The 55,983-nt window shown below is 66.0% G+C and carries 53 protein-coding genes (1 of these 53 only partly in view); 33 read left to right on the top strand and 20 right to left on the bottom strand.

The features are described 5' to 3' along the window. Positions 1-539: the 5' portion of an aldo/keto reductase gene (locus AC3WQM_RS29640; RefSeq protein WP_492683534.1), read on the bottom strand. It extends 451 nt beyond the left edge of the window; 539 of the gene's 990 nt are visible here — the first part of the coding sequence; it begins with the start codon at positions 537-539; the stop codon falls past the left edge of the window. A gap of 155 nt (positions 540-694) precedes the next feature. Here AC3WQM_RS29640 and AC3WQM_RS29635 point away from each other — a divergent pair, with 155 nt between their 5' ends. The 5 genes from AC3WQM_RS29635 to AC3WQM_RS29615 all read left to right on the top strand — a co-directional run bounded on the left by AC3WQM_RS29635 (position 695) and on the right by AC3WQM_RS29615 (position 5,655). Continuing rightward, on the top strand, positions 695-1,603 hold the full coding sequence (locus AC3WQM_RS29635; protein ID WP_492683533.1) for a LysR family transcriptional regulator: 909 nt from the start codon (positions 695-697) through the stop codon (positions 1,601-1,603). 13 nt (positions 1,604-1,616) lie between these two features. After that, positions 1,617-2,510, top strand: a complete 894-nt coding sequence (locus AC3WQM_RS29630) for a LysR family transcriptional regulator (protein WP_492683532.1) — start codon at positions 1,617-1,619, stop codon at positions 2,508-2,510. 205 nt (positions 2,511-2,715) lie between these two features. Next, positions 2,716-3,507, top strand: coding sequence for a carboxymuconolactone decarboxylase family protein (locus AC3WQM_RS29625; RefSeq protein WP_492683531.1), 792 nt, complete (start codon positions 2,716-2,718; stop codon positions 3,505-3,507). Between the two features lie 2 nt (positions 3,508-3,509). Beyond that, positions 3,510-4,592 (top strand): alpha/beta hydrolase, encoded by a 1,083-nt coding sequence (locus AC3WQM_RS29620; protein ID WP_492683530.1) that lies wholly within the window; start codon positions 3,510-3,512, stop codon positions 4,590-4,592. 37 nt (positions 4,593-4,629) lie between these two features. Further along, positions 4,630-5,655: an alpha/beta hydrolase gene (locus tag AC3WQM_RS29615; RefSeq protein ID WP_492683555.1), complete on the top strand. Its 1,026-nt coding sequence runs from the start codon at positions 4,630-4,632 to the stop codon at positions 5,653-5,655. A 143-nt stretch (positions 5,656-5,798) separates the two neighbouring features. Here the strand turns inward: AC3WQM_RS29615 and AC3WQM_RS29610 are convergent, their stop codons facing one another. The 6 genes from AC3WQM_RS29610 to AC3WQM_RS29585 are packed head-to-tail and all read right to left on the bottom strand — an operon-like array spanning position 5,799 to position 10,555. After that, the gene (locus AC3WQM_RS29610) at positions 5,799-6,485 is read right to left on the bottom strand and encodes a GntR family transcriptional regulator (protein ID WP_492683529.1); all 687 of its coding nucleotides are present in this window, start codon (positions 6,483-6,485) and stop codon (positions 5,799-5,801) included. Between the two features lie 42 nt (positions 6,486-6,527). Beyond that, positions 6,528-7,193, bottom strand: coding sequence for an amino acid ABC transporter permease (locus AC3WQM_RS29605; protein ID WP_487850509.1), 666 nt, complete (start codon positions 7,191-7,193; stop codon positions 6,528-6,530). 6 nt (positions 7,194-7,199) lie between these two features. Then, positions 7,200-7,880 (bottom strand): amino acid ABC transporter permease, encoded by a 681-nt coding sequence (locus tag AC3WQM_RS29600; protein WP_492683528.1) that lies wholly within the window; start codon positions 7,878-7,880, stop codon positions 7,200-7,202. 24 nt (positions 7,881-7,904) lie between these two features. Beyond that, the gene (locus tag AC3WQM_RS29595; protein ID WP_492683527.1) at positions 7,905-8,756 is read right to left on the bottom strand and encodes a transporter substrate-binding domain-containing protein; all 852 of its coding nucleotides are present in this window, start codon (positions 8,754-8,756) and stop codon (positions 7,905-7,907) included. Positions 8,757-8,805: 49 nt separating this feature from the next. Further along, on the bottom strand, positions 8,806-9,735 hold the full coding sequence (locus AC3WQM_RS29590) for an aminotransferase class IV (RefSeq protein WP_492683526.1): 930 nt from the start codon (positions 9,733-9,735) through the stop codon (positions 8,806-8,808). Between the two features lie 31 nt (positions 9,736-9,766). Continuing rightward, positions 9,767-10,555, bottom strand: coding sequence for an amino acid ABC transporter ATP-binding protein (locus AC3WQM_RS29585; protein WP_492683525.1), 789 nt, complete (start codon positions 10,553-10,555; stop codon positions 9,767-9,769). A gap of 302 nt (positions 10,556-10,857) precedes the next feature. On the opposite strand from AC3WQM_RS29585, the gene proC reads away from it, so the two are divergent. After that, positions 10,858-11,697 (top strand): pyrroline-5-carboxylate reductase, encoded by an 840-nt coding sequence (gene proC, locus AC3WQM_RS29580; protein ID WP_492683524.1) that lies wholly within the window; start codon positions 10,858-10,860, stop codon positions 11,695-11,697. Between the two features lie 6 nt (positions 11,698-11,703). On the opposite strand, the gene AC3WQM_RS29575 is transcribed toward proC, so the two are convergent. From AC3WQM_RS29575 to AC3WQM_RS29560, 4 genes are all read right to left on the bottom strand, one after another. Then, positions 11,704-12,495 carry an enoyl-CoA hydratase/isomerase family protein gene (locus tag AC3WQM_RS29575; protein ID WP_492683523.1) on the bottom strand — a complete coding sequence of 264 codons (792 nt, stop codon included), beginning with the start codon at positions 12,493-12,495 and terminating at the stop codon, positions 11,704-11,706. 12 nt (positions 12,496-12,507) lie between these two features. Beyond that, positions 12,508-13,758 (bottom strand): acetyl-CoA hydrolase/transferase family protein, encoded by a 1,251-nt coding sequence (locus AC3WQM_RS29570; RefSeq protein WP_492683522.1) that lies wholly within the window; start codon positions 13,756-13,758, stop codon positions 12,508-12,510. A 29-nt stretch (positions 13,759-13,787) separates the two neighbouring features. Continuing rightward, entirely contained in the window at positions 13,788-14,747 is a 960-nt protein-coding gene (locus tag AC3WQM_RS29565) for a Bug family tripartite tricarboxylate transporter substrate binding protein (RefSeq protein ID WP_492683521.1), read from the bottom strand. A 131-nt stretch (positions 14,748-14,878) separates the two neighbouring features. After that, positions 14,879-15,787 carry a LysR family transcriptional regulator gene (locus AC3WQM_RS29560; RefSeq protein ID WP_492683520.1) on the bottom strand — a complete coding sequence of 303 codons (909 nt, stop codon included), beginning with the start codon at positions 15,785-15,787 and terminating at the stop codon, positions 14,879-14,881. Between the two features lie 250 nt (positions 15,788-16,037). On the opposite strand from AC3WQM_RS29560, the gene AC3WQM_RS29555 reads away from it, so the two are divergent. From AC3WQM_RS29555 to AC3WQM_RS29525, 7 genes are all read left to right on the top strand, one after another. Beyond that, the gene (locus AC3WQM_RS29555; protein ID WP_492683519.1) at positions 16,038-17,216 is read left to right on the top strand and encodes an acyl-CoA dehydrogenase family protein; all 1,179 of its coding nucleotides are present in this window, start codon (positions 16,038-16,040) and stop codon (positions 17,214-17,216) included. Then, positions 17,216-18,382, top strand: coding sequence for an iron-containing alcohol dehydrogenase family protein (locus AC3WQM_RS29550; protein WP_492683518.1), 1,167 nt, complete (start codon positions 17,216-17,218; stop codon positions 18,380-18,382). The genes AC3WQM_RS29555 and AC3WQM_RS29550 overlap by 1 nt, the downstream gene beginning before the upstream one ends. A 25-nt stretch (positions 18,383-18,407) precedes the next feature. Beyond that, the gene (locus AC3WQM_RS29545; protein WP_492683517.1) at positions 18,408-19,286 is read left to right on the top strand and encodes an HpcH/HpaI aldolase/citrate lyase family protein; all 879 of its coding nucleotides are present in this window, start codon (positions 18,408-18,410) and stop codon (positions 19,284-19,286) included. 17 nt (positions 19,287-19,303) lie between these two features. Then, the gene (locus AC3WQM_RS29540) at positions 19,304-20,512 is read left to right on the top strand and encodes a CaiB/BaiF CoA transferase family protein (protein ID WP_492683516.1); all 1,209 of its coding nucleotides are present in this window, start codon (positions 19,304-19,306) and stop codon (positions 20,510-20,512) included. A gap of 101 nt (positions 20,513-20,613) precedes the next feature. Further along, the gene (locus AC3WQM_RS29535) at positions 20,614-21,588 is read left to right on the top strand and encodes a Bug family tripartite tricarboxylate transporter substrate binding protein (protein WP_492683515.1); all 975 of its coding nucleotides are present in this window, start codon (positions 20,614-20,616) and stop codon (positions 21,586-21,588) included. After that, positions 21,585-22,331 (top strand): SDR family NAD(P)-dependent oxidoreductase, encoded by a 747-nt coding sequence (locus AC3WQM_RS29530; RefSeq protein ID WP_492683514.1) that lies wholly within the window; start codon positions 21,585-21,587, stop codon positions 22,329-22,331. The genes AC3WQM_RS29535 and AC3WQM_RS29530 overlap by 4 nt, the downstream gene beginning before the upstream one ends. A 16-nt stretch (positions 22,332-22,347) precedes the next feature. Continuing rightward, complete coding sequence (locus AC3WQM_RS29525) at positions 22,348-22,974, top strand: glutathione S-transferase N-terminal domain-containing protein (protein WP_492683513.1); 627 nt, start codon at positions 22,348-22,350, stop codon at positions 22,972-22,974. Positions 22,975-22,986: 12 nt separating this feature from the next. Here the strand turns inward: AC3WQM_RS29525 and AC3WQM_RS29520 are convergent, their stop codons facing one another. Together AC3WQM_RS29520 and AC3WQM_RS29515 are read right to left on the bottom strand one after the other, a co-directional pair. After that, entirely contained in the window at positions 22,987-23,979 is a 993-nt protein-coding gene (locus AC3WQM_RS29520) for a Bug family tripartite tricarboxylate transporter substrate binding protein (RefSeq protein ID WP_492683512.1), read from the bottom strand. Positions 23,980-24,052: 73 nt separating this feature from the next. Next, entirely contained in the window at positions 24,053-25,483 is a 1,431-nt protein-coding gene (locus AC3WQM_RS29515) for an MmgE/PrpD family protein (protein WP_492683511.1), read from the bottom strand. Between the two features lie 236 nt (positions 25,484-25,719). Between AC3WQM_RS29515 and AC3WQM_RS29510 the strand changes: the two genes are divergently transcribed. From AC3WQM_RS29510 to AC3WQM_RS29470, 9 genes are all read left to right on the top strand, one after another. Further along, a complete protein-coding gene (locus AC3WQM_RS29510; RefSeq protein WP_492683510.1) occupies positions 25,720-26,499 on the top strand; it encodes an IclR family transcriptional regulator in 780 nt (259 codons plus the stop codon). A gap of 146 nt (positions 26,500-26,645) precedes the next feature. Continuing rightward, a complete protein-coding gene (locus AC3WQM_RS29505) occupies positions 26,646-27,494 on the top strand; it encodes a 3-hydroxybutyryl-CoA dehydrogenase (protein WP_492683509.1) in 849 nt (282 codons plus the stop codon). A 147-nt stretch (positions 27,495-27,641) separates the two neighbouring features. Continuing rightward, complete coding sequence (locus AC3WQM_RS29500) at positions 27,642-28,826, top strand: acetyl-CoA C-acyltransferase family protein (RefSeq protein WP_119553295.1); 1,185 nt, start codon at positions 27,642-27,644, stop codon at positions 28,824-28,826. A 162-nt stretch (positions 28,827-28,988) separates the two neighbouring features. Then, the gene (locus tag AC3WQM_RS29495) at positions 28,989-29,975 is read left to right on the top strand and encodes an SMP-30/gluconolactonase/LRE family protein (protein WP_492683508.1); all 987 of its coding nucleotides are present in this window, start codon (positions 28,989-28,991) and stop codon (positions 29,973-29,975) included. Positions 29,976-29,989: 14 nt separating this feature from the next. Beyond that, complete coding sequence (locus tag AC3WQM_RS29490) at positions 29,990-30,973, top strand: tripartite tricarboxylate transporter substrate binding protein (RefSeq protein WP_492683507.1); 984 nt, start codon at positions 29,990-29,992, stop codon at positions 30,971-30,973. Between the two features lie 27 nt (positions 30,974-31,000). Beyond that, positions 31,001-31,387, top strand: a complete 387-nt coding sequence (locus AC3WQM_RS29485; protein WP_492683506.1) for a (R)-mandelonitrile lyase — start codon at positions 31,001-31,003, stop codon at positions 31,385-31,387. A gap of 65 nt (positions 31,388-31,452) precedes the next feature. Beyond that, positions 31,453-32,388, top strand: a complete 936-nt coding sequence (locus tag AC3WQM_RS29480; protein ID WP_492683505.1) for a tripartite tricarboxylate transporter substrate binding protein — start codon at positions 31,453-31,455, stop codon at positions 32,386-32,388. A 16-nt stretch (positions 32,389-32,404) separates the two neighbouring features. Then, a complete protein-coding gene (locus AC3WQM_RS29475) occupies positions 32,405-33,340 on the top strand; it encodes an NAD(P)-dependent oxidoreductase (protein ID WP_492683554.1) in 936 nt (311 codons plus the stop codon). Between the two features lie 13 nt (positions 33,341-33,353). After that, a complete protein-coding gene (locus tag AC3WQM_RS29470; RefSeq protein ID WP_492683504.1) occupies positions 33,354-34,328 on the top strand; it encodes a tripartite tricarboxylate transporter substrate binding protein in 975 nt (324 codons plus the stop codon). A 53-nt stretch (positions 34,329-34,381) separates the two neighbouring features. Here AC3WQM_RS29470 and AC3WQM_RS29465 read toward each other — a convergent pair whose 3' ends face one another. Both AC3WQM_RS29465 and AC3WQM_RS29460 read right to left on the bottom strand, forming a co-directional pair. After that, positions 34,382-34,759, bottom strand: coding sequence for a carboxymuconolactone decarboxylase family protein (locus AC3WQM_RS29465; protein WP_492683503.1), 378 nt, complete (start codon positions 34,757-34,759; stop codon positions 34,382-34,384). 26 nt (positions 34,760-34,785) lie between these two features. Beyond that, positions 34,786-35,703, bottom strand: coding sequence for an NAD(P)-dependent oxidoreductase (locus AC3WQM_RS29460; protein ID WP_492683502.1), 918 nt, complete (start codon positions 35,701-35,703; stop codon positions 34,786-34,788). Between the two features lie 301 nt (positions 35,704-36,004). Here AC3WQM_RS29460 and AC3WQM_RS29455 point away from each other — a divergent pair, with 301 nt between their 5' ends. From AC3WQM_RS29455 to AC3WQM_RS29445, 3 genes are read left to right on the top strand one after another with little or no spacing between them, the layout of a single operon-like run. Further along, positions 36,005-37,414: an aldehyde dehydrogenase family protein gene (locus tag AC3WQM_RS29455; protein ID WP_492683501.1), complete on the top strand. Its 1,410-nt coding sequence runs from the start codon at positions 36,005-36,007 to the stop codon at positions 37,412-37,414. 21 nt (positions 37,415-37,435) lie between these two features. Beyond that, a complete protein-coding gene (locus AC3WQM_RS29450; RefSeq protein ID WP_492683500.1) occupies positions 37,436-38,566 on the top strand; it encodes a zinc-binding dehydrogenase in 1,131 nt (376 codons plus the stop codon). 51 nt (positions 38,567-38,617) lie between these two features. Further along, the gene (locus AC3WQM_RS29445; RefSeq protein ID WP_492683499.1) at positions 38,618-39,754 is read left to right on the top strand and encodes a zinc-binding dehydrogenase; all 1,137 of its coding nucleotides are present in this window, start codon (positions 38,618-38,620) and stop codon (positions 39,752-39,754) included. 22 nt (positions 39,755-39,776) lie between these two features. Here the strand turns inward: AC3WQM_RS29445 and AC3WQM_RS29440 are convergent, their stop codons facing one another. Further along, positions 39,777-40,778: a LysR family transcriptional regulator gene (locus tag AC3WQM_RS29440; RefSeq protein ID WP_492683498.1), complete on the bottom strand. Its 1,002-nt coding sequence runs from the start codon at positions 40,776-40,778 to the stop codon at positions 39,777-39,779. 137 nt (positions 40,779-40,915) lie between these two features. Here AC3WQM_RS29440 and paoA point away from each other — a divergent pair, with 137 nt between their 5' ends. The 3 genes from paoA to paoC are packed head-to-tail and all read left to right on the top strand — an operon-like array spanning position 40,916 to position 44,703. Then, positions 40,916-41,560: an aldehyde dehydrogenase iron-sulfur subunit PaoA gene (gene paoA, locus AC3WQM_RS29435; protein WP_492683497.1), complete on the top strand. Its 645-nt coding sequence runs from the start codon at positions 40,916-40,918 to the stop codon at positions 41,558-41,560. Next, on the top strand, positions 41,557-42,507 hold the full coding sequence (locus AC3WQM_RS29430) for an FAD binding domain-containing protein (protein WP_492683496.1): 951 nt from the start codon (positions 41,557-41,559) through the stop codon (positions 42,505-42,507). The genes paoA and AC3WQM_RS29430 overlap by 4 nt, the downstream gene beginning before the upstream one ends. A 3-nt stretch (positions 42,508-42,510) precedes the next feature. Next, complete coding sequence (paoC, locus tag AC3WQM_RS29425; RefSeq protein WP_492683495.1) at positions 42,511-44,703, top strand: aldehyde oxidoreductase molybdenum-binding subunit PaoC; 2,193 nt, start codon at positions 42,511-42,513, stop codon at positions 44,701-44,703. Between the two features lie 242 nt (positions 44,704-44,945). Here the strand turns inward: paoC and prpR are convergent, their stop codons facing one another. Continuing rightward, entirely contained in the window at positions 44,946-46,907 is a 1,962-nt protein-coding gene (prpR, locus tag AC3WQM_RS29420) for a propionate catabolism operon regulatory protein PrpR (RefSeq protein ID WP_492683553.1), read from the bottom strand. Positions 46,908-47,071: 164 nt separating this feature from the next. On the opposite strand from prpR, the gene AC3WQM_RS29415 reads away from it, so the two are divergent. The 5 genes from AC3WQM_RS29415 to AC3WQM_RS29395 are packed head-to-tail and all read left to right on the top strand — an operon-like array spanning position 47,072 to position 52,108. Beyond that, complete coding sequence (locus AC3WQM_RS29415) at positions 47,072-48,271, top strand: CaiB/BaiF CoA transferase family protein (protein ID WP_492683494.1); 1,200 nt, start codon at positions 47,072-47,074, stop codon at positions 48,269-48,271. After that, on the top strand, positions 48,268-49,209 hold the full coding sequence (locus tag AC3WQM_RS29410; RefSeq protein WP_492683493.1) for a hydroxymethylglutaryl-CoA lyase: 942 nt from the start codon (positions 48,268-48,270) through the stop codon (positions 49,207-49,209). The genes AC3WQM_RS29415 and AC3WQM_RS29410 overlap by 4 nt, the downstream gene beginning before the upstream one ends. Then, complete coding sequence (locus tag AC3WQM_RS29405; protein ID WP_492683492.1) at positions 49,206-50,198, top strand: tripartite tricarboxylate transporter substrate binding protein; 993 nt, start codon at positions 49,206-49,208, stop codon at positions 50,196-50,198. The genes AC3WQM_RS29410 and AC3WQM_RS29405 overlap by 4 nt, the downstream gene beginning before the upstream one ends. Positions 50,199-50,204: 6 nt before the next feature. Beyond that, positions 50,205-51,068 carry an isocitrate lyase/PEP mutase family protein gene (locus AC3WQM_RS29400; RefSeq protein WP_492683491.1) on the top strand — a complete coding sequence of 288 codons (864 nt, stop codon included), beginning with the start codon at positions 50,205-50,207 and terminating at the stop codon, positions 51,066-51,068. Positions 51,069-51,103: 35 nt separating this feature from the next. Then, the gene (locus AC3WQM_RS29395) at positions 51,104-52,108 is read left to right on the top strand and encodes a Bug family tripartite tricarboxylate transporter substrate binding protein (RefSeq protein ID WP_492683490.1); all 1,005 of its coding nucleotides are present in this window, start codon (positions 51,104-51,106) and stop codon (positions 52,106-52,108) included. A 154-nt stretch (positions 52,109-52,262) separates the two neighbouring features. On the opposite strand, the gene AC3WQM_RS29390 is transcribed toward AC3WQM_RS29395, so the two are convergent. The 3 genes from AC3WQM_RS29390 to AC3WQM_RS29380 all read right to left on the bottom strand — a co-directional run bounded on the left by AC3WQM_RS29390 (position 52,263) and on the right by AC3WQM_RS29380 (position 55,638). Then, positions 52,263-53,276: an XdhC family protein gene (locus AC3WQM_RS29390; protein WP_492683489.1), complete on the bottom strand. Its 1,014-nt coding sequence runs from the start codon at positions 53,274-53,276 to the stop codon at positions 52,263-52,265. Positions 53,277-53,447: 171 nt separating this feature from the next. Then, complete coding sequence (locus AC3WQM_RS29385) at positions 53,448-54,386, bottom strand: 3-hydroxyacyl-CoA dehydrogenase family protein (protein ID WP_492683488.1); 939 nt, start codon at positions 54,384-54,386, stop codon at positions 53,448-53,450. Between the two features lie 232 nt (positions 54,387-54,618). Further along, the gene (locus AC3WQM_RS29380; RefSeq protein WP_492683487.1) at positions 54,619-55,638 is read right to left on the bottom strand and encodes a 2,5-dihydroxypyridine 5,6-dioxygenase NicX family protein; all 1,020 of its coding nucleotides are present in this window, start codon (positions 55,636-55,638) and stop codon (positions 54,619-54,621) included. Positions 55,639-55,983: the final 345 nt, after the last annotated feature.

Raw genomic sequence — 55,983 nt, 5'->3', positions numbered from 1 at the left:
AGCGAATATTCGCTCTGCAACGCGGTGACGGGCTGCACGGCGTGCGCACGGCGGATCGTCTGGGCACCGGCCTCGGACAGCCCGAAATGCTTGACCTTGCCCTCGGCGATCAGGTCCTTGACTGTGCCGGCCACGTCTTCGATCGGCACTTCGGGGTCGACGCGGTGCTGGTAGAGCAGGTCGATCACGTCGGTCTTCAGGCGCCGCAGCGAGCCCTCGACCGCGCGGCGGATGTGCGCGGGCCGGCTGTTGAGAATCTGCTGCTTGTCGTCATCGCCGAAAGTGAAACCGAATTTGGTGGCAATCACCACCTGGTCGCGAACGGGCGCGAGCGCCTGCCCGACGACCTCTTCGTTGAGGTAAGGGCCGTAGACCTCGGCGGTGTCGAAGAAGGTCACGCCCTGATCGACGGCGGCCCGGATCAACGCGATGGCCTGCTGCGTGTCCGTGGCCGGACCGTAGCCGTGGCTCAGGCCCATGCAGCCGAGGCCGAGGGTCGAGACTTCGAGATTGCTTTTTCCGAGGGTGCGTTTTTTCATGCAGTTCTCCTGCAACGGGATATCCGGTCCGTTGTCGCGAAAGGCGCGCGGGGCGCAACTGGGGCGCAGGATCGGGGCATGCAATCAATGTAGTGAGCGTGTCCCGTCGCGACTAGATGGCAGAATCGGCAAAGACTTGTGAGGTGCTTTCATTAATGCCCAGAGAAAGCTACAACGATCTGCTGGCCTTCATTGCGGTGGCGCGCGAACAGAGCTTCACGCGCGCGGCGGCGCAACTCGGGGTGTCGCAATCGGCGCTGAGCCACACGGTGCGCGCACTCGAGACCAAGATGGGCGTGCGCCTGCTGACCCGCACCACGCGCAGCGTTTCCCCGACCGAGGCGGGGGAGCGACTGTTGCTGAATGTGGCGCCGCGTTTCCAGGAGATCGAGGCGGAACTCGCGGCGGTGGCCGAACTGCGCGACGCGCCGGCGGGCACCATCCGCATCACCGCTTCGGAGAACGCGGCCGAGACGGCGCTGTGGCCGCGGCTGGCCACACTGCTGCCGCAGTACCCGCTGATCAACGTCGAAATCACGGCCGACGCCCGCTTCACCGACATCGTCGAACAGCGCTACGACATGGGCGTACGCCTGGGCGACGAAGTGGCCAGGGACATGACCGCCGTGCGCATCAGCCCCGATATGCGCATCGCGATCGTGGCCTCGCCCGCCTACCTGGAACGCCGGCCGGCGCCCGTGGTGCCGCAGGACCTGGCCGCGCACGCGTGCATCAACCTGCGCCTGATGAGCCACGGCGACCTCTATGCTTGGGAGCTGAGGAAGGGCGACCAGCAGGTCAACGTGCGGGTCGAGGGGCAGCTCGTTTTCAACAGGAGCAGGCCCATCCTGCAGGCCGCGCTGGCGGGTTTCGGGCTCGGGTATGTGCCCGAGGAGATGGCCAAGCCCTACATCGCGCAGGGGCAGTTGCAGCGGGTGCTCGACGACTGGTGCCCGGCGTTCACCGGATACCACCTTTATTACCCGAAGCGCCGGCAACTGTCCCGCGCGATGGCGGTGCTGATCGAGGCGCTGCGCTGGCCGCAGGACGCGGGCAGCGAATGAACAGGACCGCCCCATGGCCATAGAGAGCTTCAGCGACGTTCTTGCCTTCGTTCATGTCGTGCGCGAAGGCAGCTTCACACGGGCCGCCGCGGGGCTCGGTGTGTCGCCCTCCGCCTTGAGCCACGCGGTGCGCGGGCTCGAAACGCGCCTCGGCGTACGACTGCTGGCACGCACGACGCGGCGCATTTCCACCACCGAGGCCGGCGAGCGGCTGTACCTCAGCGTGGCCCCTCGCTTCGAGGAGATCGACGCCGAGATTGCGGCGGTCGAGGAGTTGCGCGACAAGCCCGTCGGAACGATCCGCATCACCTCGGCCGAGCACGCCGCGAACAGCGTGCTGTGGCCCAAGCTCTCGGAAGTGATGCGCGACCATCCCGAGATCCACATCGAGATCACCGTCGACTACACGCTCTCGGACATCGTGGCCTCGCGCTACGACGCGGGCGTGCGCATCGGCGACCAGGTGGCCAAGGACATGATCGCGGTGCGCATCAGCCCCGATCTGCGCATTGCCGTCGTCGGTTCGCCCGGCTACTTCGCGACACGGCCGAAGCCCGAATCGCCGCACGACCTGGCCGCGCACAACTGCATCAGCCTGCGGCTGCCGACCCATGGCGGTTTTCTGCCTTGGGACTTCGAAAAGGACGGCCAGGAGGTCAAGCTGCGCGTCAGCGGCCAATGGGTGTTCAACAGCAGTTCGCCCATCGTGAAGGCCGCGCTGGCGGACCACGGCCTGGCTTTCGTGCCCGAAGACATGGTGTTGGAGCACATCGCTGCAGGACGCCTGGTCCGAGTGCTGGACGACTGGTGCAAGCCCTATCCGGGCTACTACCTCTACTACCCGAGCCGGCGCCAATCGTCCCGCGCACTGGCCGTCATCGTCGACGCCTTGCGGCATCGGGCGTAGCCGCTGCGGGAAGGGCGCGGGGCCGCGCCCCGGCTTCATTCATGAGCTGTGCTCAGCAGTGCATGCGCAATCGTGGGCTTAATCGAAATGACCGCAGTCCGTACGATTTGGTCACCCGATCAGGAGGGGCCAGAACGGGCCCTTCATTCGCTGCATGCGGGTGCGCATGCAGCCCGAGTCGGGCAACGGATGGAGCCCCTGACGCATGACCGATAGAACGCCCGCCACATACCGCCAGGCCCGTGTGCTGACCGCCGCGGCAGCGCTCGCGCTGGGAGCGGCACTCACGCCGAGCCATGCAGCTTCGAACACCCCGGTGCCGCAAGCGATGAACAACACCCCACCCGCCGCCTCGGACACCTTGTCGGCCAAGCAGCAAGCCATCCCACTGATCGCCGCCTTCATGGCCACCAGTGACATGCCCCGACTCCAGACCGCCCTGAACCAGGGGCTGGATGCGGGCCTGACCATCAGCGAAGCCAAGGAAATCTTGGTGCAGTTGTATGCCTACGTCGGCTTTCCGCGCAGCCTCAACGCGTTGGGGGAGCTGATGAAAGTGGTGGAGGCCCGCAAGCAGCGCGGCATCCAGGACGCACCGGGGCGCGAGCCCAGCCGTGCGGTTGCCACGGGCCAGGATCTGCTGGCGGCCGGCACGGCCAACCAGACCCGCATCTCGGGCGGTCCCGTGCAGGGGCCAGTGTTCGACTTCGCGCCCGTCATTAACCAGTTCCTGCAGGCGCATCTGTTCGGCGACATCTTCGAGCGCGACAACCTCGACTGGCAAAGCCGCGAGCTGGCCACGGTCGGCGCGCTGGCCGCCACGCCGGGCGTGGACGCACAGTTGCGCTCGCACATGCGCGCCAGCATGCGGGTGGGCCTGAGCGCGGCGCAGTTGCGCCATCTGGTCCAGGGGCTGGCCGAGCGCGGCGACGCGCAAGCCGCGAAACGCGCGGATGCAGCGCTCACGCAGGCATTGGCTGCGGCATCGGGAGGTTGAACATGACATTCACCAGAACCGCAACGGCAGCCTTGACGGTGATCATGCTGGCCGCCTGCGCGAGCCCCTCCGGTAACCCCGGCAATGCCTCGGCGCCCTTGCAGATCCAGGCCCAGGGCAGCTTCGCCGCCGGCGGCACGATGACCACCGCGCCGGGCACCTTCGACCCCCGCAAGCCCATGGCACCGGAGGGGCAGACCTACCACGGCGACCACGCCTATGCGTTCTATCAAACGCCCGTGAACGCGCGGAAGTACCCGGTCGTCATGTGGCACGGCGCGGGCCAGTTCTCCAAGACCTGGGAAACCACCGCCGATGGCCGCGAGGGCTTCCAGACGATCTTTTTGCGTCGCCGGTTCGGCGTGGTCCTCGTCGATCAGCCGCGGCGTGGCGATGCCGGGCGCAGCATGGTCGAAGCGACCCTCAAGCCGACGCCGGACGAGCAGCTGTGGTTCAACCAGTTCCGCGTCGGCCTCTGGCCGAACTACTTCAACGGCGTGCAGTTCGATCGCAGCCCCGAGACGCTCAACCAGTTCTTCCGGGCGATGACGCCGAACACCGGGCCCTTCGACATGAACGTCGTGTCTGATGGCGTGTCGGCCGTCTTCGACAAGATCGGCCCCGGCATCCTCTTCACCCATTCGCAGGGCGGTGGGCCGGGGTGGCTCACGGCCATCAAGAATGACAAGGTGAAGGCCATCGTGGCCTTCGAGCCCGGCAGCAGTTTCGTCTTCCCGCAGGGCGAAACGCCGACCCCCATTCCGAGCGCGTTCGACACCGTGCGCGCGGAGGCTGTGGCCTTGCCGCAGTTCATGGCGCTGACGCGGATTCCGATCCTGGTCCTGTACGGGGACAACATCCCCGCGCAGCGCGTGGACCTGCCGGCGCAGGACAGCTGGCGCGCGCGCTTGCAGATGGCCCGCCAGTGGCGCAACGCCGTCAATCGCCATGGCGGCGACGTGACGGTGGTGCATCTGCCCGAGGCCGGCATCCAGGGCAACACGCACTTCCCGATGTCGGACCTCAACAACGTCCAGATCGCCGATCTGGTGTCGAAGTTTCTCTCTGAGAAAAAGATGGATTGAACTGGATATGAAGCAAACTGTTTTGAAGGCCACCCTCATGGCCGCCATGGTCGGACTCTCTGGCGGCGAGGCCGCAGCGGCCGACTACAAGAAGAACCCGTTCACCCTGACCTACGGAGGCGCGATCGCGAAGAACGAGCCCGGCAAGGTGAACATCCTCCCCGTCAAGTACAAGCTCAACGGCCTGGACATTGCCGCCAACGTGTACACGCCGGCGAACTACGACGCGAAGAAGAAGTACCCCACCATCGTGGTGGCACACCCGAACGGCGGCGTGAAGGAACAGGTCGCAGGCCTGTATGCCCAGCGCCTGGCCGAAAAGGGCTACATCACGATCACCGCAGACGCCGCCTACCAGGGCGGAAGCGGCGGCCAGCCGCGCAACGTCGACAAGCCCGTCTTCCGCATCGAAGACATCCACGGCATGGCGGACTTCATCACCCGCTACGCCGGCGTCGATGTCGCGCGCCTGGGGCTGCTCGGCATCTGCGGGGGCGGCGGGTACGCGTTGGTGGCGGCGCAGACCGACAAGCGCTTCAAGTCGATCGCGACGCTGAGCATGTTCAACTCCGGCCGCGTTCGCCGCAACGGCTTCGAGGATTCGCAGCTGAACACGGTCCAGGAGCGGCTGCAACAGGCGTCGGCGGCGCGCGCGCAGGAAGCGGCCGGCGGCACCGTGCTCTATTCGGGCGATGCCGACATGACCGACGCGCAGATCGCCGCATTGCCATTCGAGATGTACCGCCAAGGGTACGAGTACTACTGGAAGACGCACGCGCATCCCAACTCAACCTTCAAGTACACGACCAGCAGCCTGCTCGACCTGATGCGCTTCGACGCGACCCACCAGATCGAACTGATCAACAAGCCGCTTCTGATGATCGCGGGCAGCAAGGCCGACAGCCTCTACATGAGCGAGGACGCATTCGCCAAGGCCACCGGCACGAAGGACAAGGAGTTCTTCAAGATCGACGGCGCCACGCACATTGAGACCTACTGGGTTCCCAAGTACGTGGACGCCGCGATGGGCAAGCTGACGACGTTCTACGCGAAGACGTTGTGATGTGATGCGTCGGACCGCGCGCGGCGCGCGGTCCGTCCACCGCGAACAAGGGACGAGCGGTAGCTGCGACGTTCCTGGGTCAACGAGACGGCGCTCATTCGAATGGCTGACCCGTGTCTTCCGCCGCATCGAAAGTCCGCGAATCAGACCAGGGGCGTGCTCGCCGGGCGGGACATGAACTCGATGGTTGCGAGGCCGCGACTGAGGTGAATGTCGAGCTCTTCCAGCAGCTCCTCGAGATCGTCACCCAGCGCCACGTCGAGGAAGCGCCGGTGGTTCTCCTCGAAATCGACCTTGGGTGCATGCGAGATCTGGCAGATGGCAAAGCCGAGCTGGATCTTCTGTGTCATTTGCTGCCACAGCGCCGGCATCAGATGATTGCCGCATCGCTCGTAGACCAGGCCGTGGAAGTGCGCCTCGGCCCTGATTTCTTCGGTGAGATCGCCACTTTCGACGGCTTGCATCATCAGGTCGAAGCGAGACTGCAGTTCGTCGCGAAACGCGCGGTCTCGGTGCGGCCAGAGACTGGTGTAGGCCTGCCGCTCGATGACACGGCGCACCTCATACACATCGCGCAGGACTTGCGCGTTGATATCGGTCACGAAAGTCCCGGCATAGGGCCGGTTGACCACGAGCCCTGACTCGATCAGTTCGCGGATCGCTTCGCGCAGCAAGCCACGACTGACGCCGAATTGCGTCGCCAAGCCGCTTTCGACCAGCTGCGTGCCGGGTGCGATCTGTCCTGCAAGGATGGACTTCCTCAGCGCCGCTGCCACGTGGTCGCGCCTGGTGACCATGGGAATTGGGTTGAAGGTTGGGAGGGTGGACATGTCTTCAGTGGAACGGGTAGGTCGCGTGGGGCGTGCGCGGCATCAGGCGCGAAGAGCGAAGCGCTTCTCAAACCGCGAAGCCCAGAACGCACCCGGGTAGATCAGGACGAAGTAGATCACAGCGACCGTCGTCAAGGTCTCCAGTGGGTGGTAGTAGGCCGAACTGAGGGCGCGGCCCTGGTACATCAACTCCTGAACGGCGATCACCGAGGCGATGGACGTGTTCTTCGCCAACTCGATGCCCCGGTTGGTGAAGGCAGGCAGCATCCGCGCGAGCACCTGCGGGACGATGATGCGCCGCAGCGCCTGTGCGTGGCTCATGCCCACTGCGCGAGCGCCTTCCCACTGGCCGTTCGGAATGGAGGCCATTCCGCCGCGGAAGATTTCCGAGCAGTACGCAGAGGCATTGAGGATCAGGCCGCACAGGGCCGCTGTGACGGGACTGAGCTGGTAGCCCGTCAGGATCGGAAATGCGTAGAAGAACCAGATCAGCTGGATGATCACGGGCGTGTTGCGAAACACCTCCACGTACACCCGTGTCAGTGCGCGCAGTGCACCGAATCGCGATCGCGCGCCCAGCGAGATGGCGAAGCCGATCAGCATCGACGCCGGAAAGGCAATGCCCCAGAGCAATGCGGTCATTCCCAGCCCCTTCAGGAGCACCGGATAGTTCTGGACGACCGACGAGAAATCCCAGGTGAAGTCCATGATCGATCAGCTCGCGGGAAGAAAGGTGAAACGGGACAGGCGTCGCTCGAGCAGATGCGCGAGGAAGCTGAGAAAAAGCAGCGATGCGAAGAAGATGCCCGCCACGAAGGTGTAAACCTCCAGCGGCCTGAAGGTGATCGAGTTGACCTGCATCGCCTGGTACATCAGGTCGGAGTACGCCAGCGTCGAGGCCAGCGCTGTGGTCTTGATCAGCTCGAAAGAGCGTTCCAGGAACGGGGGAAGCATCCGTTGTGCCGCCTGCGGGAGGATCACGCGACGCACCACTTGCGCAGGCTTCATGCCGATCGCGCGGGCACCCTCCCACTGGCCGCGCTCCACCGAGACCACGCCGCCCCGAATCACCTCGGCATAGAAGGCACCGGACTGCGTCGACAGCGCAATGATGGCCGCCACGTACGGGTCGAGGCTCACGCCGATCAGCACGGGCAATCCATAAAAGGCCCAGAAGAAGTGGATCAGTGGTGGCGTGTTGCGGTAGAACTCGGTGAACCAGATGGCGGGCAGCTCTAGCCAGCGGCGCTTGGACAGCCGCATGATCGCCAAAACTGCGCCGATCACCACACCCATCAGGATCGCCACCGCCGCGATCTTCAAGGTGCCGAAGGCGCCAGCCAGAAGCATGTCGCGGTGCGCCCAGACGGCGCTGAAGTCCCACTCGTAGTTCATCTCGAAGCTCCTGCGGGGAGGGGGTTACTTTTCCAGCGCCTCTTTGGTCACGCCAGGCAGGGTTGCCGCGTCCAGTCCTTTGGTCTTCAGATACTGGGCATACAGCGCCTGTGTCTGTCCCGAGGTGTAGAGCCTGGAGAACTCGTTGTCGAGGAAATCACGAAAGGCCGTATCCGATTCGCGGCGGATGCCGGCGCTGGTGGGCAGCGCGACAACGGGCAGGGGAATCTGCACTTTGCCCTTGCGGATCTTGGAGTACGCGATCACGAGCGCGGGGTGATAGAACGCGATGCCGTCGACCCGGCCGGCCATGAATGCGGCGATCGTCTCGTCGGTGTTCGTGAAGCGTTCCAGCTTGGCCTGCGGGATGCGCTTGGTCAGATCGCGGTCTGTGGCGGTCCCGAGCGCGACGCCGAGCTTGACCTCCGGCTTGTCCAGGTCGCTCCAGTTCTTGGCGACCAGGCTGTCCTTGGTCAGCACGCCTTGCGCATACCAGAGCAGGGGCTTGGTCGGAAAGTCGATGGCCTTCTTGCGCTCATCGGTGGCGTCGAGCACGAACATCACGTCGATCTGGCCAGCCTGCAGTGCAGCAACGCTGTTGCCGTAGGTTGTTTCGACTGGAACGAGCTTGACGCCAAGATCCTTGGCGATGGTCTGGCCGATCATGAAGCCGAGTCCGGTCCAGGTGCCGGTGGCGGGGTCACGGTAGTACCAGGGGTCGCCCTGCGCCACACCGATCTTGAGTTCGCCAGACTGCTTGATCTTCTGCAGCGTGTTGGTCTGTGCCCAGCTTGTCATGGCCGCGAGCGAAAGAAGAAATGCCGTCGCGATCGCGAAGAGTGTTCGCATGCCCGAGCGTTGAAGGGGGAGATTCATTTCTGGTCCTTGAAAGGTAGGTGCAAAACGGAAACTGAGGGGGAGCCAATCACTCGATCTGGCCGATGTATTGGCGATAGAGCGTGTCTAGGCGTGCGGTGACCACGCCGCCGCCGCCACCGCCGACCACCCGCCCATCGATCTGCGAGACCGGCGTGATGCCGCCGAGAGTCCCCGTGACAAAGGCTTCTTCGGCGTTGTACATATCGGCCAGCGTGAAATCGCCTTCGAAGACCGGTATGCCCGCCTCGCGTGCAAGACGCAGGACCGTGGCTCGGGTGATGCCGTTGAAGCAGTACTTGCCGGAAGAAGTCCATAGCGCGCCATTGCGCACGATGAAGAAGTTCGTCGAGTTGCAGCTCGAGACGAAGCCCATGGGATCGAGCATGATGGCTTCGTCCGCACCGGCGTTGATGGCCTGTATCAGTGCCTGAATGAAGTTGAGCCGGCTGTGCGAATTCAGCCTGAGATCGAACACGTCCGGCGTGCTGCAGCGCACGGTCGAGGTGAACAGATTGAGCCCGCGCTTCTTGGCTTCGGCCGCGATGACTTTGTGCTCGGCGACGCAGACGATGGTGGGGCCGCCGATGACAAAGCGCGGGTCCTGGTTCGGTGTTTTCTTGACGCCGCGCGTGACCATCAGTCTTGCGTGAGCACCGTCGGTCATGCCGTTCTTCTCGAAGGTCGAGGTGATGACCGCCTTGATCTGCTCGCTGGAAAGACCGATGTCCATCTGGATGGTGCGCGCACCTTCCTGCAGGCGCTCCACGTGCGCGTCGAACGAGACGACGTTGCCGCGGACCAGACGCACACCTTCCCACACGCCGTCGCCGCATACATAGCCGGCATCGAACACCGAGATACGCGCGTCGGAGCGGGGAACGAATTCGCCGTTGACATACACGAGCACACGCTCGTTGCGATCGTCGGGCAGATAGGACTGCGAACTGGTTTTCGAGGCTTGAGGAGATGTTTGCATGAGGAGGCTCGGGTGAGAGGAGGGTGGAAGCTCAGAAGTTGAAGGCGGTGAAACGCTCCAGGAAGCGTTGCGTGCGTTCCCGTTGGGGGTGTTTCAGCACCTCGTCGGGTGTGCCGGTTTCGTAGAACTGGCCGTCGGCCAGGAACAGGACCCGGTTGGCGTAGTGATAGGCAAAGCCAAGCTCGTGGGTGACGAGCAGCATGGTTCGTCCTTCCTGTGCGAGGTCGCGAATGACGTTGAGCACCTCGCCAACGAGTTCGGGGTCCAGCGAAGAGGTCGGTTCGTCGAAGAGTAGGACTTCGGGGTCCATGGCCAAGGCGCGGGCAATGGCCACGCGTTGCTGCTGGCCGCCAGAGAGCCGGCCCGGATAGGCGTCGGCCTTGTGCGCCATGCCGACCTTTTCGAGTTGTGCCATGGAGCGCGCCCTGGCTTCGTCTGCAGGAACCCGAAGGACCGTGATCAAGCCTTCCATGACGTTCGCCAGAACGCTCATGTGCGGAAACAGGTTGAACTGCTGGAACACCATGCCAACCCGCTTGCGGACTTCGGAGAGTTCGCCCGCCGCGTAGCTCATCTGCAGATCGGCCGGGGTCGATGCCCGGGCGGGCTTGCCGATCGTGCGGCCGTCCAGCTCGATGCGGCCGGTGCTGGGCATCTCCATGAAGTTCAGGCAGCGCAGCAGCGTGCTTTTTCCGGAGCCGCTGGAGCCGAGGATCGCGATCTTGTCGCCCTTCTGAACGTCAAGGTCGATGCCGCGCAGGACATGGTTGTCACCGAAGCGCTTGTTCAAGCCGGTGATGCGGATGATCGGATCGCTCATGCTGGGACCTCAATAGAAGGAAACTGGATTCTGAAACGATTGTCCAACAATCGACAGTCGGGTTTTCGATCATCAAGCAAACTTCAGGCCAGATGGAGGTCGGGGCCAGGGCGTCAGATCGCTGAAAAAAGCGGTGCAAAGGTGATTGCGATGCACCAGACCGGCACGCGGAACGTCTACGTTGGGGCGCGGGCGCTTGTGAAGCCTGCGGTGGCAGTTATCTCGGCATGTGCGGCATCTTTTGGTGATTAATTTCAATCAGTGCAGCCGAGGATCAAGAGATCAACATTTCAGGGCCTCGAATGCGCACACCTATCCTCTTTATCGGCGGCGGACACATGGCGACGGCGATGGTCCGGGGACTTCTGAGTGGCCAGTGGCCCGTGTCCGATATCTCGATCGTCGAACCGAACGAAGTGCAGGCCGCGCACCTGCGGCAGAGCCTCGGCGTACGCGTGTTGGGGGGCCTGCCGGATGAACCGGTGGGGGCGGACGCCGTGGTGCTGTGGGCCGTGAAGCCGCAAGTACTGCAAGGCGTGGTAGCTGGCGCCTCAGGTCGCTTGAAAGCCGCGCTTCATATCAGCATCGCGGCTGGCGTCAACACCGCGAGCCTGTGCGCCTGGCTGGAGTCGACGCGAGTGGTCCGCGCGATGCCCAACACCGCAGCCATCGTCAATTCGGGGGTCACGGGCTTGTTCGCCGCGGCGACGGAGATGACGGCCTCGGACAGGACGCTGGTCGAACGAATTGTTGGGGGAATCGGCGCGTGCTTCTGGGTGTCCAGCGACGAAGCTATGGACGCCGTCACCGCCGTGAGTGGGAGCGGCCCGGCCTACGTCTTTCACTTTCTGGAAGGACTGCAGGCTGCAGCGGAGCAACTGGGTTTCGAGCCTGCCCAGGCCAGACGCATGGCATTGCTTACCGCGGAGGGCGCAGTGCGTCAGGCGCTGCAGTCGGACGAGACCTTGAGCGTCTTGCGTGAGCGCGTGACCTCCAAGGGAGGCACCACGGCTGCGGCGTTGGCGGTCTTTGAGCAGCACGACATGCGAAACACCATCTCGGCAGGCGTTCATGCAGCCTTTCAAAGGGCTCAGGAACTGGGCGGCGAGCTGTCCGCTGAAGGCGGCCGTCAACCGAGATGACCGGGCCTACTGGGCGATGCCGGTGAATCTGGGCTGCCGTTTTTCAGCGAAGGCCGCGAGTCCTTCCGCGTAGTCGACCGATCCCAGGATTTCGGGCAACGCGGCCCGCTCGACCTGCAGCGCTGCCGCCAGCGGCAGCTCCATCCCCTGATAGACCAGCCGCTTGATGGCGGCCAATGCCGTGGCCGAGCGGCTGGCCAGAAGCCGGGCTAAGCGGTCGACATGCGCGTCGAGTGCATCGGCTGCCACCACATCGTCGACCAGCCCGATCGATTGCGCGTACTCGCTGGTCACGGGCTCTCCCGTCAGCATGAGCTTCAGTGCGCGGCTGACGCCAACCACACGCGGCAGGCGTTGTGTGCCACCGGCCCCGGGAAAGGCGCCGATGCGGCTTTCCGTCAAGCCCAGCGACACGCCCGCTGCGGCAACGCGCAAGTCGCAGGCCAGTGCCAGTTCGGTTCCACCGCCGAGGGCGAGGCCGTTGATCACGGCAACGGTCACGCAGCGCGCGGCGCCCAGCGAATCGATGGCCGCGCGGATGCCGGCGTTGTGTGCCAGCTTGCCTGCGAGGTCCATGGCCTTGCGCTCCTTGAGATCGGCTCCTGCACAGAACGCCCGGCCCGTCCCTTGCACGAGCAGCACGCGTGCATGGCGTGCGCCCGCATCGGCCACACAGGCGGTCAGCGCCTGGACGGTGTCCACGCCGAGCGCGTTCATCCGCTCGGGGCGGTTCAGGCGGATGCGATAGATGTCGTCGCCCAAAGACTCCAGCGCGACCTCCGCTGCTTCAATCGTCACGGCATGTTCCTTTCAAGATGAATGCAGGCTGCGCGCCAATGCCTCCCGGTGGTCCGGGTGGGCGATGCCGATGAGGCGGCGCGCGCGTTCGGGCAGCGAGCAGCCGCGCAGGTGGGCGGCGCCGTGTTCCGTCACGATCAGGTGCACGTCGCTGCGGGGGGCCGTGACAGGGCGATCGCCGAGGCTGGCCACGATGCGTGAATGCCGGCCGTCCGGTGTGGTCGACGGGAACGCGATGATCGAGCACCCGCCCGCAGACGCCACACCGCCGCGGATGAAATCGAGGTAGCCGCCCACGGCGCCGAGGTAGCGTCCGCCGGCCACCTCCGCGTTGACCTGGCCGCCCAGGTCGATCTCGATGCCGGCATTGATGGAGTGGAACTTCGACAGGCTGGCCATCACGGCCGGCTGGTGCGTGTAGTCGGCACTGCGCATGTCGAACGCACCAGATCGCTCGGCGAAGGTCCGCAGGCGTTGCGTGCCGAACAGCCCGCCGGTCACGACCTTGCCGACATCGACGCCCTTGTGCGCGTTCGTCACCACGCCGCGTTCCATGAGGTCGACGACGGCGTCCGAGACCACGCCGCTGTGCACACCCAGCCCTTGGTGTTCGCGCAGAGCCTCGGCGACCGCCACGGGCAAGGTGCCCACGCCCAGTTGCACAGTGGCCCGGTCGGGAATCAACTCGGCGACGCGGCGCGCGACCTCGCGCTCGACGCTCGTGGGCACCGGGTCGGGCAGGTCGATGATCCGGTCGTCGCCGTCGACCAGAACGTCGATGTCCTGTGCCTCGACACGGGCTTCTCCGCCCATGCTCGGCAGCGCCGGATTCAGGAGCGCGATGACCAGGCGCGCGCGCTGGATCATGGCGCGCGTGAAGTCGCAGATCACGCCCAGCGTGAAGCCCCCGTCGGGCAGGGGCTTGACTTGCACCAGGCACACGTCCACCTGCAGGCAACCCGTACGGAACAGGCCGGGCAGCGCGCTCAGGTGCGCAGGAAAGATCTCCGCCATCGCCGCGACGCGGCGGCTGTTGCCGGCGCCGTTGAGCGCGCGAAACTTGAAGTCGCGCCCGAGTTCGGGCTGCAGCGTATTCGACTGGGTCAGCCCGAACAGCAGGGTGGGGCGCTGCAGCGTCGGCCCTTGCGCGACGAGCAACTCCGTGAGCGCAAGGGGCTCGCCGGGGCCTTGCGGCCAGGCAATGACTTCATCGGCGTGGACCAGGTCTGCGAAGCGCAGTTGTTGCAGTGGGAGGGCGTGCATGGCGACCGTTCGCTCGGCGGTGAGGCGGATCAGGAGGGCTGGACGTTCGACTCACGGGCGAGGCGAATCCACTTGGCCACTTCGGTGTCGATGCGTGCTTTCAACTCGTCGGGTGTCGTTTCCCAGGGACTGACGCCACCCTCGGCGAGTTTCTTGATGGCGTCCGGTTGCCGCTGCGACTGGCGCAGCGCCGCGTTGATGCGTTCCACGGCCTCGCGTTGCATGCCAGGTGGTCCGACCAGCGCCGACCAGGTCGAGAAGTCATAGTCGGGCATGGTCTCCGCGATCGCGGGCCAGTCGGGTGCCAAGGGACTGCGGCGCGGTGTGGTGACGCCCAGAATCCGCAGCCGGCCACCCTTGCTTTGCGTCAGCGCGGTGGCCAGGTCCATGATGACCAGGTCCAGGATGTCGCCGAGGAAGTCGGTGTAGGTTGTGGACGTCGACTTGTACGGCACCAGCATCAACTCGCCGCCGGGCACCTTGCCGTTGAAGGTGGAGAACTGGATCTGCGTCAGCGATGAGTAGTGACCGGCGCGCACCTTGCCGGGGTTCTGCTTGGCGTAAGCGATGAGTTCGGCGAACGTGCGCGCGGGAAAGCTGTTCTTGACGACCCAAGCCTGGCTGCCCAGGTAGGTGCCACCGATGCAGGTCAGGTCGCGCCGCGGGTCGTAGGGCAGGTTCTTGATCAGCGCCATGTTGATGGCCAGCGGCGAGATCGAGCCCATCAGCAGTGTCGAGCCGTCGGGGTTGGCGCGGATGAGCTCCTGCATCGCGATGGTCCCGTTGGCACCGGGCTTGTTGTCCACGATGACGGTCTGCCCCAGGATGGCGCTCATGCCGGGTGCCAGGATGCGGGTCACCGAATCGCTGGGCGTTCCGGGCCCCAGCGACACAAGGATGCGGATGGGGCGTCCTCCCGTCGGCTGCGCGTGGGTTCCCGAAGACGCCAGCGTCAATCCGAGAAGTCTGAGGGCGTCACGTCGTTGCATTGCGATGTCTCCGGTCCTTGTTGTGCAAACAAGTTTAGGAATCGGCATCGCCGCATGTCCATGCTCATTTCCGGGACCCTCGCTGCGGATTTCGCGAAAGCGCAGCGCAGGTGCCGCGGCGTTTCGCGCCGCTACGCAAACGGCTTGACCGGCCGCAGTTCGGGCCAGATGTCCGATGCTGCGTCGAGGAAGGCGCGGATCAGCGGATCGTCGCGCCGGCTCGCCAGGTGGGCGATGTAGCTCGGGTAGTCGACCTTGACCAGCGGCGAAAGTGCAACGTCGCCGCGCTGTGCGGCTTCGATGGCGTAGTCCTCGCGAACGAGACCGAGGCCCACGCCGGCTTCGAGCATTGCGCGGGCCAGCGTGGCGTTGTCGAAGTTGGCCACCGAGTTGAGGGTGAGTCCCCGGTCCGTGAACAGCTCCTTCAGGATCACCGTGTAGGCCGTGCTGCTGCCGGTCGGCGTGACCCAGGGCAGGGCGGCCAGTTGGGCCCAGGTGGCGTTTTCGATTTCCTCTTTCCAGGCCGCCGGTCCGGCGACACGGAAGGTGATGGTCTTGAGCTCGTAGTAGGTGAAGCTGCCGTCGGCCGGGCGGCCCAGGAGCAACGCGAGGTCCAGCTCGCCCGTCTTGAGGCCTTCGTGCGCACCCGACGAGGGGCGCGCGCGCAGGTCGATGGTCACCAGCGGATGCCGCACGCGCAATGCGTGAATGATCTCACCGACGCGGCTGTACGACGGGTCGCTGCTCGACGCCACGATCAACCGTCCCTCGATTTTTCCGCCGAGCTCGCGTGCGAAGGACGAGAACAGTGTGGCCTCGTTCAGAACCGACTTCGCCCGTTCGAGCAGAAGCTGGCCGGCGCGGGTCAGTTCGAGCCGGCGGCTGGCGCGAACGAACAGCTGGGTGTTGAGTGTGGATTCCACTGCGCGCACATGGGCGCTGGCGGCAGAGAGGCTGATGTGCAGGCGTTCCGCAGCCCGCGTCAGGTGCTGCTCTTCGGCCACTGCAACGAAGGTGCGAAGTTGAACAAGGTCGATCATCACGGTATGTCTCCAACGGTGGTGGGGCGCAGGCCGTCCGGATGCGGCGATGCGCGTGTGACGCGGCCGATTGTGGGGCACGCACGATGGTTCGGAAATCGAGCACACATGGTTCAAAGAATCGCCATGGACGCCGCACGGCATCGATTTTTAAACTGCATCGCACTCGAACCTGCCGCCCGAAGACACGGTGCCGGCAAGCGTTCAGGCCGCTTCGACACACCGCGTTCACCACCTGAGGAAACACCCCATGAACAACCAGAGACTGCTTCTCACAGAAGACCAGCGCGCCCTCATCGGTGCTGTGCGAAGCCTGTGCAAGGACAAGAACTTCAAAGGCAATTCGATCAAGTACCTGGACGGGACGTATCCCGAAGAGAACCTGAAGGCGCTGGCCGCCATCGGTGTGCTGGGCATGTCGATTCCCGAAGAGTACGGCGGCTCCAACCTGCCCGTGTTCGACACGGCGCTGGTGCTCGAGGAGATCGCCAAGAATTGCTACCCCACCGCCATGGGCGTGATGAGCAGCCTGGGCGTGCAGACGCGCGTGATCTCGATGTACGCGCCCGAGGCGATGAAGCGCGACATCCTGCCGAAGGTGGCGTCGGGCGAGATCGCGCTGGCCGTGTGCATGACCGAGCCGCATGCCGGAACGGACGTGCCGAACTACAAGACCAACACCGTGATCAAGGGCGACCGTGCGATCGTCAACGGCGTCAAGACGCTGATCAGCAAGGCCAACGAGGCACAGTGGTTCGTGGTGTTCACACGCATCAACGGGACGCCCGGCCGCGAGGGCATCGGCTGTGTGCTGGTCAATCGTGACTCCCCGGGCTTCGAGGTGACGGCGCGTTATCACACGATGGGCGGGGAGTACCTGGCGGAGATCCAGTTCAATAACGTGGAGGTTCCGCTGGAGAACGTGCTGTTGCGCGAAGGCGGCTTCAAGAAGCTCCTGACCGCGTTCAACACGCAGCGCTGCCTGAATCCCAGCATCTCGCTGGGCATGGCCGAAGCGGCCTTCGAGGAGGCGATCAGCTACGTGCGCGAGCGCACAATCCGCGGCCAGCACGTGTCCGAATTCCAGGGCATCCAGTGGAAGCTGGCCGACATGTACCGCGACATCGAGGCGGGGCGCAGCCTGCTGTATCGCGCGGCACTGACGGCCGATCCGTTCCCGAACCCGCACGAGGCCGCGATCGCCAAGATGTTCGTCAACGAAATGGCGATCCGCGTGGCCAGCGAAGCGTTGCAGGTGCACGGCGGGTACGGCTTCACGAACGACTACCCGATCTCGCGTATCTACCGCGGGGTGCGCTACGGCACGCTGGGCGGTGGCGCCACCGAGGCGTTGAAAGACCTGGTCGGCAAGAAACTGGTCGAGGACTTCGATCCGGTGGACGGGTTCCTCTCCCAAGGAACCTTCTGATGCGACGCGGCCAGCACCTCGTTCCTGCGCTGCGGTTGTTCGACGGCGCGGACAGTCTGGCCGCGCTGCATGGCGAACTCACCCGCGTGGGAAGCCGCCGTGCCGTGGTCTTCTGCGGCGCTTCTCTGGTGCGTGAGGGCGCGGCGCTGGACAGCGTTCGAGACGCCATGGGCGATCGTTGCGCCGGCGTGTTCGCGGGCGTGAAGGCGCACAGCCCGCTCGATGCGGTGGAGGTCGCGGCGCAAGAACTGAAACGTCTGGAAGCCGACGCCGTGGTGGCTGTGGGTGGTGGCTCTGCCGTGGTCACGGCACGCGCCGCGAGCATCCTGCTGGCCGAGTCGGGCGACGCGAGAACGCTGTGCACGGTGCGCGCGCCCGATGGTTCGCTGGTCAGCCCCCGGTTGCTGGCCTCCAAGCTGCCGCAGTTGGTGGTGCCGACGACGCCGACGACCGCGACGCTGAAAGCGGGCAGTGCGGTCCTTGACCCGGTGGACGGAAAGCGTCTGGCGTTGTTCGATCCGAAGACGCGGGCGCAGGCGGTGTTCGTCCATCCCGATCTGCTCGAGACACCACCGGGCACGCTGGTTGTCAGCGCTGCGCTCAATACGCTGGCCATGGCACTCGAAGGGCTCATGTCCCTGGCGGGCGATCCGTTCTCCGACGGTCTGCTGATGCATGCCATCCGGCTCATCGCGCAAGGGCTCCCGGGCATGGGGACGGGCGGCGAGGCGGCCGCGCGTTCCGATCTCATGTTCGCTTCGCTGATGTGCGGCCACGCCACGGACTACACCGGCGCGGGCATTGCGATCCCGCTCGGCCACGCGGTCAGCGCGCGTTTCCATGTCGACAACGGCTATGCCAATGCCGTGCTGCTGCCCCACGTTGTTCGCTTCAATGCAGAAGCCGCTGTTACCGGCCTGGAAAAACTGGCCACCGCGTTCGGCCGGCCCGCGCGTGGCGCGGATGCCGTAGAGGCGGTGGTCCAGGCCATCGACCAGCTCTGCGAGCAGCTGCGTGCACCACGGCGCTTGCGCGAGCTTGGCGTCACGCGCACTTCGCTGCCCGAACTGGCCGCGATCTCGATGGACGACTGGTTCGTCCAGGGCAACCCGCGCCGCGTGCGCGATGCCAGCGAGTTGCTTCGCGTGCTCGCCAGCGCCTGGTAACCCGGACCCACAAGAAAGCTCTCGTATGCGCTCCCTTCTTTTTGTTCCTGCCCACGAGGCGCGCAAGTGCGACAAGGGGCTTGTCAGTGGCGCGGATGCGCTGATCCTTGATCTGGAGGATGCCGTGCCGGCCCCGGAGAAGGCGCACGCGCGCGTGTCGTGCGGTGACTTCGTGGCGCAGCACCACGCCCGCATGCGGCTGTTCGTGCGCATCAACGCGCTGTCGACGGGGCTGGCCGAAGCGGACCTCGATGTCGTGGTCCCCGCGCGGCCCTACGGCGTGATGCTCCCGAAGTGCGAAAGCGCGCAAGACCTGGCGCGGCTGAGCACGCTTCTGGCCGAGCGCGAGGCGCGCGCGGGCCTGGACGTCGGGACGATCCGGATCCTGCCGATCGTGACTGAGACGGCCGCCAGCCTGTTCCACCTCGGAAGCTACGCGCAGCGCCCGGAGCCCCGTTTGTGCGGGCTGTTCTGGGGCGGCGAAGACCTGGCGGCCGATGTCGGCGCCAAGGCCAATCGCGACGCTGCGGGTCGCTACACCGCACCGTACCAGATGGCGCGCGCGCTCACGCTGCTTGGCGCTGCGGCGGCGCAGGTGCCTGCCTTCGATGCGGTCTACACGGACTTTCGCGACCCCACGGGCTTACGCAGCGAAGCGGACGACGCAGAGCGCGACGGGTTCTCGGGCAAGGTCGCGATTCACCCGGACCAACTCGCGCCCATTCACGCCGCCTTCATGCCCTCGGACGCCGAGATCGTGCAGGCCCGCCGCGTCGTCGAAGCATTCGAAGCGCAGCCCACCGTCGGGGCGCTGGTGCTCGACGGTCGGATGCTCGATCGGCCTCATTTCCGTTCCGCACAGCGACTGCTCGCGCGTGTGAATGCCCCACAACCCACCCCTTGATCTTTCCGGAGCCTTCCATGTCTGACCTCACGACGCGCTACCCCTTGTCGGGCATCACTGTCATCGACCTCTCGCACATCTACAACGGGCCGTATGCCACCTTCCTGATGGCCATGGCCGGCGCCGAGGTCATCAAGGTCGAGCCCTTGACCGGCGAGAACCTGCGCAGCCGGGGCGACCTGGGCGGTGTGGCCTTGCCGTTCGCGATGCTCAACTCGAACAAGCAACCCGTGACGCTGAACCTGAAGTCCGAGAAGGGCAAGCAGCTGCTGCGGGAGATGGTGGCCCGCGCCGACATCCTGGTGGAGAACTTCGCGCCGGGCGTGATGGATCGCCTGGGCCTGGGCGCGAGCGAACTGCACAAGATCAACCCCCGGCTCATCTACGGTTCCAGCTCGGGCTATGGCAAGGATGGGCCGTACCGCGACTACCCGGCCATGGACCTCGTGATGCAGGCCATGTGCGGGGTGATCGACTCTACCGGTTACCCGGACCAGCCGGGTGTGAAGTCCGGCGCTGCGCTGTGCGACTTCATGGCGGGCATCCACCTCTATGCGGCCATCATGACGGCGCTGTACGAGCGCGAGCGCACCGGCGAAGGTCGCGTGGTCGAGGTGTCGATGCAGGAGGCAACGTACGCGTCGCTCGCGTCCAATCTGGGCATGCTGCATGCGCGCGGCGCAGAAGCGCCGGCACGTACGGGCAACCGGCACGGCGGGCTCGGGGTGTCGCCCTACAACGTCTACGGAACGCGCGACGGTCACGTGGTGCTGAACGCGCCGGCCGACCACCATTTCAGGGCCATCCTCGAGGTGATGGGGCGCGACGATCTCCAGGATGACCCGCGCTTCTCGACCCGCACGGCACGGGTGCAGAACGCCGAAGCCGTGGACGCGCTGATCGAGCACTGGACACGGCATCAATCGCGCGACGACGTGGCGCGCCGCATGCTGGCCGCCAAGGTGCCTTGCGCGCCCGTTCGCAGTCTGCCGGAGGTGATGACCGACGAGAACATGCATGCGCGCGGCAACCTGCAATGGATCGAGCATCCCGAACTCGGCCGCGTCGTGCTGATGCACTCCCCGTTGGTGTTCGAGGGCACGCTGCGTCGCCCGATCGAGCCGAGCTTGCCGATGGGCGCGCGCAACGAGGCGGTGTACGGCACGTGGCTTGGCCGGTCGACGCAAGAGCTGGCCGCGCTGCGAAGCGAGGGCGTGATTTCCTGACCTGCAACAACGGTCACCCTTGACATCTTCTTGAGTCCCTCGATAAAGTTGTTCGTATAAAAGAAACATAGTTCGTATATATGAACTTCGGAGACAACGACATGCAAGCACTCCTGCGCTCGTTCCTTGCCGGCGCGGCACTCGCCGCCGCGGCCTTGCCGTGTGTCGCGGCCCCGGCCTGGCCGGAGCGGCCCATCAAGTTGATCCTGCCATTCCCCGCGGGCAGCGCGACGGACGGAACCGCGCGCGTCATCGCGGAGGACCTGCGCAAGGGCCTGGGGCAGCCGGTCATCATCGAGAACCAGGCCGGTGCCGACGGCAACATCGCCGCGATGAACGTGAAGCGTGCGGCCCCCGACGGCTACACACTGCTCATGAGCACCAACTCCGCGCACGCGGTCAACAAGACGCTCTATTCCCACCTGGCCTTCGATCCCGAGAAAGACTTCGAACCGGTGGCCGGCCTGATCAGCATCCCGCTGACCCTGCTGGTGCGCAACGACTTTCCCGCCGACGACATGGCGGCCTTCGTGCGTGTGGCCAAGCAGCGCTCGGGCAGCAATCCGCTCAGTTTCGGCAGCGGAAACACATCCGGCCAGGTGGCCGCTTCGTTGATGCGCTCGGCCGCAGGGGTGGAGATCACGCAGGTGCCGTATCGCGGAACGCCGCAAGCGCTGACGGACCTCGTCGGCGGCCAGATCGACGCGCTGATGGCCGATCCCTATTCATCGATGGGCTTTGTCACCAGCGGGCAGCTCAAGGTGCTGGCCGTGACGGGCAGCGAGCGCCATCCCCTGTTGCCCAAGGCACCGACGATGGCCGAGGCCGGCTACAAGGACGTGCAGGTGGTGACCTGGGCCGCACTGTTTGCGCCGGCCAAGACCGACCCGGTCATCGTCGAACGGCTGAGCAAGGAAGTAGAGAAGAGCCTCTCGCGCCAGGAGACAAAGGCGGCCGTGCAGAAGATGGCCATGACGCCGATGGTGATGAGCCCCGGTGAGCTGCGCAACTTCGTGCGCTCCGAGACCGAACGCTGGGGCCGGCTGGTGAAGCAGGCCGGAATCCCGAAGAAATGAGCGAGCCCACCACCATGCAAGAAACGAACAAGCGCCTGCACAACCGACACATCGTGATCACGGGCGCCGCCTCCGGCATCGGCCAAGCCACCGCCCGGATGTTCGCCGCCGAAGGTGCAGCGCTCACTTTGCTCGACCGGAACGCACAAGGCCTGCAAGGCATCGCGCAGGAGACGCGTGCGCACGTGTTCGAAGCTGATGTGACCGACGAAGACGCCGTGGCCCGTGCGGTGGAGAAGGGCGCGGCTGCCATGGGTGGCATCGACGGCGTGGTCAATGCCGCCGGCGTGATGCTGCGCGGCTCCGTGCTCGAGGTCGGTGTCGCGCAGTGGCGGCGCGTGCTGGAGATCAATCTCACGGGCAGCTACATCGTCGTGCGCTGTTGCCTGCCGTGGCTGAAGCAGGCCGAGGCTGCGACCATCGTGAACCTGGGGTCCGGCCAGTCGCTGTTGCCGAATTCTCCTGACCGCACGGCTTACTCGGCCTCGAAAGGCGGTGTGCTGAATCTCACGCGTGCACTGGCTGCCGAGCTCGCTCCTTCCATCCGCGCCAACACCGTGTGCCCCGGGCTTGTGAACACGCCGATGGCCGAGGGCGTTCAAGGCAACGTAGGCAACTACGCGCTCGGACGGCTTGCCGAGCCCGAGGAAGTTGCGCGGGCCATCCTGTTCCTGACCAGCGTCGAATCGTCCTACATCACCGGCGCTGCGCTGGCCGTGGACGGTGGGCGCTCGTTCCACTGAAGGCGCGAGCGACCCCATGTCCCTGTCCGCTGAAACCTTTGTCCTGCGCTCTTCGCTGACCTCGCCCTTCGTGCGCAAGGTGCGCATGGTGGCCGACGTGCTGGGGCTCGTCGATCGCATCACGTTGCGCCCGATCGATGCGGCCGACCCGAACGATCCTTTGGCTGCGCAGAATCCGTTGGGCAAGTACCCTTGCTTGCTGCGCGAGGACGGCACGGCCGTCTACGACAGCAGCGTGATCCTGGAGTTCCTGCAGCAGGTGGCTGGAACGGACCGGCTGCTGCCGGTCGACGGGCCGCAGCGCATCGCGATGCTCACGCGCACGCGCCTGGCTGACGGCATCGTCGACGCCGGTGCCCTGGTCATCTACGAGGAGCGCTACCACGACGCGAGCATGCGATCGGCGCCGTGGCTGGCGCATCAGCGCGGCAAGATCAAGCGCGCATTGGCGGTGTTCGAGGCGGCGCCTCCAGATCCTCGTTGCACCGATGCAGTGTCGATCGGGCTGGCCTGTGCACTGGGGTTCCTCGACCGGCGCCAACCCGTCGCGTGGCGCGCGGACTGCTCGCTGCTTGCGCGCTGGCTGACGTCGTTTGCCGAAAGCGAACCCGCCTTCGATCGCACCCGTCCGCCAGACGCGTGAGCGGCGAGGCGGTCACTCCACCTGGATGCCGCGTTCCTTGATGAGCTGGGTCCAGCGCGCGAGGTCCGTTCGAATCAGCGCGCCCAGTTCGTCGGGCGTGCTGGGGCGTGGCGTCGAGCTCTCGCGTGCCAGCACCTCCTTGACCTCGGCCGTCGCGAGCACGGCATGCAACTCCTCGTTCAGGCGCTTGACGACACTGGCCGGCATGCCTGCAGGGCCGAGGAGGCCGAACCAGACCTCGAGGCGAAAGCCCGGAAGTCCGGCTTCCGACGCCGTGGGAATGTCAGGTGCCAGCGGCGAGCGCTGCGGTCCGGTGACGGCGAGCGCGCGCAGCTTTCCACCCTGGATCTGCGCAATGGACGAAGGCAGGCTGGGGACCAGCATCTGCAGACTGCCTCCCATCAGGTCGTTGAAGGCGAGCGAAATACCCTTGTAGGGCACGTGCATGAACTGAACCTTGGCGGCCGAGGCGAACATCTCGGTGCCCAGGTGGTTGGTGCCGCCGGTGCCGGCCGATCCATAACTGATGCTGCCGGGCTTGGCGCGTGCCAGCGCAATGAGCTCGCGCAGCGAGTTCACCTTGAGGCTGTTGGCCACGACGATCACCAGCGGACTCTCTGCGATCAAGCCGATCGGCTGCAGGTCTTTCAGCGGGTCGTAGGGCAGCTTCTTGCCGGCGGCCGCGTTGGTCGTGATCGAAGTGGACCCCAGCAACAGCGTGTAGCCGTCAGGCGCGGCCTTGGCGACGAATTCGGTCCCGATCGTGCCGCCGGCGCCGCCCTTGTTCTCGACGACGACGGGCTGGCCCAGTCGCTCGCCCATCTTCACGGCCAGCAGCCGGGCCAGGTTGTCGTTGCTGCCTCCGGCGGCGAACGGCACGATCAGCTTGATCGGCCGTTGAGGCCAGGGGGCTTGCGCGTGGCTCCACAGCGGTAAGAGCGCGGCAGCTCCGAGCGCAAGGGCACGGCGCCGCGTAGGGCCGCAGGCGGCGAGGGGATTGAGCATAGTGATGTCTCCGAGGGCCGGTCTGCGCCGGCATTTTTTGGACAGATGAATGAGCGGGGCGGAGCCCCGTGCGTCAGGACATCACGGCGACAAGGTCGGCGATGTCGGGGATGGATTCGAGTCGGCCGACCACAGCCGCCAGGCGGGCAGCGGTGTCGTCGGGCAGGGCGCGAGCTGCAAAGGTTGCGCAGTCCGCGGACTTGGCGGCGAACTCCGCAGGAGTCATCGCGTTGTTCGGATGTCCCTTGGGATAGTCGACGCGTGTTTCGACTGTCTGGCCGTCGCGGAACTTCACGATCACGCGGGCCGGCGTGACGAAGCGACTCCAGTCGCGTTCGATGTCCTCGTCCACGTAGGGCTGCACGCGCGCGGTCAGCGCGAGGATGTCACTGCGCTTCAGGCCTTCGTCCGAGAAGTGGCGAATGCCGATCTGGCCGTCGATCCATGCGGCGGCCACGGCATACGGAATGCTGAATTGTGCTTCGACGATGGTACGGGGCGCGAGCCGCACGTGCTCCGGCACGCAGACCATCTGGTAGCCGGGCGCGGTCACGCCCACGCGGATGTTCTCGATCTCGTCGGCCGGGCGACCGGTCTCCCGGGCCAGTTGCAGCGCCGCGTCGATGGCGGCGTGCGTGTCGCGGCAGCAGGGGTAGGGCTTGTAGCTCAGGTTCAGCAGCTCGAAGCGGCGACCCAGGTCCTTGCGCACGACCTCGCGGTCGACCCGGCCCTGCAGGTAGACGCGGGTGAAGCCATCGGCGCCGTCGAACACGCCCTGCGCGCCGCGGATGCCGCGCTGCGCCAGCTGCACGGCCACCACCGCGGCCTGCGCCGCCAGGCCGGGCTGCAGCCGTTTCATCAGCGATGCGTCGCGCGTGACCTGGTGGTTGCCGGCCACGGAGCTGTACACGATGCCGAAGGCGTTGAGCATCTGCTCCTCGTTCAGGCCCAGTGCCCGTCCCGCCGCTGCCGTGGCCCCGAAGTAGCCCAGCAGCGAGGTATAGATGAAGCCGCTTTCGACGATGTCGACGGTCACGCCCACCCCGAGGCGGCAGGTGACTTCCAGGCCAGCCGCCACGGCCGCGATCAGGTCCGCACCGGAAATGCCTCCGCGCAACTGGCCGGCCGCGATGGCCGCAGGGACGGTGCTGACGCCCGCATGCAGGATCGCGCCATCGTGCGTGTCGTCGTAGTCGCGTGCATGTGACATGCCGCCGTTGACCCATGCCGCATGGTGCGCCGGAAACTTGCCGCCGAAGACGAACATGTCTGCTTGCGGCGTGCCCGCCCATTCCTGGACCAGGCCGGAGACCTCGCCGATGGCCTTGGCCGAAGACCCGGCCAGTGCGCAGGACAAGGTGTCGAGGATGTTGGTCTTGACCGCCTCGATCACTGCATCGTCGAGCGACGTCGCATCCACGCCCGAGGCGAAGCGCGCCAGGTCGATGGCCAGATCGGGAGTAGCGAGACTTGCGTCCGCCGTGGAGTGAGAGGTTGCCGTCATGGTGAATGAAGTTCTGGTGCCGGTTTCGGAAAGTGAGGTCAGTCTAGGAAACGAGGTGGCCTGGGTGCCATGCTTTTTTTCAGCACGCTCTGTGCTTGTTTCTGGAAGATCCCGAACGGGCGAGGCGCGCGCGTTGGCAGATGGCCCGTGAGTGGCGCGATGTCCCGCAAACCGCAGGGCACCTCCCTTAAACTGGCGTGAGTCCAACAGCTGGCGCAACGATGAAGCCAACGGAAATGAATCACCAGATCGAGCCGCCTTCGCAAGAGAAGGCATCGGATCCGCAGAACCACCGCACCGTCGACCGCGTGACGCAGATCCTTGAGGAGGTGGTCTATCACCCCGGCCTGACGTTCGCCGAACTGGTGCGTGCGTTGGGGGCCGCCAAGAGCTCTGTCCATGGATTCATTCGCGGCCTGGTGGCCAAGGGCTGGCTCTACGAGGACCAACATCGCTTCTACCTGGGGCCCGCTGTCTACGGCCTCACGCTCGCGAGCGGCCACATTCGCGCCGGGTCCGTGACGCACGAAGACCTGCTGGCGTTGCACGAAGACACCAAGCTGGCGGTGTTCCTGGGCGTGCAGGCCGGCGACCATCTGATCTACATCGCCGAGGCTGGCAACGACCCCGCGGCAGGGTTCGAGGCACGTTCGAACATCCGGCGAACCCTGCTTTCCACTGCGGGCGGAAAGGCGCTGCTGGCGGCCCGATCGCCTGTCGAGCGCGATGCGTACCTGCGCAGGCGTTCGCGCGAAGAAGCCAACCTGGTCGACGCCTTTCTCGGCGAAATGAGCGAGATCGCCAAGACCCGCATCGCCATGAATTCCAATGCGAACAGCATGCGCATGGGCCTTGCCACTGCGGTTCGCGGGCGAGCAGGCGATGTGGTCGCATCCGTCACGCTGGTCGGCCCGGCGACCGAAGTCCGCCCGCGTCTGGCCAAACTGTCGAAGCTGCTCATCAAGCATGTCGATGGGTGGAAAAGCGCCTCGACATCGCCCCGCGAGGCCATCTGATCCCGCGCGGGTCGACGCAGCGCACCACGTTCGGAAAACGGGGACGCGGGTTCTCGAAAAAGGCGATGGACGCCTGCGGCCACTGCTTCCTACACTGACCTGCGTTCCCCTGTGAGGCGAACGCAGTCTTCTACAGGAACTGGCATATGACGATTGGGACGGTTGGCATCATCGGTGCCGGAACGATGGGCAACGGCATCGCCCAGGCCTGCGCGGTGTCGGGTGTCAACGTGGTGATGATCGACGTGGCCCAGGCCGCCGTCGACAAGGGCATCGCCACCATCTCGGGCAGCCTCGACCGCCTGATCAAGAAGGAAAAGCTCACGGCCGAGCAGAAGGCCGCGGCGCTGGCGCTGGTCAAGGGCTCGACCGACTACAACGACCTGAAGGGCGCACAACTCGTCATCGAGGCCGCCACCGAGAACCACGCGCTCAAGCTCAAGATCCTCAAGCAGGTGGACGATCTGGTCAGCCCCGAGGTGATCATCGCGTCGAACACCTCGTCGATCTCGATCACGCAGCTGGCCGCCGCCACCTCGCACGCCGACCGCTTCATCGGCATGCACTTCTTCAACCCGGTGCCGATGATGGCGCTGGTGGAGCTGATCCGCGGCTACCTCACGAGCGACGCCACGCACGACGCGGTGAAGGCGCTGGCCGAGAAGCTGGGCAAGTCGCCCATCACGGTGAAGAACGCGCCGGGCTTCGTGGTCAACCGCATCCTGGTGCCGATGATCAACGAGGCCTTCTTCGTGCTGTCAGAAGGCATTGCCACGGCCGAGGACATCGACGCCGGCATGAAGCTGGGCTGCAACCAGCCCATCGGCCCGCTGGCGCTGGCCGACATGATCGGCCTCGATGTGTGCCTGGCCGTGATGGAGGTCTACCTGGAGCAGTTCGGCGACTCCAAGTACCGCCCCTGCCCGCTGCTGAAGGAAATGGTCGCCGCCGGCCAGCTCGGCCGTAAGACCGGCCGCGGCGTGTACGCCTACTGAGGCGTCACCGCAGGCCCTCTGCCTTGCGGAAATAGCCGGCGAGAGCGTGTGGAAGTCGCCCTTGCCGAAACCGATTCAAGGACTCTTGCGGATGTGTGGCGCGAGCCGGGCAAGGGTTCGCTCAATTCATCATCACCTGGAGTTCTCATGACCCAACGCGACATCTTCGTGGTCGGCACCGCCCGCACCGCCATCGGCACCTTCGGCGGTGCGCTCAAGGACGTGCCCAACACGCAACTGGCCACCACCGCCGTCAAGGCCGCCATCGAGCGCAGCGGCGTGGCGGCCGATGCCATCGGCCATGTGGTGATGGGCAACGTGATTCCCACCGACGTGAAGGACGCGTACCTCAGCCGCGTGGCCGCCATCGACGCGGGCTGCCCGATCGAGACGCCGGCCTTCAACGTCAACCGCCTGTGCGGCTCGGGCCTGCAGGCCATCGTGTCGGCGGCGCAGGCCATTGCGCTGGGCGACTGCGACATCGCCATTGGCGGCGGTTCGGAATCGATGAGCCGCGGCCCGTACTTCGACACCTCGGCCCGCTACGGCGCGCGCATGGGCGACGCGGTGCTGGTCGACTACATGCTGGGCATCCTGCACGACCCGTGGGAGAAGATCCACATGGGCATCACGGCCGAGAACGTGGCCGCGCGCTACGGCATCTCGCGCGAGCAGATGGACGAACTGGCCGTGACCAGCCAGCAGCGCGCCGCCGCCGCCATCGCCGCCGGCCGTTTCAAGGAGCAGATCGTTCCGGTCGAGGTGAAGACGCGCAAGGGCGTCGTGCTGTTCGATACCGACGAGCATGTGCGCGCCGATACCACCGTGGACACGCTCGCGAAGATGAAGCCCGCCTTCAAGAAGGACGGCCTCGTGACCGCCGGCAACGCCTCGGGCATCAACGACGGCGCCGCCGCCGTGGTGCTGGCCGAGGGCGGCCGCGTGAAGGCGCTGGGCCTGAAGCCGCTGGCACGCCTGGTCGGCTATGCACACGCCGGTGTCGAACCCGCGTACATGGGCATCGGCCCGGTGCCCGCCACGCGCAAGGTGCTGGAACGCACGGGCCTGAAGGTGAGCGACTTCGACGTGATCGAATCGAACGAAGCCTTCGCCGCGCAGGCCTGCGCCGTCATTAAGGAGCTGGGTTTCGACCCCGCCAAGGTGAACCCCAACGGCTCGGGCATTTCGCTGGGCCACCCGGTGGGTGCGACCGGCGCGATCATCACGACGAAGGCGATTGCGGAGCTGCACCGCACGGGCGGCCGCTACGCGCTGGTCACGATGTGCATCGGCGGCGGGCAAGGCATTGCCGCCGTGTTCGAACGCGTTTGAGAAATGCGGGCGGACATGCACCGCTCGCCACGCGTGGGTCCTTCACAAAACGCGCACGTCGTCTCCCGAAAGTAGCGATGGACGCTGCGCAGGCAGGCCGTGAAACTGGGATGCACAGGCTCGATTCAACGAGCCGCGACAGGCACCGAAAGGAGACAAGCCTTGCTAGACATCCAGCCTTCCGAGCGCAGCACGCTCTCTTACCTCGACAGCACCCGCTGCCTGGCCCCCATTCCCTTTGGAGAGCGGGATCTTCCGACCGCGATTGCCGAGCCGTACTTCAAGGTCGGCGACAGTTCTGTGGCGCTTGAAGGCCCCGCGTTCGATCGCCACGGCAATCTGCTGTTCGTCGACGTCTACGGTGGTCGGGTGCTGCGCTTGTCGCCGCAGCGCGAGCTCACGACGCTGTACGTCGAGCCGGACCTGCATCCTGCCGGCATCGCGATCCACAAGGATGGCCGCATCTTCGTGGCGTGCGTGGGCCCCATCAACGCCAGCGGCCAATTCGACGCGGGCAGCGTGATCGCTCTCGATCCGGATGGCGGCAACCGGCAGGTCATCGTGCCGCCGACGGCGGGCCACGTCGTTGACGACATGGTATTCGACCGCGAAGGCGGCTTTTACTTCACCGACTTTCGTGGCACGTCCACGGAGGCCACGGGGGGACTCTTCTACGTCACGCCGGACCATCGCAAGATCGTGCCCGTGCTGCCTGGCATGTGCGCCGCCAACGGTGTGGCGCTCAGCCCCGACGACAAGGTGGTGTGGGCAACGGAATACTGCGCCAACCGGCTGCATCGCGTGGAGCTGGCGTCGCCGGGCGTGCGCGCACGCGGCGGCGTGTCGGTGCCGTATACCTTCGCGGGCCGTGCGCCCGACTCGATGCGCACCGACGCCAATGGCAACGCCTACGTGGCGCTCAACTGGCAGGCGCGCGTGATGGTGCTCAGCCCTTTCGGCGTGCCGATCGGCCAGATCCTGCTGCCCGGGCGCGAGGACGACAAGTACCTGAAGTCGACCAGCCTGGCGCTGGTGCCGGGCTCGCACGATCTGGTGATCGTGGCGCGCGACGTCGTGCGCGGCGAGGGCGCCGTGATCTTCACGGCGCGCGGCCTGGCCCCGGGCTTCGCCATGTTCTCCCACCACTGACCGGCGGTTTCGCGATGAACAAACTGAAGACCCGCAGAGAAATTCTGGCGGTGGGGGCAAGCCTCGCCGTGTCGGGGTGGTTGCCCCTTGCTGCCCGGGCCCAGGGCGCATGGCCGCAGAAGCCGATCCGGCTGATCGTTCCGTTCGGGCCTGGTGCGAGCACCGACACGGTGGCGCGCTTCGTTGCAGCGAAGTTGTCCGATCGGCTCGGCCAGCAGGTCATCGTGGAAAACAAGGTCGGCGCCGGCGGCATCATCGGCACCACCTATGTCGCCGCGCAGCCTGCGGACGGCTACACGCTGCTGTTCCAGTCCAGCCCCTACATGACGGCGCCGCTGCTGAAGGCCGTGCCGCCCTACGACCCCACGCACGATCTGCAGCCCGTGGGCATGGTCGGGTCGGGTCCCTTCATGATCGTCATCGGGAACGACGTGGCGGCAAAGAACCTGCGCGAGTTCATCGAGCTGGCGCGCACCAAGCCCATGAGCTATGGCTCGGCCGGCGTCGGCACCATCAATCACCTCGGTGGCGAGCTGTTCAACGACCTAGCCAAGGTCAAGTTGTTGCACGTGCCATACACCGGGTTGGGCGCCGCCATCACCGACTTCCTGGGTGGGCGCACGCAGATGCTGGTAGCGAGCTTTCCGGCCGCATTGCCGCATGTGCGGGGCGGTCGCATGCGCGCGCTGGCCGTCACGGGTGGCCAGCGCTCGCCGCTGGTGCCGGAACTGCCGACGATGGAAGAGGCAGGGCTGCCCGGCTACCACGTGGATTCGTGGTGGGGAATGCTCGCGCCGCGGGGCCTGCCGGCGCTCGTCCTGAAACGGATCAATGACGAGCTGAACGTCATCCTGGCCACGCCCGATGCGCGCGAGCTGCTCGCGCGCGATGGTGCCAAGCCCACGCCGGGATCGCCATCGGATTTCGCGCAGGCCATCGGCACGGAAGTTCCGCGCTGGCGCAAGTTGATCCAGGACGCCCACATCACATCCGACTGATCACTACAACCGAAGAGGACAACCATCATGGAAATCAGGCGCATCGGCACACAGCCCTCGGCGCAAGCCCCCGAAACGCGGTTCACGGGCCGCGTGCGGGTCGACACGCTCTTCAACGCGTCGGAGCCCGCGCGCGTCAAGGCTGCGAGCGTGACCTTCGAACCCGGTGCTCGAACGAACTGGCACAAGCATCCGCTCGGCCAGATGCTGATCGTCACCGCCGGCTGCGGTTGCGTGCAGCGCGACGGAGGGCCTGTCGAGGAAATTCGTCCTGGTGACGTCGTCTGGATCGAGCCGCACGAGAAGCACTGGCACGGCGCCACCGGGACGACCTCGATGACGCATATCTCCGTCTCCGAGGTGCTCGAGGGGCAACCGGTGGAATGGCTGGAAAAGGTCGCCGAGGTGCGCTGATGTCCTCTCCTGACGCCACTCGCCGAGGGCTCACACGCTGGGGGATGGCCGTCTGCGCTGCGGCCATGATGCTGGGCGCGCCCGCCGAGGGCCGGGCGGACACCTTCCCTTCGCGGCCGCTGCGTATCGTCGTGCCGGCCGCGGCAGGCGGCAACCTCGATCTCGTGAGCCGCAACCTGGCGCAGCAGCTGTCACAGCAGTTGAAGCAGCCGGTCGTGGTGGAGAACCGGCCCGGCGGCAACTACATGCTTGCGGTGGACGCCGTGTCCAGGTCCCCCGCGGACGGCTACACCTACTTGGCCATTGCGGATTCGTTTCTCTACACGCCGAGCCTGGCGCGCACGGCGACCTACGATCCGTTGAAGGACTTCGTGGGTGTCAGCCTTGTCGCCCGTGTGCCGTTGCTGCTGGTCGTGCATCCGGCAGTGCCTGTGACGACGGTGGCGCAATTGATCGACCTGGCCAGGCGCAGCCCCGGGGAGTTGACCTACGGCAGCTCCGGCAACGGCAGCACCGGGCACATCGCCGCAGCGCTGTTCAGTTCCATGGCGAACATCCGCATGACCCACGTGCCCTACAAAGGCAACGCGCCCGGCCTGATCGATGTGATGGGTGGGCGCACGTCGTTGATGTTCGACCCCCTGAGCACCTCGGTGGCGCACGTGAAGGCCGGAAAGCTCAAGGCGATCGGCGTCACCAGCGCTGCGCGTTCGCCCCTGGCGCCCGGTGTCGTGACGGTGGGCGAATCGGGCCTGCCGGGCTACGAATCGACGATCTTCAACGGCCTGGCCGCGCGCAGCGGCACCCCGCCCGAGATTCTTGAACGCATGAACGCCGAGATCCGCAAGGCCGTCCGGCAGCCGGAGTTCCGCGCGCGCATGGGGGAGCAGGGCGTGGAACTGGAGGCTAGTGAGTCGGCCTCGGCCTTCTCGGCGACGCTGCGCGAACTTTTCGCCAGGTACGCACGCATCGTCAAGGACGCCGGAATTCGCGCCGACTGACGACCGGCGCGCTGCACTGAAATTTCCTCATCGTGAAAGGACACGGACCATGAATATCGGATATGTAGGCCTGGGCAACATGGGCGGCGCGCTTGCCCGCCGGCTGCAACTCACGCACCCCCTGACGGTGTACGACCGAGACGCTGCGTCGGTGCAGCGCCTGGTCGACCGCGGCGCGACCCGCGCGGACAGCCTCGCGCACATCGCTGAGACATGCGACGTGATCGTTCTGTGCCTGCCGACCTCGGAGCACGTCCGCAGCGTGCTGTTGGGGCCGGAGGGCATTGGCGCCATCGCGAAACCCGGCACCTTGATCGTGGACCAGACCAGCGGCGACCCGACTGTGACGCGCGCCATCGCCGCCACACTGGCCGAGCGCGGCATCGACATGGTCGACGCACCCGTCAGCGGCGGGCCGGCCGGAGCCGATGCGGGCACCATCGCGATCATGGTCGGCGCGGCGCCGGCGCTGTTCGAGCGCATCGGACCGGTGTTGCAGGCGATCAGCCCGAACGTCTTCCATGCCGGAGACATCGGCTGCGGGCATGTCGTCAAGCTGGCGAACAACCTGCTCTCGGCCGGCACGCGACTGATGACGCTGGAAGCCATGGCGCTGGCCGTGAAGAACGGCGTGGCGGGCGAGAAGGCGCTGGACATCATGATGGCCAGTGGTGGTCGCAACTTCTGGATGGAGAAGTACATGGCCAACTACATCCTGACCGGCAAGCTGAAGGCGGCCTTCGCACTGGGCCTGCTCCACAAGGACGTGCGCCTGGCCTGTCAGCTCGGACAGGACTCCGGCATGCCCATGCTGTTCGGCAACCTGGCCAAGGACTTCTATCAGATAGCGTTGAACGAACACAGCTTCGAATCCCCGGTTAACGTGGTCGCGCTGACCATGGACCGCATTGCCGGGAGCCATGTCGTGCCCGACGGCTACAGCGTCACGTGAGGGCGAAAAGAAGATGCCGCACCGCAAGCTGCTGCTCTCCGTGGCGTCGGCGGCGGTCATGGCCTGGCTGCCTGCCGCCGCACAGGCGCAGGCCTGGCCGAGCCGGCCCATCAAGCTGATCGTTCCCTACGCCGCAGGGGGCGGCACCGACGTGATCGCGCGCCATATCGCCACACGTCTTTCGGCCCGGCTTGGGCAACCGCTCGTCATCGAGAACAAGGCGGGCGCGGGCGGCGCCATCGGGTTCGAGGCTGGCATCAAGGCGCCGCCCGATGGCTACACCCTGGTGTTCATCACGAGCGCGTACGCGACCAACGCCGCGACCGGACGAAAGATGGCCTACGACCCCGTGCGCGACATCGCGCCGATTGCACAGGTTGGCAAGACCTCGTTGCTCATCGCGGTGCCGGCCGACTCGCCCGTCAAGACGCTGAAGGACCTGGTCGACATGGCGCGAGCCCAGCCGAACCGGATCACCTATGGCTCCAGCGGCATCGGGTCGATGAGCCATCTGGGCATGGAGATGCTGGCCGCCGATGCCAAGCTGCACTTCGTGCATGTGCCCTACAAGGGCATGTCGCCGGCGTTCGCCGACATGATGGGCGGGAGCCTGCATGCGGGCCTGGCCACCTACGCCACGACCTCCGGCTACCTCTCTGGCGGCAAGCTGCGCGGCATCGCCGTGACCGGCGCTCGGCGCGATCCGTTCATGCCCGACTTGCCGACCACGGGAGAAGCCGGCTTTCCGAACTTCCGCATCGAGTTCTGGTGGGGATTCGTCGGGCCGAGCCGGCTGCCACCGGTCGTCGTGCAGCGGCTGAACACCGAGATCAACGCGATCCTGGCCCAGCCCGAAACAACGGCAGGCCTGGCTCGTGAGGCGGCCGTGCCGGTGGTGGGCACCCCTGAAGCATTCGGTCGGCTGATCGCGGCCGACGTGGCCCACTGGTCGCGACTCGTCAAGGACAACGGCATCCAGGTGGATTGAGGCGCTGGCACTGGTGCTGCGGTTGCGGTTAACCCGCAGTCGCAGCAGCGGTCTCAGTCGATCAACTGTCGGCCCTTGAGCACGTCCTCTGCGACCTTGAAGGCATCGCCAGCGGCGGGAAGGCCGCAGTACACGGCGGTGTGCAGCAGGATTTCGCGCAGTTCATCCACGGTCACGCCGTTGTTCAGTGCACCCTCGAGGTGGTTGCGCAGCTGGTTCGGCCGGCCCAGCGCCGTCAGCATCGCGATGTTCAGGATGCTGCGCAGCTTGGGCTCGATGACGCCACGTGCCCACACGCGGCCGAAGCACACCTCTTCGGAATAGTCGTTCAGCGCTGCGGTGAACGCGTTCTTCTTCTTGTCCTTGCCTTCGACATAGCCCTCGCCCATGAGCTCGTTCATGATCTTGCGACCGGTCTGTTTGGCGTCCATGATGGTTCTCCTTGATTGGGTTGTCGTCAGTCGCGGGCGAGGGTTTTCTTCACCTCTTCGGCAGACACCTTGATATGCACACCTGCGCGCTCGTTCTGCAGTTGCATGGGCGAGCGTGAATCGCGGTCGCCCCAATCACGGTCGAGCGCGGCCTGGAAGTCTTCCATGGCACGTTCGGCGTACTTCATGGGCACGTCGAGCTCGCGGCCCAAGTCCAGCGCCAGCGTGAGGTCCTTGTGTGCAAGCCGTAGCGCGAAGCTCGCCGGTTCGTATTTGTCCTGCAGGTACTGATCGCCGATGCGGTCGAAGGTGCGCGAGCGGCCGATGGCGCCCTGGCGCACCGCATGCCACAGCTCGAGCGGGTCCATGCCGCCCTTGACACCCAGGCTGAAGACCTCGGCGATCATCATGCGCATGGTGATGCTGGCGCAGTTGTGCACGAGCTTGGCCACGTTGCCCGCACCGATGTCACCCACATGCAGCACCTGGTCGCCGATGGCATCCAGCAGCGCTTTGTGTCGCTCGAAGATGGCCTTGTCACCGCCCACGTAGATGGCCAGCTTGCCGGCGTTGGCACCGGCGGGGCCGCCGCTGACCGGCGCGTCGAGCAGCGCGATGCTTTTTTCGACAAAGTGCTTGTGCACCTCGCGAACCACGGTGGGCGAGTTGGTGGTCAGGTCGAACCAGGCGCTACCTGGCTGCATGGCGTCCAGCAGCGTGACGCCGACCTGTCGCATGTCCTTGGGGCCGGGGACGGAAGTGAATACGACTTCTGCGCCTGCGGCTGCATCGGCCACCGACTCCGCCCAGCGCGCGCCGGCGGCAACGTGGCGCGAAGCGCTCTCTTTTCGAAGGTCGCGCACGGCGACCTCGTGGCCGGCCTTGACGAGGTTGAGCGCCATGCCCGCGCCCATGGTGCCGAGTCCGATGAATCCCAATTTCATGTTGTCTCCTGTAGTGAGTGGATGGTCGTGTGTGCTTCGTGTGCACAGGCCGTGTGCCGACCCGACGAGCGCAGTCTAGAAATCGCGCTCTCGCTGCGTCCATGGCTTTTTTCCGCAGCTCGCGTCCGAAGAATCGAAAGGATGCGAGAGGGCCCGCGTGTCGGCGCCAAGGGGCAGTTCATCTTCAGGAAACCCGTAGACGAGCTTTCGGATTTCGCCATGGACTTGACCCTGAGGCGCTTTCACACTTGCCGACGAAGGAGACCCGATGAGCAACACTGAAAAGAAGAGCGCGCCACCCGTGCGCATCCGCATGCAGATCGCCGGCCGATGGCGTGATGCCGAACAGGTTCATGAGGTGCGCGATCCGTACCGTGGCGACATCGTCGCCATGGCGCCTGTGTCCACGCTGCAGGATGCGGAAGATGCACTGGAATCCGCGCGCAAGGCCAAGACCGCCATGGCAGCATTGCCGGGGCACGAGCGTGCCAAGTTGCTGCATCGGGCCGCCGACCTGGTGGGCGCCCGCACGCAGGCACTTGGCCTGACCATGGCACGCGAGACCGGCAAGGCCTTGCGCGATGCGATCGTCGAGGTGCAGCGCGCTGCCGAACTGATGCATCTGTGCGCCGAGGAAGCCGTGCGTATCCAGGGCGAACACATCCCCATGGACGCCAGCACCATCGGTGCCGGAAAGATCGCGATGCTGATGCGCTACCCGGTCGGTGTGGTCACGGCCATCACGCCGTTCAACGGACCGATCAGCCTGGCCGCGCACAAGCTGGGTCCGGCACTGGCGGCGGGCAACAGTCTCGTCCTCAAGCCTTCGCCGAAAGCGCCGCTGTGCGCGCACCAGTTCGTCGAGACCGTGCTGGAGGCAGGCTTCCCCGAGGGGGCGATCAACACCATCTACGGCGACGCGGTGGGTCCGAAGATCGTCAGCGACTCGCGCGTGGATTTCGTCAGCTTCACCGGCTCGATCCGCGTGGGAAAGATGATTCGCGATGCGGTGGGCATGAAGCGCGTGGCGCTCGAGTTGGGTGGTGTGGGGCCGACCTTCGTGCACCATGATGCCGACCTTCTGGCGGCCGCCAAGGCCTGCGCGCGCAACGGCGTCGCGCTCGCCGGCCAGAGCTGCGTGTCGGTGCAGAACGTCTACGTGCACAAACAGGTGCACGACCGTTTCGTCGAGGCGGTTTGCCAGGAAATCGATGCCATCCGTTTCGGCGATCCGCTGGACCTGTCGACCGACGTCGGCACGCTGATCGACGAGGAAGCCGCGATCCGCGTGGAGCGAATGATCGGCGAGGCCATCGAAGCTGGCGCACGCCCTTTGCGTGGCTTCACGCGACGTGGTGCGCAGCTCGATGCCACCGTGTTGAGCCGGGTGAATCCCGCAATGCGCGTGGTCTCGGACGAAATCTTCGGGCCCGCCTTCAGCATCCAGCCGTATGAAGACATCGTGCCGCTGTTCAATTCGATCAGCGAGAGCCCCTATGGCCTGCAGTGCGGCATCTTCACAAACTCGCTGGACCTGGCGCTGTCGGCGATCCGCACCGTGCGCACGGGCGGCGTGATCGTGAACGGAACCTCGCGCTGGCGCTCGGACCAGATGCCGTACGGCGGCGTGAAGGACAGCGGCATCGGGCGCGAAGGGCCGAAGTTCTCGATCCGCGACATGACGGAAGAGCGCCTCTTCGTGCTGAACTGATCCCTGCGTGGAGAGAACCGTATGCGAATGACCGCTGCCGTCCTGTACGAACAGGGCTTGCCGTCGCCTTATGTCTGCAGCCAGCCACTGAAAATCGAAGAGGTGGAGCTGGACGGCCCGGGCGAGGGCGAAGTGCTGGTCGAGGTGCGCGCGGCCGGGCTGTGCCATTCGGACCTGTCCCAGGTGGCGGGCCTGCGCAAGCGCACGCTGCCGGTGGTCATGGGCCACGAGGGTGCCGGCATCGTGCGCGAGGTGGGGCGCGGCGTCGCGGGCCTCCAGCCGGGAGACCATGTCGTCATGACCGTGGGCTCGGGCTGCGGCGCCTGCGACTACTGCGTCAACAGCCGCCCGGTGCTGTGCGATCTCGTTGGCGCTACGCGCGCCAAGGGCGTGCTCATGAACGGCGCGCGGCGCCTGGCACGGGGCGCGATGGGGATTTACCACCACAGCGGCGTGTCATCGTTCGCGCAATACGCCGTCACGGTGCCGGGCTCCCTGGTCAAGGTCGACCCTGCGATCCCATTCGACGTGGCCGCCATGTTCGGTTGCGCGGTCGTGACCGGCGCCGGCTGCGTCTTCAACGCGGCCCACGTGCGGCCGGGACAGAGCATTGCCGTCGTCGGCCTGGGTGGCGTCGGCTTCAACGCCGTCATGGCCGCACGCATCGCCGGTGCTTCGACGATCGTGGGCATCGACCTCAACCCTGCCAAGTTCGCGCTGGCCAGGGAGCTGGGCTGCACGCACACCGTCTCCGCCCTGGATGACAAGGTGGTGGAGACGGTGAGGGACCTGACGCACGGCGGCGTGGACTTTGTGTTCGAAATGTCGGGCAGCAAGGCCGGCATGGCCACGGCCTACGCCATCGCGCGCAAGGGCGGCGAGATCGTCTGCGTGGGGCTCGGCGCGTCGAGCGATCAGTACTCCTATCCGCACACGGCACTGGTCGGCGAAGAGAAGGTCATCCGGGGCTCGCTGATGGGCAGCTGCGTGCCGCAGCGTGACTTGCCGTTGTACATGCGCTACTACCAGGAGGGGCGCCTGCCGGTGGAGCGGCTCATGAGCGGCACCTTCGGCTTCGACCACCTGAACCTGAACCTCGACCGGCTGGAGCACGGCGAAGTGCTCCGGCAGGTGCTTCGCCCGCACGGCTGAACACGACGGTCGACATCGGCCGTTCAATGATTTTTCTGGAGACGACAACACATGCGGATGACAGCAGCGGTGATGTATGAACAGGGGCTGCCCGCTCCCTTTGCGCAGAGCCAACCGTTCAGGATCGAAGAAGTGGAACTCGACGGCCCAGGCGAAGGCGAGGTGCTGGTCGAGGTGCGCGGCGCGGGCCTGTGCCACTCCGACCTGTCGGTGGTCCAGGGCCAGCGCAAGCGACCGCTGCCGGTGGTCGGCGGGCACGAAGGCGCCGGCATCGTGCGCGAGGTGGGGAAGGGCGTGCACGGACTGCTGCCCGGCGATCACGTGGCCATGGCCGGCGTGGCGGGCTGTGGCCTGTGCCGCACCTGCCTGGCCGGCCGACCGGGGGTGTGCCAGGCTGTTGCGGCGGCGCGCTCCGAAGGCATGCTGGCCACCGGTTCGCGGCGGCTACGCCTTGCCGACGGTGGGCGTCTGAATCACTACAGCGGCATCTCGGTCTACGCGCAATACGCCGTGGTGGTGCCCCAATCGCTGATCAAGATCGATCCTGCCGTGCCGCTGGACATCGCCGCGCTCTTCGGTTGCGCCGTGGTCACGGGGGCCGGTGCGGTGTTCAACAGCGCCAAGGTGCAACCGGGCGCCAGCGTGGCGGTCATCGGCCTGGGCGGTGTGGGACTCACTGCCGTCATGGCGGCGCGCGAAGCCGGGGCGGGACGGATCGTGGGCATCGACGTCCTGCCTTCTAAGTTCGAGCTGGCGCGCGCGGTGGGTGCCACCGAGTGCATCGACGCGCGCGATCCGACGCTCGTGCAGCAGGTGATGGACCTCACGAACGGAGGCGTCGACCATGCGTTCGAAATCTCCGGGCATCCGTCCGCCTTGGTCATGGCCCAGGCCATCACGGTGCGTGGGGGCGAGGTGATCGGCGTCGGTGTTGGAAATTCCAGCGAGACCTTCACCGTGCCTCACCTGTCATGGGTCTGCGAAGAACGTGTGCTGCGGGGTTCCTTCATGGGCGGGGGCGTGCCGCAGAAAGACGTGCCGCGCTATGTCGATCTCTTCCTGCGCGGGCGGCTGCCGGTGGACAAGCTGCGCAGCGAGCGCATCGGCTTCGACAAGCTCAACGAAGGTTTCGATCTGCTGAAGGGTGGGGGTGTCGTGCGCCAGGTCGTGTTGCCGCACGGCGCGTGATCTTGCTGCGACGGCCGCGGGGTCACGGCGCAACCGGCGGCGCTGCTTCGGCCACCCCGTCGCTTGCGGTCTTTCGCCCAGCCGATTCCGCTGCGGCAAGTTCGGCGGGAGTCAGCACATAGGCAGGGTTATCGGCCAACAATTCGATCGCTACATCGATGAAAGCGCGTGCACGCGCCGGCACCGAGGTGCGATTCCCGTAGTAGATGAACACCCCCGACTTGTCGGCAACGTGCTCCACGAGCAGCGGAACCAGCCGGCCTGCGCGAATGTGCGGCGCGGCCGCCACGCCGGTCAACGACCCGATCACGTGTCCGGCCAGCACGGCTTCGGTTTCCAGCGCCTCGTCGTTCACGGTCAGGGCGGGGGCGACCTGGAGCTCGACCAGGTCGGTGCCATTCTTGACGTACCAGGGCAGCACGCGACCCGTACCGGGATTGCGGAACGCGCTGCAGCGGTGGGCCGACAGCTCGACGAGGCTCTTCGGCGCGCCATGCAACTTCAAGTATGCGGGCGATGCACAAATGATCAGTTGCAAGGTAAAGAGCCGGCGAGCGATCACGCCTTCCACCGGGGAGGGTCCGATACGGAACCCCACATCGACCCGGTCCTCCACCCAGTTGCCGATCCGGTCGTCCAGTTGTACATCGGGCTGCACTTCGGGATAGCGTCGACAAAAGGTGTCAAGCAGGTGCCACAACACGGGCGCGAAGACTGACAAGGGCGCTACCACGCGCAAGGGCCCGCTGATGCCGTCCTTGGCCTGGCGCGTCGTCTCCAATGCCCGCTGCATGCCGAGCAAGGAGGGCCGGGCAGCCTCGAGAAAGTGCCTGCCCTCATCAGTCAGCGCCATGCTGCGCGTGGTGCGATGAAAAAGGCGCACCCCTAAATGCTTCTCAAGCTGCGCCAACGCTTGGCTGGCTGCCTGCGGTGTCATGCCCTGCGCGGCGGCGGCCTGACGCAGGCTGCCCAGCTCGGCTGTCTTCACGAACGTCGCAATGGAGCGCAACTCGTTGATCGGCATCTGGCCCTTCGCAAAAAACCATTATCAAGTGCGGCTTGCCAGTCCGACAACCGTTCCCGACCTAGTTGTGGGGGAAGGTGCGGCCTAAAGTCTTTCGACTCACGCCGGGCAATCGCCCCACCTTGGACAAGAACACCATGACCACTCACGATGCTTTTCAGATCTCCCGGCGCGGCCTGCTGAAGGCCGGAGCCGCCACTGCCTCCGTGCCCGCGCTTTCCGGCGCGACGACAGCCGCCGCCGCACCGGCGCGCGTCACCGGCACACCAGAGGCGACGCCGGTCAATCTCACCGTCAACGGCCGCCCGCACCGGCTGGTGCTCGACACGCGCACCACCCTGCTCGACGCGCTGCGCGAACACCTGCATCTCACCGGCACGAAGAAAGGCTGCGACCATGGCCAGTGCGGCGCCTGCACCGTCATGGTCGATGGTCGGCGCATCAACGCCTGCCTGACGCTGGCGGTGATGCACGAGGGGGCCAGCGTCACGACCATCGAGGGCCTGGGCCAGCCCGGTCACCTGCATCCGATGCAGGTTGCCTTCGTCAAACACGATGGCTACCAGTGCGGCTACTGCACACCGGGCCAGATCTGTTCGGCCGTTGGCGTGCTGCAGGAGATCGAACAAGGCATTCCAAGTCACGTGAGCGGCGACCTCACCGTCAAGCCGTTGCTCTCGCCCGCCGAGTTGCGCGAACGCATGAGTGGCAACATCTGCCGCTGCGGCGCCTACAGCAACATCGTCGATGCGATTACCGAAGTTGCGGGGGTGAAGGCATGAAACGCTTCAGCTACGAACGGGCGACATCGCCTGCACAGGCCGTTGCCGCCGCTGCCCGCACGTCAGGCGCGCGCTTTATCGCAGGCGGCACCAACCTGCTCGATCTGATGAAACTCGAGATCGAGACACCCGCACACCTGATCGACGTGAATGGCCTTGGGCTCGACCGCATCGAGCCAACGACTGAAGGCGGGCTGCGCATCGGCGCTCTGGTGCGCAACACCGACCTGGCCGCACATGCGAGCGTGCGGCGCGACTACGGACTGCTGTCTCGCGCGCTGCTCGCCGGCGCATCGGGCCAACTGCGCAACAAGGCGACGACTGCCGGTAATCTGCTGCAGCGCACGCGCTGCCCGTATTTCTACGACACGAACATGGCCTGCAACAAGCGCCAGCCGGGCAGCGGCTGCGCGGCGATCGGTGGGGTCAACCGGCAACACGCGGTCGTCGGCGCCAGCGATGCTTGTATCGCGACGAATCCGAGCGATATGGCGGTCGCGATGCGCGCGCTCGACGCAACGGTCGAGACGCTGCGGCCCAACGGCGCGCGACGCACCATCCCGATCGCGGATTTCCATCGCCTGCCCGGCCACACGCCGCATGTGGAAACTGCGCTGGCCCCTGGTGAACTGATCACGGCGGTTCAGTTGCCGGCGCCGGTCGGCGGCCGACAGGTCTACACAAAGGTGCGCGACCGCGCGTCGTATGCCTTCGCGTTGGTGTCGGTCGCTGCGATCGTTCAGCGCGACGGCACCGGCCGCGTGGCGCTGGGCGGCGTCGCGCACAAGCCGTGGCGCGTCGAAGCAGCCGAGCGTGACCTGCCGCGCGGCGCCAAGGCGGTCACGGCGGCGCTGCTGGCCGATGCCCGGCCGACCGAACACAACGCCTTCAAGGTCACGCTGGTGGAGCGCACCCTCGATGCGGTGCTGACGGACGCAAGGAACTGAGTGATGAAATTCGATACCCCTGCCACCACCAATCCGATTGACCAACTCAAGGTGATCGGTAAACCCGTCGACCGCATCGACGGCCCGCTCAAGACCACTGGCATCGCGCCCTATGCCTACGAGCGGCATGACGTGGCGCCCCATGCTGCGTACGGCTATATCCTCGGTGCCGCGATCGCCAAGGGGCGTGTGACGGCGATCGACCAGAGCCGCGCCAAGGCGGCGCCCGGTGTGATCGCCATCGTCACCGCCGACAACGCAGGCAAGCTGGGCAAGGGCCAGTTCAACACCGCCAGGCTTCTCGGCGGGCCGAACGTCGACCACTATCACCAGGCCATCGCGCTCGTCGTCGCCGAGACCTTCGAACAGGCCCGCGCTGCGGCGCAGTTGCTGAAGGTGAGTTATGCGCGCGCCGAGGGCGCCTTCGATCTGGCAGGTGCCAAGGCATCGGGCCCGAAGACGACTGATCGCGACAACAAGGTCGGCGACTTCGCTATCGCCTTTGCCGGAGCCGAGGTGCAGCTCGACCAGAGCTACAGCACGCCCGACCAGTCGCACGCGATGATGGAACCCCATGCAACCACGGCTGCCTGGCAAGGCGACCGCCTCACCGTCTGGACTTCCAACCAGATGATCGATTGGACGGTCGGCGACCTGGCCCTGACGCTCGGGATGCCGAAGGAGAAGATCCACCTGATGTCGCCCTACATCGGCGGCGGCTTCGGCGGCAAGCTGTTCCTGCGAGCCGACACCGTGCTGGCCGCCATTGGCGCCCGTATTGCGCAGCGGCCGGTCAAGGTGGCGTTGCAGCGGCCCCTTGTCGCCAACAACACCGTGCATCGGCCGGCCACCATCCAGCGCATTCGGCTCGGCGCCAACCGGCAGGGCAAGCTCACCGCCATCGGCCACGAGAGCTGGTCCGGCAACCTGGTCAACGGCAAGCCCGAAAACGCAGTGCAGCAGACACAATTGCTGTATGCAGGTGCGCACCGGCTGACAGGAACGAGGCTCGCCGTGCTCGACCTGCCCGAAGGCAATGCGATGCGCGCGCCGGGCGAGGCGCCGGGCTTGATGGCTTTGGAAATCGCGATGGACGAGATGGCCGAGCGTCTCGGCCTCGACCCCATCGAGTTCCGCGTGCTGAACGACACGCAGGTGGACCCGGCCAAGCCGGAGCGACGTTTTTCCGAACGCCAGCTGATCGAATGCATGCGCCTCGGCGCAAAAACCTTCGGCTGGGAGCGGCGCAGCGCCAAGCCCGCGATGCGGCGTGAAGGCCGCGCGTGGGTCGGCATCGGCATGGCTGTCGCCTTCCGCAACAACCAGGTCGCCAAGTCGGGCGCCCGCGTGCGCCTTGACGGACGCGGCGTCGTCACGGTCGAGACCGACATGACGGACATCGGCACCGGCAGCTACACGATCATTGCGCAGACCGCTGCCGAGATGATGGGGGTGCCGCTGGAGCGCGTGGTCGTGAAGCTCGGTGACTCGGCTTTCCCGGTGTCGGCCGGCTCCGGCGGCCAGTGGGGCGCCAATTGCTCGACAGCCGGCGTGTACGCCGCATGCGTGAAGCTGCGCGAAGCCGTGCTGCAGCGCGCGAGCCTGCCGGCCGACGCCAGCTTCGCGGACGGCATGGTGCGCGCCGGTGGCCGCAGCGTGCCGCTCGGCGAGGTGGCGGGCGAGGGGGGGCTTGTCGCCGAAGACACCATCGAGTTCGCCGAACTGAGCAAGCAATACCAGCAGTCGACCTTCGGCGCGCACTTCGTCGAGGTGGCGGTCGATGCCTACACGGCCGAAGTGCGCGTGCGCCGCATGCTGGCGGTGTGTGCGTCGGGTCGTATCCTCAACCCGAAGTCGGCACGCAGCCAGGTGATCGGCGCGATGACGATGGGGGTGGGCGGCGCGCTGATGGAAGAGCTTGCAGTCGACAAGCGGTTGGGCTTTTTCGTCAACCACGACCTGGCGGGCTACGAGGTGCCCGTGCATGCCGACATCCCGCACCAGGAGGTCATCTTCCTTGACGAGGCGGATGCGATCTCGTCGCCAATGAAGGCCAAGGGTGTCGGCGAACTGGGGCTGTGCGGCGTCGGCGCCGCCGTGGCCAACGCTGTCTACAACGCGACTGGTGTGCGCCTGCGCGACTACCCGCTCACGCTGGACAAGCTGATTGGGCGCATACCGTCGACAACGGCTTGAAACTCTGACGGTATCCCGTTGCGCGCCTTGATCGCTGGGCTGGCAAGCTGACCGCTCGGCCAAGCCGCGCAAGCCTCGGCTAACGGAAGCCTAGCTTGTCCGTCCGGAAGTGCTTGTCCTGGCCGCGAACCTTTCCCGTTGAGGAAACATGCGGGGTGGTGGTCGATTGAAAAGGGCACAGCTGCTGCCTAGAAGCCGTCTGTGGGCGGCCGCTTTGGACGGATTGCCGTGCCAAGACCGCATCAGGGAGCCGGCGCACTGGCGTCGCGTTCGCGCATCCAGCGCCAGAGTGTTGAACGGCTTACGCCGAGTTGCCGGGCCGCGGCCTGTCGATTGCCGCCCTGGGCCTGCAGCGCCGCGGCCACGCGTGCAGCGCTCAATCCGGTGCTGTCGGCCGCATTGGGTTCTGCATCGACGAACAGTTCCGGCAGGTCGTGCCGCAGATCGTCGTAGCGGACATCGTCGAGGCGGTCGAACTGCATGAGGAACACCGCGATGCGTTCGCCCAGGTTTTCCAGCTCGCGGATGTTGCCGGGCCAGTCGTAGGCGCGCAGGCGCGGCAGCAGCGGGGCGAGCGCGCGGGCCGGGTCCAGATGCGTGCCCAGTCGCTGCAGGCAGCGGCCGACCTGCGCTTCGGCCAGCGGCGCGATGTCTTCGCGCCGCTCGCGCAGGGGCGGCAGCGGCAGGCGCAGCGTGTTGAGTCGGTAGAACAGGTCTTGCCGGAAGCGGCGCTCGGCAATCATGTCGTTCAGCGGCTGGTGCGTGGCGGCGATCACGCGAACGTCGACCGGGATGGCGGCCGTGGCACCGAGCCGCGTGATCTCGCGCTCCTGCAGCACGCGCAGCAGGCGCGTCTGCAGCTGCAGCGGCATGTCGCCGATCTCGTCGAGGAAGAGGGTGCCCGTGTGCGCTGCCTCGAACAGGCCGCGCTTGCCGCCGCGGCGTGAGCCGGTGAAGGCGCCTTCTTCGTAGCCGAACAGCTCGCTTTCCAGCAGCGCTTCCGGAAACGCCGCGCAGTTGACGGCGACGAAGGGCCGCCCCGCGCGCACGCTCTCGTTGTGGATGGACTGCGCGAACAGCTCCTTGCCGACGCCGCTCTCGCCGGCGATCAGCACCGTGAGGTCGGTGCGCGCAAAGCGCCGGGCGGTCTGCACGGCGCGCACGAAGGCCGGGCTCTGGCCGATCAGGTTGGCGAATCGGTGGCGCGCTGCGCTCTGGCGCCGGCCCTGCTGGATGCGCAAGCTGGTGTCGGCCTCCTGGATCGTGCGGGCGTCGTAGAGGGTCAGCGCCGCGCCGACGATCTCGCCATGCTCGCGGATCGGCGTGCGGTTGACCACCCAGTCGCGCTGCGCAAAGCGCTGCACCACGGCGCGCTCGACCTGTCCGCTGTCGAGCGTAGGTTGCAGCGACAGCTCGGGTTCGATCGCCTCCAGCGACTGGCCGATGAGCCGCGCGTGCGACTGGCCCAGCAGCTGCTGCATCGGAGGGTTCACTGCGATCACGCGGTTGTCGCGGTTCACAGCGAGCACGGCCTCCTGCAGGTTGTGCAGCACGCCGTTGAGCTGCTCGTAGCGGCCGGCTTCGAGCCGCGCGACGCGCGCGAGTTCGAGCGCGTCCTCGAAGCCCTTGCGCACACTGCCCAGCGAGTAGGCGAGCAGTCCGTGCAGGCCGGCCTGCTCCGCCAGTTCGACGACCAGGCTGGAGCCAACGATCACCTCGAAGCCCTCGCGCCGCAGCTGCTCGAAGCGCTGGCGCGCGTCGTCGGGCGTCTGGTAGGCGTGCTGTATCACCTCGATGTTGAGCAGGTCCTTCACCTCGTCGAGTTCGGGGATGGTCTGGCCGTACATGACCACGCCGACACGGCTGGACATGCGCCGTGCCTTGATGAGCGCCTGCAGCAGGTCGAAGCCGCTCAGCTGGATGGTGGCCACCGGCGCCTGCAGGCCGGCGCGCAGGATGCTCGCGTTCGAGCCCGCGCTCACGAAGGCATCGACCAGGCCGCGCTCCAGGCGGTCGCGCGCGATGGCGAGCGCGTCGCCGAAGGTGCCGTCGACCACCTCGATCTCGGCGCGGCCGGTGTACTCCGCCACCACCGGCATCGCGAACCCGCGGATCTGCCGGTAGCTCAGGAAACACAGGCGCGGCAGCTCGGCGCTGCGCACGGAAGCCGGGAACAGGTGGGGTGAGGGGCGGTCGTTGAGCATGTCGCATTGAAACATAAGGGCGTTTCATCTATGTCGCAGTGCGACGCGAGGTGGCGGCCGACAGAACATCAATGCCTTGTAAATCAAGCACTTGCGAGCGACCCGGGCGCTGGCACGGCCCCTGCAGTAGCTGGGCATTCGCCAACCTTTCGGAGACATTGAACGTGGCACTCAAACACATCACCGTGCTGGACCTGACGCACATGCTGTCCGGCCCTTACGGCACCATGCTGCTGGCCGACCTGGGCGCGCGCACCATCAAGGTCGAGCCGCCGGGCAGCGGCGAGGGCACCCGCCGCCTGCTGGAGAACGACCCGCACTATTCGCGTGACGGCATGGGGGCGTACTACCTCACGCTCAACCGTAACAAGGAGAGCGTGTGCGTCGACCTCAAGACGCCGGCCGGCAAGGCGGTGTTCCTCGACCTCGTGCGCAAAGCCGACGTGGTGTTCGACAACTTCAGCGTCGGCGTGACCGAGAGGCTGGGCATCGACCATGCGTCGCTTGCCGCTGTGAACCCACGCATCGTCACCTGCTCCGTCACCGGCTTCGGGCAGACCGGCCCGAACACGCAGCGCCCGGCCTTCGACCAGGTGGTGCAGGCGATGGGCGGTGGCATGTCGATCACCGGCACGCCGGAGACGGGGCCCACGCGCAGCGGCATCCCGATCGGGGATCTGGGCGGCGGCATGTTCGGCGCCATGGGCGTGCTGGCCGCGCTGGTGGAGCGCGACCAGACCGGCAAGGGCCAGCACGTCGACATCTCGATGCTCGACGCGCAGATCTCGCTGCTCAACTACATGGCGACGATGCACCTGCTGTCGGGCCACGTGCCCGAAGGCATCGGCAACGGCCACTTCGTGCATGTGCCCTACAACAGCTACCCGACGGCCGACGGCCACGTGATCATTGCCTGCATCGGGGACCCGTTCTTCGACCGTTTTGTCGAGTTCATCGACCTGCCGGCGCTGCGCAAGCCCGCATACCGCCAGCAGCCGGTGCGCTTCGCAGCCAAGGCCGAGATCGATGCGGTGGTCGGCGAAGCGATGCGCAAGCAACCGACCGCGCACTGGCTCGAACGCCTGCGCGAGGCACGCATTCCCTGCGGCCCGGTCAACAACTTCGAGCAGGCGCTCAACGATGCGCAGGTGCTGGCGCGCGACATGGTCGTCGAGGTACCGCTGAAGACCGGCGAGCGCGTGCGCATGCCGGGCAACCCGATCAAGCTGTCGGCGGCCGACCAGGGCAGGGCATTCACCTGCCCGCCCGCGCTCGGTGAAAACACGCGGCAGGTGCTGGTCGACCTCGTCGGCTACGCCCCCGACAAGCTCGAAGCACTGCGTGCCGAAGGGGCGATTGCATGAGTGCGAAGGAAGCGATCCACATCACCGACGTCGCACCGCGCGACGGCTTGCAGAACCAGGCGGTCGACGTCGGCACCGAAGGCAAGCTGCGCCTCATCGAACTGCTGGTCGAGGCCGGCCTGCGCAGCATCGAGGTGACCAGTTTTGTCTCGCCGAAGGCCGTGCCGCAGATGGCCGACGCCGCCGAGCTCGCGGCGCAGGTGCAGGCGCGCTTCGCTGCGCTGCGCACCTCGGTGCTGGTGCCCAACCTCAAGGGGCTGGAGCGCGCGCACGCGGCCGGCGCGAAAGAGATCGCCGTCGTGCTCTCGGCCACCGAGACCATGAACCGCAAGAACATCAACATGGGCCTGGACCAGGCGACCGAAGTGAGCGAGCAGACCCTGGCCGCCGCGCGCGCGCTGGGCCTGCGCACGCGCGCCTACGTGGCCGTGGCCTTCGACTGTCCCTTCGAGGGTGAGACGCCGCTGGACGAAGTGCTGCGCCTGTCGGCCCGCATGCACGCGGCGGCGGCCGACGAGATCGTCATTGCCGACACCATCGGCTCGGCCTCGCCGGGCCAGGTGAAGGCGCGCATGGCGGCGCTGCGCGGCGTGGTGCCGGTCGAGCGCCTCGCGGTGCACCTGCACGACACGCGCGGCATGGGCGTGGCCAATGCATGGGCGGCGCTCGAAGCCGGCGTGCGCCGTTTCGACGCGAGCGTCGGCGGCATCGGCGGCTGTCCGTTTGCGCCCGGCGCCGCCGGCAACGTGGCGACCGAAGACCTCGTGCTCATGGCCGAGCGCAGCGGATTTTCCACCGGCATCTCGCTCGCCGGCCTGCTGGCAGCGGTCGACTTTGCACAGGACGCGCTGCACAAGCCGCTCGGCGGCCGCGCCATCACCTGGCTGCGCCGCCAGCGCGACAAGGACACCCACGACAACACCCGGAGACTTGCATGAACCCCACCTTCCACCTTCCTCATCCCAACCGGCGCCAGATGCTCGCCGGCCTCGCGTCGCTCGCCGCTGTCGGCACGGGCGGCAGCGCCTTCGCGCAAGGCGCCAAGTACCCGAGCAAGGCCGTCACGCTCGTGGTGCCGTATTCGGCCGGCGGCGGCACCGACATCGTGGGCCGCCTGATGGCGCAGCGCCTGTCGGAGCTGTGGGGCCAGTCGGTGGTGGTCGACAACCGCACCGGCGCCAACGGCGTGATCGGCTCCAGCACCGTGGCGCGCGCGGCGCCCGATGGCCACACGCTGCTGCTCGTGGTGGGCTCGCACGCGGTCAACCCGGTGCTGATGAAGTCGCTGCCCTACGACACCGACAAGGCCTTCACGCCCATCACCAACATCGCGAACTCGCCGTCGGTGCTGGTGGTGCAGGCCAACGGCCCCTACAAGACGCTGGCCGACCTGCTGGCCGCCGCTCGCAAGGACGAGCTGGGCTGCGGTTACTCGGAAGGGCAGACGCGCCTGACCGGCGAACTGATCCGCCAGGTCGGCCACCTCAAGCTGACCGGCGTGCCCTACAAGGGCGGCGCGCCGATCATGGTCGACATCATCGGCGGCCACCTGCCGATGGGCGTGACCAGCGTGCTCACGGCGCTGCCGCACGTGCGCTCGGGCGCGTTGCGCGTGGTGGGCGTTGCGGCCGATCGCCGCATGCCGCTGTTCCCCGATGCGATGACCTTCAAGGAGGCGGGCTTGAACGGCGTCGAGTCGCTGAGCTGGTACGGCCTGTTCGGCCCGGCCGGCCTGCCGGCGCCGATCGTGGCGCAGATCAACCAGGACCTGAAGAAGGTCACGACCGACCCCGCGGTGCAAAAGCAGATGCACGACCAGGGCGCCGACATCACGCTCACGCCACCGGCCGAGTTCCGCACCTTCCTGGCGAGCGAGACGAAGAAGTGGGCGCTCGTCGCGCAGCGCGGCGGCATCACGGCGGAGTAAGCGGGCATGGCGAACCCCATCCTCCGACAGAAGCTCGACCGCGGCGAGTTCATCGTCGCGCCCGGCCTGCACGACATGATCGCCGCCACCGTGGCGAACAAGGTCGGCTTCGACATCGTCTACGGCACGGGCTACTGGCTCACCGCTTCGAGCCTGGGCCTGCCCGACGCGGGCATTGCCACCTACACGCAGATGCTCGACCGCATGGCGACGCTGGTGCGCACGAGCCAGGGGGCAGTCATCGCCGATGCCGACACCGGCTACGGCGGGCTGCTGAACGTGCACCACACGGTGCGCGGCTACGAGGCGGCAGGCGTCACGGCCATCCAGCTCGAAGACCAGGAGTTTCCGAAGAAGTGCGGCCACACGCCCAACAAGCGCTGCGTGCCGACGCAGGACATGGTTGAGAAGATCAAGGTGGCCGCGCAGGCGCGCGAGGACAAGGACAACTTCCTCATCATCGCCCGCACCGATGCGCGTGCATCGCTGGGTGTCGACGAGGCGATGCGCCGCCTGGAAGCGTATGCCGAGGCCGGTGCCGACATCCTGTTCTTCGAGGCGCCGCAGTCCGAGGAAGAAATGCGCAAGGCCTGCGCCGCGTTCGACACGCCGATGCTGGCCAACATGGCCGATGGCGGCACGACGCCGATCCTGCCCGCTAACGTGCTGGAGGAGATCGGCTTTGCGCTGGCCATCTACCCCTCGCTCACCAGCCTGTCGGCCGCCGCGGCGATGGAGCGTGCGTTGAGCCACCTCAAGCACGGCGGCACGAGCCAAGTGCCCGAAGTTCCCTTGTTCGACTTCAACGAGTTCTGCGGTCTCATCGGCTTTCAGGACGTGTGGGATTTCGAGAAACGCTGGGCGCGCTGAAGATTCAATCAACAAAAGAACGGAGACAAAAAACCATGACGAACAACTACAACGCCTCGCGTCGCCGCTTGCTGGCACTGGCCATGGCGACCACTGGTGCGCTTGCGATCGGCTTCACCGCAACGCCGGCGCACGCGCAGCAGGACTACCCGAACAAGCCGATCCGCCTTGTCGTGCCTTTCACGCCCGGCGGCGTGACCGACACAGGCGCGCGCGTCGTGGCCGAGCGCCTCGGTGCGCGGCTGGGCCAGCAAGTAGTGGTCGACAACCGGCCCGGTGCTTCAGGCAACATCGGCACGCAGATGGTCGCGGCCGCGGCGCCCGACGGCTACACGCTGGTGCTGGGCTTCGACGGTACGCTGGTCATCAACCCGCACGTGTTCGCGAAAGTCCCGTTCGACACCGTGAAAGACTTCGTGCCTGTCAGCAAGATCGGTGATGCGGTGCTGGTCATCGTCACGCACCCCTCGGTGCCCGCGAAGACCTTGCCCGAACTCATCGCGTATTCGAAGACCAACCCGGGCGGCTTGTCGTACGGCAGCTCCGGCACGGGGGGCACGCCCCACATCGCCGCTGAAATGCTCAAGGTGAAGACGGGCGCAGAGTTCATCCACGTGCCCTACAAGGGCGGCGGCCAGGCCATGACCGACGTGGTCGGCGGCCAGCTGCCGATGCTCTACACCGCCGTGGCCGGTGCGCTGCCCTTTATCGAAAGAGGGCAGGTGCGCGCCATCGCGATCTCGAGCGCGCAGCGGCTGCCGTCGCTGCCCAACGTGCCGACCGTGGGCGAAACCGTGCCCGGCTTCGAAGCGAGTTCGTGGATCGGGCTCCTCGCACCCGCCAGGACCCCCAAGCCCATCGTCGACCGCATCCAGCGCGAGCTGCATGCCGTGGTGAACGAGCCGGCGGTCAAGGAGCGCCTGGCCAAGCTGGGGATCACGTCGGTGGGGAACACGTCAGCGGAGTTCGGGCAGCAGATCCAGGCGGACCTGAAGAAGTACGCGGATGTCGTGAAGGCGGCGGGGATCAAGATTGATTGAGCTGCGATTCGAAGGTTGAAGGCGCCGCGGACCCGCGGGGCACCGCAGGCGTGGACTCTGCGCGCCGATATCACCGGCGCGGACTTTGTCTTGAGGGTGCCGATCGTCTCGATGAGAATAGACCCCCGGTGGCGCGAGGCGAATGCGGTCAACATCAGGCGCCTCTCTGTGCTTTCCCTCTAGCGATAGCGGTCTCGGGAGGCAATACCACCGCGTTCTTCACCGCCAGGATTTCCGCCATCACGCTCACCGCAATCTCAGGCGGCGTCTTGCTGCCGATGAAGATGCCGATGGGCCCGCGCAGACGCGCAAGCGATGCGGTCGTCTGGTTGAAGTGCTCGATCATGCGGTCGCGCCGCGCGTCGGCGTTGCGGCGCGAGCCGATGGCGCCCACGTAGAAGGCCTCGCTCTGCAACGCTTCGAGCAGCGCGAGGTCGTCGAGCTTGGGGTCGTGCGTGAGCGCGACCACGCAGCTGCGGCGGTCGGGCTTGAAGGCCAGCACGGCGTCGTCGGGCATCTCGGTCGTGATCGTCACGCCGGACAGCGTCCACGCGGTGCGGTACTCGGCGCGCGGGTCGCACAGGGTCACGGCGAAGCCGCTGAACTTGGCCATGGTCGCCAGGTACTCGGCAAGCTGGCCGGCGCCGATCAGCAGCATGCGGTACTCGGGGCCGAAGGTGTTGGTGAGCTCGGTGTCGTTCACCGTGAGCTCGTCGGGCGCGGTCGCCTCGGCCAGCCGCACCGCGCCGGTGGCCAGCGTCACCGTGCGGCGCATGAGCTTGCCGCGTTCGAGTTCGGCGACCAGCGTGTCGAGCGCGTCGGCGTCGGGCGCGTATTCGAGCAGCAGCTCGAGCGTGCCGCCGCAGGGCAGCCCGAAGCGGTGCGCCTCGTCTGCCGTGATGCCGTACTTGACGAGCGCGGGCGGTGTGCCCAGCGGCACGTCTTCGCCCTCGCCGTGGGCGTGGCTGTAGCGCGCGATGAGGTCGTCCTCGATGCAGCCGCCCGAGACCGAGCCGACCACGGCGCCGTCCTCGGCCAGCGCCATGATCGAGCCCACGGGCCGCGGCGACGAGCCCCAGGTGCCCACCACGGTGGTCAGCAGCGCGCGCTTGCCAGCACGCCGCCAGTCGCGCAGCGTGCGCAGCACCATGACGTCAAGATTTTCCATTCACTTTCATCCATACCCACGTTGGATCGCCGGAAACCGGACGCAGCTGTGAGGGGGCCGACGATCAATAGCTCGCAACCCGCATCGTGGACTAGTGGTGCGTCTGCTGTTTGAGTGCGGTCCGGCTAGAGTTACGCCTGCTTGTCACACGCGATGCTAGACACGTTGGCCCTACGATTCTCCGCCCTCGGTGTGATCGAGGAGGTGTTTGCGCAGGCGACTGGCGGTTGCTTCCCTTTGGCCCAACGACCATGAAAGAAATCCTCTTCCAGATTTCGCACCGAGATCGCCCTGGATGACAAGACGCTCCAGTGACGGTGGCCGCTCCGCTTCGTAGGTGAGACTCGGCAGGACGTGGCTCATGATCGACTGCGTGAGGTCAAGCCCGATGTAATCAGCGTTCTCCATGGGGCCGAGCACGGCCAAGCGCCGGCCAAAGGTTCCTCGAACGATGATGTCCAGGGTTGAGGCGTCGCATACACCAGCTTCGACGAGTTTCATGGCCTCGCGCCACATGGCAAATTGCAGTCGGTTTCCGACATAGCCCGGCACATCTCGGTCGAGGCGCACGGGTTGCTTACCCACAGATCGAAGCCAGTCCATCAGGCAGCCAAGCACGGAAGCCTCCGTATCCGGACCGGCGACGACCTCCACGACGTCGATAAGGTGGGCTGGATTCCACCAATGAGCGCCCACAAGCTTGCGTGCATCCGGCAATCCGGCTGCGATTTCTCGGATCGAGATGACCGAAGTGTTGGTTGCCAGCACTGCCTGCCCGGCCGCCTCGGACGCTGCACACAAGATCTGTTGCTTGACGTCGAGGCGTTCGGCGACCGCTTCCAGTACCAGTTCTACCCCGTCGACACATTGCGACAACGATTCAAATCCAGCGACCGTCCCAGTGATGGGGCCGCAGTCCTTTGCGCATTCTTCGAGCCGGGAATCGAGCTCGTTCAAGGCATTGGGTGATGAGTCATAAACGCGCACATTGCAGCCATGTCGCGCAAATACATAGGCAATCGCGTGCCCCATCAAACCTGCCCCAAGAACGGCTACGTTTCTCAGTGCAGGGAGTTGAGGAATAGCAACACTGGGCGAAGTCTGTGTCATGAGCGCATCTGAAAAAGTGTGACTGTTTGCCGATCTCGGCGGAATGCATCGGGCTGATCACGATGTGCTGGACCGAATGTCTTGCAGACGGGGAGTGGCCGGCGTCGCCGGTCACTTGCGGCGAAAAATGGGCGACAAGAAGCCGCCGATTTGGACGTTCTACCGTTCGATCTGGCCCATCGGGTCTTCGTCGTGCAGGGGCTTGCAGCTGTGAAGCCCATCAGCTCAGAAGTCAAAGAGGAACGACGAGGCCTTTGTCGACTACGGTCTTATCGTCGAGGGTCAGTGTGCAGTTGAGCAACGGCATGTCGAAGTGCCCCATCGTATTTCGGGAGCCGCCCACTTCGGTGTTTGGGCCGGTTGAAAATTGGACATTGCCTGCAAAAGATCGTGGATCGGTGCCGCCGACGCGCAGTGGCTTTTTTCGGATGGCAAACCAGTCTGCGCGCGGGTCGACGCCCCAGCCAATGTGTGCGATTGCATAGGCTTCCGGATCGTTGAAGTTGGCCATCTCTGTGCGCAGGCGATCAGCGTCGGCACCGCCCTCGATAGCAGTGATGTAGCCACCCTTGATGGTCAGAGTGATCTGCGTTTCGACATAGTGGTTCAACGGCCAGATGAAGTCGTCCTTGTTGATGACGACGCGACCGTTGGCGGATTTTTCGTTCGGCCATGTGTAGAGGAAGGCGGAGGGCCAATGGTCCCACCGGCCCGGTTCGTCCGATACGCCGTACTGCGTGATCACGGGAAACTCGCCAATATCCATTTCCAAATCGGTGCCGAAAGCAGAAGTCAGCTTCAGTTTCTTTGCTGAGGAAAAGACCTTGGCGCTGGCGATGATGGACATCTTGAGCTCTTCGGTCGGTGGCCGCTCCTCAAGCACTGCAGGAGGTTCAAGCACCAGCATCATTCGAGCGCCAGCATTGAGGATTTCGACCTGCTCGGGAGAGTGCAGCAGCATGAGAAGGTCGATGATCAGATCTGCCTGCTTGAGACAGGCGAGTGCGACGGGTAAACCCGAGACCGGCGTGGTGCCCACAGTTTGAAGTCCATTCGGTCCCATCTTGGCCTGCGACGCAGGAACATGCAGTTGAAAGGGCCGGTTACCTAAGTTCTGCGCCGCGTTGAGCGCCGCCTTGACGTATTCAGGGGGGCTATTCGCTCCGGAAAGAACGATGACAGTCTCTTCAGGTTTCAGCTTGCAGCGGATGTATTGCTCTTGAAAAAGTGCAACAAGTTTTTCGGTTTGCATGGATTTATCCTCGAAAGTGAACGGTCGACCACATGAGATGGCGGGCTAGACAGGCCGAGTTGCGCAAAGCCTCGAAACGCACCGGCTGCGTCACTGGCATCCGGTCAAGGCCCCGACCCAGCACGTCCTACCGTCGGGAGCGGCGTATCTCGGACTTAGTTTTCTGCTCACACAACGCCAGGACTGCCTGTGCTGCAAGTCCCGCAGTTCTCCCTGCTTATTTAACTACGTTTCGTAGTAAAAATCCATACGAATCGTACATGAAGTCGTAGAATGATTGAGCACGGTCATGGGGCGACGCCGGGCGGTTGTCGATGCTTCGGGGCGATATGCAAGCACTGGAGC

The organism is Variovorax sp. FW301-JW7 (assembly GCF_058788795.1).
The sequence above is the reverse complement of the archived record's forward strand: the minus strand, read 5'-3'. Positions and strand labels throughout refer to the sequence as shown.

Coding starts and splice junctions, on each gene's coding strand:
- AC3WQM_RS29635 (WP_492683533.1), top strand. CDS start 695: ATGCCCAGAGAAAGCTACAACGATCTGCTGGCCTTCATTGCGGTGGCG.
- AC3WQM_RS29630 (WP_492683532.1), top strand. CDS start 1,617: ATGGCCATAGAGAGCTTCAGCGACGTTCTTGCCTTCGTTCATGTCGTG.
- AC3WQM_RS29625 (WP_492683531.1), top strand. CDS start 2,716: ATGACCGATAGAACGCCCGCCACATACCGCCAGGCCCGTGTGCTGACC.
- AC3WQM_RS29620 (WP_492683530.1), top strand. CDS start 3,510: ATGACATTCACCAGAACCGCAACGGCAGCCTTGACGGTGATCATGCTG.
- AC3WQM_RS29615 (WP_492683555.1), top strand. CDS start 4,630: ATGGCCGCCATGGTCGGACTCTCTGGCGGCGAGGCCGCAGCGGCCGAC.
- AC3WQM_RS29610 (WP_492683529.1), bottom strand. CDS start 6,485: ATGTCCACCCTCCCAACCTTCAACCCAATTCCCATGGTCACCAGGCGC.
- AC3WQM_RS29605 (WP_487850509.1), bottom strand. CDS start 7,193: ATGGACTTCACCTGGGATTTCTCGTCGGTCGTCCAGAACTATCCGGTG.
- AC3WQM_RS29600 (WP_492683528.1), bottom strand. CDS start 7,880: ATGAACTACGAGTGGGACTTCAGCGCCGTCTGGGCGCACCGCGACATG.
- AC3WQM_RS29595 (WP_492683527.1), bottom strand. CDS start 8,756: ATGAATCTCCCCCTTCAACGCTCGGGCATGCGAACACTCTTCGCGATC.
- AC3WQM_RS29590 (WP_492683526.1), bottom strand. CDS start 9,735: ATGCAAACATCTCCTCAAGCCTCGAAAACCAGTTCGCAGTCCTATCTG.
- AC3WQM_RS29585 (WP_492683525.1), bottom strand. CDS start 10,555: ATGAGCGATCCGATCATCCGCATCACCGGCTTGAACAAGCGCTTCGGT.
- proC (WP_492683524.1), top strand. CDS start 10,858: ATGCGCACACCTATCCTCTTTATCGGCGGCGGACACATGGCGACGGCG.
- AC3WQM_RS29570 (WP_492683522.1), bottom strand. CDS start 13,758: ATGCACGCCCTCCCACTGCAACAACTGCGCTTCGCAGACCTGGTCCAC.
- AC3WQM_RS29565 (WP_492683521.1), bottom strand. CDS start 14,747: ATGCAACGACGTGACGCCCTCAGACTTCTCGGATTGACGCTGGCGTCT.
- AC3WQM_RS29560 (WP_492683520.1), bottom strand. CDS start 15,787: ATGATCGACCTTGTTCAACTTCGCACCTTCGTTGCAGTGGCCGAAGAG.
- AC3WQM_RS29555 (WP_492683519.1), top strand. CDS start 16,038: ATGAACAACCAGAGACTGCTTCTCACAGAAGACCAGCGCGCCCTCATC.
- AC3WQM_RS29550 (WP_492683518.1), top strand. CDS start 17,216: ATGCGACGCGGCCAGCACCTCGTTCCTGCGCTGCGGTTGTTCGACGGC.
- AC3WQM_RS29545 (WP_492683517.1), top strand. CDS start 18,408: ATGCGCTCCCTTCTTTTTGTTCCTGCCCACGAGGCGCGCAAGTGCGAC.
- AC3WQM_RS29540 (WP_492683516.1), top strand. CDS start 19,304: ATGTCTGACCTCACGACGCGCTACCCCTTGTCGGGCATCACTGTCATC.
- AC3WQM_RS29535 (WP_492683515.1), top strand. CDS start 20,614: ATGCAAGCACTCCTGCGCTCGTTCCTTGCCGGCGCGGCACTCGCCGCC.
- AC3WQM_RS29530 (WP_492683514.1), top strand. CDS start 21,585: ATGAGCGAGCCCACCACCATGCAAGAAACGAACAAGCGCCTGCACAAC.
- AC3WQM_RS29525 (WP_492683513.1), top strand. CDS start 22,348: ATGTCCCTGTCCGCTGAAACCTTTGTCCTGCGCTCTTCGCTGACCTCG.
- AC3WQM_RS29520 (WP_492683512.1), bottom strand. CDS start 23,979: ATGCTCAATCCCCTCGCCGCCTGCGGCCCTACGCGGCGCCGTGCCCTT.
- AC3WQM_RS29515 (WP_492683511.1), bottom strand. CDS start 25,483: ATGACGGCAACCTCTCACTCCACGGCGGACGCAAGTCTCGCTACTCCC.
- AC3WQM_RS29510 (WP_492683510.1), top strand. CDS start 25,720: ATGAATCACCAGATCGAGCCGCCTTCGCAAGAGAAGGCATCGGATCCG.
- AC3WQM_RS29505 (WP_492683509.1), top strand. CDS start 26,646: ATGACGATTGGGACGGTTGGCATCATCGGTGCCGGAACGATGGGCAAC.
- AC3WQM_RS29500 (WP_119553295.1), top strand. CDS start 27,642: ATGACCCAACGCGACATCTTCGTGGTCGGCACCGCCCGCACCGCCATC.
- AC3WQM_RS29490 (WP_492683507.1), top strand. CDS start 29,990: ATGAACAAACTGAAGACCCGCAGAGAAATTCTGGCGGTGGGGGCAAGC.
- AC3WQM_RS29485 (WP_492683506.1), top strand. CDS start 31,001: ATGGAAATCAGGCGCATCGGCACACAGCCCTCGGCGCAAGCCCCCGAA.
- AC3WQM_RS29480 (WP_492683505.1), top strand. CDS start 31,453: ATGATGCTGGGCGCGCCCGCCGAGGGCCGGGCGGACACCTTCCCTTCG.
- AC3WQM_RS29470 (WP_492683504.1), top strand. CDS start 33,354: ATGCCGCACCGCAAGCTGCTGCTCTCCGTGGCGTCGGCGGCGGTCATG.
- AC3WQM_RS29465 (WP_492683503.1), bottom strand. CDS start 34,759: ATGGACGCCAAACAGACCGGTCGCAAGATCATGAACGAGCTCATGGGC.
- AC3WQM_RS29460 (WP_492683502.1), bottom strand. CDS start 35,703: ATGAAATTGGGATTCATCGGACTCGGCACCATGGGCGCGGGCATGGCG.
- AC3WQM_RS29450 (WP_492683500.1), top strand. CDS start 37,436: ATGCGAATGACCGCTGCCGTCCTGTACGAACAGGGCTTGCCGTCGCCT.
- AC3WQM_RS29445 (WP_492683499.1), top strand. CDS start 38,618: ATGCGGATGACAGCAGCGGTGATGTATGAACAGGGGCTGCCCGCTCCC.
- AC3WQM_RS29440 (WP_492683498.1), bottom strand. CDS start 40,778: ATGCCGATCAACGAGTTGCGCTCCATTGCGACGTTCGTGAAGACAGCC.
- paoA (WP_492683497.1), top strand. CDS start 40,916: ATGACCACTCACGATGCTTTTCAGATCTCCCGGCGCGGCCTGCTGAAG.
- AC3WQM_RS29430 (WP_492683496.1), top strand. CDS start 41,557: ATGAAACGCTTCAGCTACGAACGGGCGACATCGCCTGCACAGGCCGTT.
- paoC (WP_492683495.1), top strand. CDS start 42,511: ATGAAATTCGATACCCCTGCCACCACCAATCCGATTGACCAACTCAAG.
- prpR (WP_492683553.1), bottom strand. CDS start 46,907: ATGCTCAACGACCGCCCCTCACCCCACCTGTTCCCGGCTTCCGTGCGC.
- AC3WQM_RS29410 (WP_492683493.1), top strand. CDS start 48,268: ATGAGTGCGAAGGAAGCGATCCACATCACCGACGTCGCACCGCGCGAC.
- AC3WQM_RS29405 (WP_492683492.1), top strand. CDS start 49,206: ATGAACCCCACCTTCCACCTTCCTCATCCCAACCGGCGCCAGATGCTC.
- AC3WQM_RS29400 (WP_492683491.1), top strand. CDS start 50,205: ATGGCGAACCCCATCCTCCGACAGAAGCTCGACCGCGGCGAGTTCATC.
- AC3WQM_RS29395 (WP_492683490.1), top strand. CDS start 51,104: ATGACGAACAACTACAACGCCTCGCGTCGCCGCTTGCTGGCACTGGCC.
- AC3WQM_RS29390 (WP_492683489.1), bottom strand. CDS start 53,276: ATGGAAAATCTTGACGTCATGGTGCTGCGCACGCTGCGCGACTGGCGG.
- AC3WQM_RS29385 (WP_492683488.1), bottom strand. CDS start 54,386: ATGACACAGACTTCGCCCAGTGTTGCTATTCCTCAACTCCCTGCACTG.
- AC3WQM_RS29380 (WP_492683487.1), bottom strand. CDS start 55,638: ATGCAAACCGAAAAACTTGTTGCACTTTTTCAAGAGCAATACATCCGC.